This is a genomic window from Chryseobacterium sp. KCF3-3, assembly GCF_045865955.1.
Lineage (GTDB): Bacteria > Bacteroidota > Bacteroidia > Flavobacteriales > Weeksellaceae > Chryseobacterium.
Genome location: NZ_AP035792.1, coordinates 1,612,821 through 1,670,491, shown reverse-complemented (window position 1 = coordinate 1,670,491; position 57,671 = coordinate 1,612,821). Strand labels below are relative to the sequence as shown.

Sequence of the window (57,671 nt, the reverse complement as noted above, 5' to 3'; positions counted from 1 at the left end):
AGGTACCCTCAGCACGCTTGGTAACCGTGCGTAGAGTGTAATGGCATAAGGGTGCTTGACTGTGAGACCTACAAGTCGATCAGGTGCGAAAGCAGGACATAGTGATCCGGTGGTTCCGTATGGAAGGGCCATCGCTCATAGGATAAAAGGTACTCCGGGGATAACAGGCTAGTCTCCCCCAAGAGCTCACATCGACGGGGAGGTTCGGCACCTCGATGTCGGCTCGTCACATCCTGGGGCTGGAGAAGGTCCCAAGGGTTGGGCTGTTCGCCCATTAAAGTGGCACGCGAGCTGGGTTCAGAACGTCGTGAGACAGTTCGGTCTCTATCTATTGCGGGCGTTAGATGTTTGAGAGGGCTTGATTCTAGTACGAGAGGACCGAATTGAACAAACCTCTGGTGTATCAGTTGTACCGCCAGGTGCACCGCTGAGTAGCTACGTTTGGAAGAGATAAGCACTGAAAGCATATAAGTGCGAAACTCGCCTCAAGATGAGACATCTTTTAAGGGTCGTTGTAGATGACGACGTTGATAGGCTATAGGTGTAAAGACAGTAATGTCATAGCCAAGTAGTACTAATTACCCGTAGATTTATAGTCTATGGTTACTAATAAACCAAGTGCTTTATGCGCAGTGAAGGTTTTGTCTTTGTGAAAGTTTTTATCGCTTAAAACAGGTAGCAGATGGTAGCTATCAGGAAGCAGGTACAACCTGCAACCTATTACCTACATCCAGCAACCTTATATACAACCTTTAGGGTGGTTTTAGCGGTGGGGCTCACCTGTTCCCATTCCGAACACAGAAGTTAAGCCCACCAGCGCCGATGGTACTGCTAACGCGGGAGAGTAGGCCGCCGCCAGTTTTTATTTTATTTTTAAAAAACCTTTATCATTACGATAAAGGTTTTTTTGTTATATACATACACCAACAAAGCTACACCAACCCAACAAAGACATAAGTAATGAGTAATAAGCAATGAGTAATAGATGCGACGTAATAAACTAACCAGCTCATATCTCCTTTATCTTCCTTCCTCCTGCTTCAAGCTTCCTGCTTCCAGCCCTCTGTTTTTCCATTCTTTATCCAACAATGGGTCTTTACCTTCAATACTATTCTTTATTCCAACCGAATCCTGTCACTCCGTAGGAGTCTAAATAAAGCTCTTTCGTGGAATTAAAATAACAGAAATATAATTTCTTCTTATTAAAATGCTTCGACTCCGCTCAGCATGACACTGCTAATACTAATTGCTAAAAAACTTAGACATTCTCTTGTTATCTTACATTCTTTAAACCTCTCATACATGAACCTTGATTCTTACGGAATCATCTAATTGGAATAAAGGTGTATCCTCACACTTGCAACTCTGACGTCTAATCTCTGTAACTCGAACCCCGTACCCCGGAAATTATGCCCTCTATCATTTTAAGCTCATAATTAGCTTATCATATATAAAACTTATACTTTGTTTATTAAAAGTATTTAAGCTCCGGAATCCATGTTATTTTAAGTCAAAAGAAATAAAAAAACCGCTTCTCTATAGAAACGGTTCTTATTGGTTACATTTTGATTGTAATCTTACATATCACTGTTCGTGTCCGGGCATTTGAAATCATCGCTGCAGGTTGCACAAACAATGGTTCCATTGCAATAATACATGCAGAAATCTGTTTCTGGAAGGTTAGCACCTCCTGCAATGTTTTTTAATTGGTCTTTTTTTAGTTTTTTTAGATTTTTCATATTGTTTTAATTGAAAATTTGTAAGTAAAGTAAAAATAGTTAAAATATTTTTAATTAATAATGTTTATTTCATTAAAATAAAAAATTAATATAATAAACAGTTTTGAGAGCTATATAATCAATGGTTTTTATCTAAATGTTTGATTGCTAATAAAATAAATACTATTTTTAAGCTAGCGTTATCCGAAAAGCTTATAGAGTAGGAAAAATTAAAACTATAACTATGAAAAATCTAAAAAAACTTTCAAGAGACGACAAGAGAAGTATTGTTGCGGGGGTCAATTTTCCAGCCTATTGCTTAGAAGGCGGTGGACCGGGAGAAGGAGGCTGTTCTGCAGGACAAATCTGCTCAGGGGGAAAATGTGTTCCTTACGAAAATCCTGGTGGAGGAGAAAATCCTGGTGGTGGTGGAGATACATACACCTGCATCTGTCCGTGGGGTACTTTTACACAACCTACACCATGTCCTGAATTTTATTGTATAACAGGATAGTATAATGAAAACGGCTGTCTCAAATCAGAGGCAGCCGTTTCTTTTTTATTTTTTAATCAATCCCAGTTCGATCAATCTTTCATGCAGGAATTCTCCGGCAGTAGTATCTTCGTATAATTTTGGATTGTTTTCATCTATACAGTTTTCAAGTGCATTTAAAGACATTGCACTGACAGGATGCATAAAGAAAGGAATTGAATATCTTGAAGTACTCCACATTTCTCTTGGCGGGTTTACCACTCTGTGGATGGTAGATTTCAATTTGTTGTTGGTATGTCTTGAAAGCATATCTCCAACGTTGATCATTAGCTCATCTGGTTCTGCAATGGCATCAATCCATTCTCCGTTGTGGTTTTGAACCTGAAGACCTTTCCCTTGTGCTCCCATTAAAAGAGTGATAAGGTTGATGTCTCCGTGAGCTGCTGCTCTTACCGCATCATCTGGCTCTTCAGTGATTGGAGGGTAGTGAATAGGTCTTAAAATAGAATTTCCTTCTGCGATTTTGTCATCAAAATAAAATTCATCTAAACCAAGGTGTAATGCTAAGGCTCTTAACACATACTGCCCTGTTTTCTCAAGCATTTGGAATGCTTCTTTACCAACTTCGTTGAACTTTGGAAGTTCATCAACGATTACGTTGTCCGGATACTCAGTTCTGTATTTTGAATCATCAGACAGATACTGTCCAAAATGCCAAAATTCTTTTAAGTCTCCTTTTTTGAAACCTTTAGCAGTTTCTTTACCGAATCCTACATAACCTCTCTGGCCCCCAATTCCTGGAATCTCATACTTTTGTTTCGTTTCCACTGGTTGTTCAAAAAAGTTTTTTACCTCTCCATACAAATCATCCACTAGGTTGTCATCAAGAAAGTGGCCTTTTAAGGCTACAAAACCAATTTCTTCATAAGCTTTTCCGATTTCATTTACAAATTTCTGTTTGCGTTCCGGGTTGCCCGAAAGGAAATCACGCAGGTCTACACTAGGTATTTTATCCATTTTTAGAAATTTACGAACAGCAAAATTACATTTTTTTTAAATTAAATGATTTTAAAATCATTATTTATAAGTTAAATTTGCTGTATGAAAAAATATTCTTCTAAGAGAAGTATCCAAATACTTGCACATCTTCTTCAGCAGTACGGAATTGCAGATATCGTAATTTCTCCGGGGTCAAGAAATGCTCCTTTGGCCATCCATTTTTCAGAGGTAGATAGTTTCAACTGTTATAGCATTGTAGACGAAAGAAGTGCTGCTTTCGTGGCAATGGGAATGGCAAAAAGTGAGAAAAAGCCTGCAGCGATTACCTGTACGAGCGGATCAGCGGTAGTTAATTATTATCCGGCAGTTACTGAAGCTTTTTATCAGAATGTACCTCTTTTGATACTAACGGCAGACCGACCGACCGATTTTGTTGATATATTTGATGGGCAGACAATAAGACAGAAGGATGTTTTTCATCAGCATTCTTATGGCGACTTCCAGCTTTTGGAAGACAGCAAGGAAAATGCAGAAGATATTAATTTCGATACCATTAAAAAGGCCATTGAACTTTGTTTTGAGAAGCAAGGCCCGGTGCATATTAATATTCCTTTAGAAGAACCTTTATATGAGCTGGTGTCAGAGCTCCCTACTTTTCCTACTGTGGAAAAGACAATCAAGCATAAAGAATATGAAATTCCATCCAATCTGATTGCAGAATGGCATACTTCACAAAGAATTATGCTGTTGGTAGGAACAAGAGATTACAGTCCGGAACTGGAAAATCAGTTGACTCAATTGGTGAAAAACCATTCTGTGGTAGTATTGAGTGAAGCCAATTCAAATTTACACCATGAGAAGTTCTTCAAACATATAGACCGTTATATTTTCAATTTTACGGAAGAGGATTATAAAACATATGCTCCAGACCTGTTGATTACGATAGGGCAGAATGTGGTTTCCAAAAAGGTAAAGCAATTTCTGAGAAGTGCACGTCCGAAACAGCACTGGCATCTTGATGAAGTATGGCAGCCTGATACTTATTTCTCGCTGACAGAAAAGATAGAAGTGAAACCTGAGGTTTTCTTCTCAAAGCTACTGAAGTTTATTAATCTGGAACCAAGACCTTATTTTAATCTTTGGGATGTTTTAAGGGATAAAAAAGATGCTAAACACGAGCAGTTTCTGAATACAATTGATTTTTCGGATTTTTATTTTTTCAATAAAGCATCACAGACAATTCCTGAAAATTACAATATTCATTTCAGTAATTCATCGGGGATCAGATATGCTCAGTTGTTTGATTTCGGAAAGAGAAAAATGTATTGTAACAGAGGAACAAGTGGTATTGATGGATCTACTTCTACAGCAATGGGATTTGCCATAAAAAATGAAAATCCAACTTTACTGATCACAGGAGATCTGAGTTTCTTCTATGATATCAATGGTCTTTGGAACCAATATATTCCACCATTTGTAAGAATTATGATCTTCAATAATGGTGAAGGAAATATCTTTAAAATCATTCCGGGACCTGGAAATGCCAACCCGAATACATTAGACGAATTTATTGCTACCAAACACCGCAAGAACGCCGAATCTCTGGCGAAACATTTCGGATTTTCCTATATCAGAGTAGAGGATGAGCTTACTCTGGATAGAGTTCTTGAGAATTTCTTCAAACCTGATGCACAGCCAAAAATCCTTGAAGTAAATACTCACGGGAAGAATAGTGCAGATGTACTGAAGTCGTATTTTGAGTTTATGAAATAGATTTAAAGATCAAGATATTCTTCATTCCCCGGCAGATTGATAATTCTGTCGATAGGATAGATAAACATATCATCGAAATCATTCAACGCATTAATGATCTGGAAATGGGTGAATTGCTTTATATTCTGTAAAGTAATCTCCGTTTCTTTGATCTTTTTTTGCTTTAAAAGATGCTGTCTTTGTACTCCGTTCAATAGATAAGTAGAAGGTGTAAACCAATCTTTTCCTTTCAAAAACAAAAGGTTAGAGAAGGAAGTATCGGTGATATGATTGTTTTTAACAATGATAATTTCTTCAGCTTTCGCTTTAGCTTTCATTTTATCCAGTTCTTTACGATCCTCGAACTTGAATGAATAATCAAAGCTGTTATTTTCTACCAGCTTGAAATCCTGTATTTCTGGGATTGCATAAGGAATCATCTGTGTTCTGATTTTTTTGTCAAGGTCATAAGCAATTCTTAACTTGAAAAGACCATCCTCATCATGCTGTAGATTTTTATAGATTTTGGCCAGATCAATAGAGTCTTCCTTCCCGAAATGGGAAAATGTTTGATTGACACGTTTCTGATGTAGATCCAATAGAAAAATCTCCTGATCTTCTACTTTAATACTTTCAATGAATTGGGACATAGATTTTATTTTTCATTTCCTGATACTCGTCTTCTAATTTACTCATGTGCGTTATACCGCCTCCGCTTTTGAAATAAAGTTGGTCTTCTTCTTTTTCTATAAAGCGTATCATTACACAACTGTCTACATTTTGGCCGTCAAACCAGCCGCAAACTCCTGTGTAATATCCTCTGTCATATCCTTCCGCATCCAGAATTATTTCCAGTGTTTTAGGTTTGGGAGCTCCTAAAATAGAGCCCGCAGGAAGAAGTTTCTGCATAATACTTCCTACTTTTCCCTCATATTCAGGTTTTATCATTCCTGAAATTTCAGAACTCATTGCATACAGATCCTTTTGTTGGGTTTTGATAAAGTCAATATGCTGGAATTGGTCCACCTTTACTTCATCAGCTACCATACTCAGATCATTTCGGAGAAGATCTACTACGGTGTAATGTTCTGCCTTCTCCTTTCTGTCATTCTTCAGAATTTCTGCTGCATTTTCAATAGATGCGTCAATTGTTCCTTTCATAGGATAGGTGAAAATTTTTCCGTCGATGATCTTTACAAAAGTTTCAGGAGAAAAAAATACAAAAAAATCTTTATAAAAAACTTTGTACTTAGCATTTGAGTGGTAAAAAATTTCTTCTAAGGTTAAATTGGTCTCTATCTTCGTTTTTCTAGTATAATTTACTAAGTAAGAGTTTCCCAGACGAATATTTTTCTGAACCTTATCAAAACCAATCTGAAAGCTCTCCAATGTTTCAGGAAAGGATTTCCAGACTACTTTTTTGTCCAGTTTATTGGTCTCTTTGGTGTTTGAAAACTCTTGAAAATCAATAATTAAACCTTCTTTTTCAATTTCATGCTCCTGATAGATTTCAACATTCTCCGAAAGAAAGTCGATTACGAAAAAATAGGGAACCTTCTGAAGAGAAAGTTCGTCCATTTCCATAAATTTTTGATGATTCACTGAAAACATTCTGCAAAAGTACTTATTGATGTTTACTTTTGCATAAATTTTTTTATGATGCAGAATAAATATCCTCAGAAACCGGGAATAGATTTTATATTGAAGCAGGCATTTTTTTATTGGAATAAAACACTCGTTTTTCAGTTGATGTTTTCCATTGTCTTTTTTGGAATATTGCTTACCGGAGTGATGCTTTTCGGTGAGAAGTATGATATTTTTTCTTATAATAAAGAATTGCAGGAAGCCTTTATGCAAGGCACTCAGGTTTATCTGAAGAAAATGGAGCAAATAACAGCTACCGAAAATTATCAGATGTTTACATTGGCAATCTGGGGAACGACAGCATTTCTGTACCCCTTGAATCTTGGAATGTTCCAGATCTTCCGAAAGCTTGATCTTAAAGAGAATATTGTATTAGGAGATTTGTTTGCCGGGTACAACGGGCTTAACTTTTTTAAGTATGTGGGATATTTTCTTTTCTGGTTCTTTATTTACAGATTTACCATTCCTACCGTTGTATTAGCAGTAATTTGGGTTGCTGTAACTATCTTTGTTGCTCCATTGATGTTCTTTACCAATAAAAGAATTTTTGAAGCCATTTCCCTGAATTTTAAAGCTCTTAAAATGTATTTCGTTGAAATCATGGTGTGTGTGATCGTAGCTTTTCTATTTAAGTATTTAGGCTTCGCCTTGTTTCTGATAGGTGGACTTTTCACTTTTCCTTTTTGGAATGCCATGATTTACTCACTTTATAAAACTGTCTTTTCGGAGAAAAGTTAAAATTCATTCGTGTTTAATGCGATGTTTTTACTAAAAAAAAGTAAATTTGGTAAAATCATTAAATATTTAAACTATGTCTGAATTTAACGAATTTGATCAGCAAGGCTCTGTACCTAATAGAGATACGGGATCAATTATTTCTCATGCTTTTGAAATGTACAAAGGCGTTTTCGGTTACGGAATTGTAGCCATGATTATTTATCTAATTGGAGGGTCTGTTATTCAGATGCTTACGGGATTTGATTCTGCTTCTATGGTAGAAGAGATGAAATCTTCAGGAGGTGATTTTAATTATTGGAGTGCTCCGGGACTTCCTTTATATATGGGGGCTTCCAGTCTTTTTGGTCTTTTATTATCTCCTTTGTATGTAGGATTGATCTACATGGTAAATAAATACAATACCAAAAGCCCGATTGAATTTTCTGATCTTTTTATCGGATACCGCCAGAATTTTGTAAACATTTTGATTTATAGTCTTCTTGCCTGGATTATTTCGTCAATTGCTCTGGCATTGTGCGTTTTGCCTATCATTTTTGTATATCCTTTCCTTTTAATAGGATATCCGATTCTGTTATTTGAAAATGCTTCAGCTACAGAAGCTTTATCAAAGTCATTCAACATTGCTAAAGAAAACTATGGAACTTTCTTATTGACAGGATTTTTAGGATTTCTGATTTCTATTGCAGGGGTTATTCTTTGTGGTATAGGAGTTATCCTGACAGCTCCGTTTATTATGATTGTAATGTACTCTACTTATTGTGCTTTCTTAGGAAAACCAAGACAAATTATGTACAGCAAATAAAAATATAAAATACATGATGAATAAGGACAAACAAATAAGCAGTGTTGCGATAAAGCAGATGTCGTTGCTGGCCATCATTCTGGTATTGGCAGGATTGATCTGTTTTAATCTGGCATTGTTTATTCCCTCGGTGTTGGGAGCGATTACCATTTATGTAGTCTGCAGGAAGTATAATTTTTATTTGCAGGAAGAAAAAAAATGGAAACCGTCACTTGCGGCTTTTGCATTGATGTTTGCTAGTCTTATTGTTCTTATTCTTCCGATTTATTTTATTGCTGATCTGATTATTGATAAGCTGGGAAATGCACAGGCTTATATGGCCAAGTTCAATATCTTCCTGGATAAAATCCATTCTTATATTTTCTCGAAAACAGGATTTGATATTCTGAGCAAAGAAAATATGGCCAAGCTGAAAGATAATGTAGGAAAAGCTTCTACTTCTGCAGTCAGCGGCACATTCAATACTCTTACAGTAGTGATGTCCATGTATTTTATTCTCTATTTTATGCTGGAAAGACCAAGGCTTTTTGAAAAGATCCTTACTTCTTCAGCACCGTTGAAAAGATCCAACATTTCTTTGATAGGCGATAAAATGAGAAAACTGATCATGGCCAATGCTATCGGGATTCCGGTTGTAGCTATAGGACAGGGGATTGTTGCTCTCATCGGTTATCTGATTTTTGGGGCACCGGGAGCAGCATTGCTTTTTGCACTAACGGCTGCGGCTTCTGTGATTCCTGTAGTAGGAACAGCTATTATCTATGTTCCGGTGTGTATCTTTATGATTGCGGAAGGCAATACCGGACAAGGAATTGGTTTGGCAATCTACTGTCTTGTGGTGGTAGGGCTTACAGATAATCTGCTTCGCTTTACCCTTTTAAAGAAACTGGAAAATATTCACCCCTTGAATACTGTATTCGGAATCATCATGGGAATGAATCTGTTTGGGTTTATGGGACTTATTTTCGGGCCTATCCTTATCTCATTGACACTTCTGCTGGTTCAGGTATACAGAAATGAATTTTCGGATGAAGAAACACCTCCGGATCTTGAATTACCCGGTGAGGATGATATTAAAGAAAAATTAATTTAATTATATAAAAGTGGAAGGACTTAATCCCGAAATATTAAAAGAAATCTGTGTATTGAAAATGCCTTTTGGTAAGTATGAAGGAACGGTTCTTATTGATCTTCCGATCAGCTATCTTGAATGGTTTAATAAAAACGGAATGCCAAAGGGAAAACTGGGAATGCAGCTTTCAACAGTCTACGAAATCAAAATAAACGGGCTGATGGATCTTTTGACTCCTATCAGAGCTGCGGTAAGAAATGGATTATAAATATTAAATAGACCTATTGGTATAAAGTTTCGGCGGCATCGAAGATGCCGCCGAAATTATTTTATCATTAATCCTTTTAAGCTTTCAAAGCTGCAATTTCATCCCGCAGCTTAGCAGCTTTATATAGTTTATAATAATTTCTACCAGACAATTAAGTAGAAGATCTATATTTTAAGTATGATAAAAAGTCATTTTCATTTTTAATGCTCAATAGAACTTTTTTTCCAGAATATAGTTCAATATAAATAACTTTTTCAGAATCTAAAATATAGCCCCAACCATACTTCCTAGAATAACGTATTCCCCATCCAATGGTAGAATAGAAATCAATAAGATTGCCGATATAGGCATTTTTTATGTCTTTTTTATTTAAAATCTTATAAAAAGGAATAAATGGGAAAAAAGAATATCTTATAAAATCTAAGTCAACAATAATTTTAAGTTTTGAAAACAGCAATATTAAAATAACAATTAATGACAATATAGAAATAAAATATATTGTATTACGAGATTCATCACCTTTTAAACAAATTGTTAATACAACAATAAATTGAACAATAGACAAAAATCGAAGCAATATTGGAAATTTAAGAATTTGAGTTTTCATAATTATGTCTTTTCAGATAATAATAAAGTCTTTTTATAGCTTGAGAATACTTTTCTTATTTTTAGGATATTTTGTTTCATAGTAATTGTTGGATCAAAACAGTATAAAATCAGACATCCTGTCATTGAAATCCAAAAAGTACCTAGACCATGAATTAAAAATATAAGAAAATGAAATATGAATGCTAAAGTGAATAATACATATTTCAATTTTTGTTTTAGAAATAAACCAACAAACAGCATTATTTCTAAACCTATTACTCCCCAATTTATTAAAGTTACTGTTATGCTATTTGTAAATAATGGACCTATCAAAAATTTAATATAGTCTGGAGCACCAAAAATATTATTGTTAAACCAATAATAAACTGCTGTTCCATCAATCCATTCTGAAACTAAAAGTTTTGCAACTCCCGCATTTAGATATAACATTCCTAATTGAATTTGTATAACAACAAAGACTGAATAGGAGAAAAATATTAAGTATTTATTCTTTGGAACAATAGAATTGTTTACGGTTATCCATCCTAATTTTCTGGGATCTATGAGACATATAGGAATTAATAACAAAACAATTATTACACTAATTTGATCCCCTCCTTCAATTATAAACATTGTATAGAAAGTTGAGTATGTAGCCCACCAATGAAACAATGATAAAAATCTCGGATATATTCCAGTTATTACTAAGATCAAAATAAGTAATGTAAAATAATAGGGAATTTTCATATTTGAAAACCAAAGATAATAATTCAAAAAGGATAATTCCCTTAAATTCTCTTTAAGCTTTATAATATGAAAATCTGGAAATAGATCCTTAAATGGAGAACATATTAATGTAAGGATCAAACTCAATGCCAGAAAAGATCTCGCATACTGTAAAACATTTGATGTATATATTTTTGAAAAATCAGGCATTTATTTTAAATTAATTTTAACAAATGAATATGGTGTAAATTTTTCTTGATTTCTACTTGCCCAAGCCCAAGGAATTGGTTTTCTCACAATAAACAAATAAAATCCATTTTTAAAATAGTTATTACTTTTCTTTAATTTAACTTCAATAGCTTTATCATACAAATGTTTAGCGTAATTACTCCCAACATCTTCAGTCCATAATTTAGTTGGTATATCTGAAACAATAATTGATGCTTCAAACCCTTGAACTCTAGATTTTCTTGAAAAACCATATAAATTCTCTTTAGATGAATTAGATAAAGGAAGATAAACTAAACGATTATTTTCAATTTTATATGCTTCTAGAAGCGATTCTCTTGGATTACGTGTGAAAAAGCTCCATCCTTCTGGAAATAAAGTATTTAACTCCATTTTCAATTTCTCGCTCAAAACAACTTGTGTTTTGAGCGATGAAATGAAAATAATTGTTATAATGAATATCCAAAAAGTAATGATGATTTTTTTATAGATAGAAAAATTGTCTTTCATTATCCTCTAAAATAACTATCTAATTGCCCTACTAAGATATCCTTACTTAATTGTTTCGAAGGTTCCAAACTTGACATTTCCATCGTTTCTGATAGAGGATCCCAATATGCCATTTTTGTAACTACACTATATGTAGCCACGGCAATTGATACTGCAGCTGCGATTGCGTAAAATACACAAAAAGCACCAGCCAATGTACATAATTGAGTAATATTTTCTTTTACAGCGTAATCGTTTAATATATCTTTTAATGTTTGAGAATCTTTTGAATTACTAAGATCTAAATTTATAATTTGACTTTTCAATGTATCGTTATTCTTTATTGCACTGCTAAATGTAAATAGTCCTGAATATTTATCTGATGCTAATCCAGATTGCTCAACAAGTATCACAGATTCTTTAAGATATTTGTCTATTTCATATAAGTTCCCTGAATACATAGCTTTTTGTAAATTTCCAAGAAAATGGGGATACTTAACCTTAATGAAATTAACTGATTCTGAGCTCATTTCTTTTAAATTTTGTAAGGTTTGCTTTGAGTTGCTAGAATTTTCTATTTGTATTTTAATATTTTTTAAAGATTCGACTTTATCTGAAATGTCATTTTGAAGGAAAAATAATCCCTTAAAGATTTCTTCACCACTTTTTTGATTTACTTTAACTTGTTCCTCTATTATTTTATTCCTATTTGCATTAACATAAATAAAATTGAGGAGAAGTAAAAAGATAAACACTGGGTTTTGTACAAATTTTCTGATTTTTTTCATAATAGTGTTTTATAATTGTTAAACTTATATTGATGTTTATTTTAATTTCTTATCTGTGAATGATTTATGAGGAACGTAGTAAAACCCTGCTATTTTACTGGAGTTATTAAACGTAATCATCATATCAATTTTAGTTTTGTCAAATTCGCAATAATAGTAGTACGTATTATCCTCATTATTAATTTCTAGAATTGTTTTAAAATTACCAAATTGAGTTTCTACATTTGTAAGAGTTTTTTTTAACTGATTTAAGTCAAATTTGTTAGTTATGGAAGGGTCTAAATAGGAATAGGATTTTTCGATCTTGTCAGTATTGTATAGGCCTTCAACAAAATCTTTTCCCATTTCTTTTTTGTTTTGAGCAATAGAAAAAATGGGAAATAGTAATAGAATCAATATTGTTTTCATCATAATATATATTATTTATTTTATTTCAATAGGGTTATCATTTGATTTAAAAAAATCAAGGACTCTCTTTTCTTGTTGGCTCAATAATTCTCCAACTGTTATGTTGCTTCCTGGCATTTTGCTGGATCTCATTTCTGCTGTTATTTTTGATCTTGCTTCCGAAAATGGGTCATTTTTAAAAGAATTATAAGCTTTGAGAAACTTGTCTCGAGAGATTATATTAACATCATTAAAACCAGATATTCTTTCTGTAAAACTTAGTTCTGAAAAGTTTGTTATTTTTTTTATTCCAGAAAGTACCCATGAATAGTTACCTTTTGTATCTTCGATTTTTACAATTAATCCAGGTAATCCATGGAACTTATACGGTCCGTCTGAATATTGAATTTCATTTGTAAACCAAGCTACCCATTTTCTTCCCCCGAAATCAAGCGTAGCTTTCTGGGCAGAAAATCCTAGAATCTTATCTGTTTCTTTCTCAATTTTCCAATTCTGTGGTGTAGAATCGATATATCCAAAATATTTTTGAGAAATACCATCTACGAATATTGTTTTCATATCTGGATATTCTTTCTTAATCTTAAAAGTAAAAGACGGCCATTTTATAGATTTCCCAATATCATAAAAGATTCCTGATTTATGCATTTTTTCAGCAGCTTGTATTAATATAGAATCTTGTGCAACTAAGTTATAGTCTTTATAAATAGATTCTTTTTCTGAAATATCTAGGATTCCAATTGCCTTTTGGATTTTAGACGAATCTTTTTTAGGTTTAAACGACAGTTCGTAAAAGAAACGGGTTGCATTACTTTGGGCATGGCTATAGAAAATAGCAAATAACAAGAAGTATAATTGTACTGCTTTTTTCATCATTTTGTTGTTTTTATAATTTCAAATGTAATGATTTTTCTTATATTATTTTATTTTTTTGTGATATTCATAATTTTATATTTTTTAATATATTTTATGTTTAATAAAAATAATAACTCCTAATATGGTAGTTCATTTTTTGTTTATGATGAGTTTTTTATATGATTTTTTATATTTTTTAGAAATCAGTAAGAAACGGATTGTAAAATAAACATAACTTCAATATAAAGAGGCTGTCCAAAAAGGTCAGCCTCTTTTTTTTTGTTTTGAGACTGCGTATAGTTATGCAGCAATTTTATACTTTTGGATTTTCATATACTTATGGAAAAGATGCATATGTTGTTTGCATTTAAGTGTATTTAGCCAATTTTTACGGTTAAGTTTTCTGTTTTTCACTAATTTTCTAAGATTATGTGCCAATGCCATTAATCCAAATTCAATATTTACTTTTTCAAGTCCTTTTAGAGTAAATCTTGAAAATTTATTATTGCTTTTTAATTGCCCGAATACAGCTTCTACTTCTATAGGCCGTTTACTTCTGTGGTAATGCCCTTTTTCAGATATCAGCCTTTGTCTGGCTTTCATTCTGTGATGGTTCAGATTATAATTCACTTCGATTAATCGATTATCCTGGCTTTGATGGCAGCTTTCTCTAAGAGGACAACCCTGACATCTGAAAGCCTGATAATAATGTACCTGAGATTCATATCCGTTACTGCTGATTCTTTTGCCTTTACCGATAAAGTTCATTTGCTGTCCGCAGGGACATACATAGAAGTTATTTTCCTCATTATAATATAAGTTCTGTACAGCAAACGCATTGTTCTTCTCACTGCGCTTCTGTTCTTTATGAAAATTATTATATTTTACATAGCCCTCTATAGCTTTTTCTGCCATCATTTCGTAATTCTCTTCACTTCCATATCCGGCATCTGCTACTACCTCTTTACTTTGTTTGTGATACTGATTTTCAAAGCTGTTAAGATGATCCTTCAATGTAGTGGTATCTCCAGGAGTCTGATGAATGCTGTAATGGGTGATAAACTGGTTTTCAGTACTGATCTGTGCATTATAGGCTGGCTTAAGCTGCCCATTTTTCATATGGTCGTCTTTGAGCCGCATGAAGCAGGCGTCGGGATCTGTCTTACTATAACTGTTGCGGCCTGAGAGTATTTTTAATTGATCTTCATACTTCTGTAATCTGGGCAGGTCCTGATGCTGAAGCTTTTTAATGAGCTTCTTACCGGTTTTATTGTCCTGTGCCACAGAGTGATTAAGTTCTGCTATTTTATCCTGAAGCTCTCTGCTGTCAATAGATTTTGGAAGGGTCTTTTCATGGGATTCATAACGCTCTTCTTTGATTTGGGATTCAATATCTTCAAGTACGGAATGAATTTGAGCTTCCAGTTTTAATTTATTCTTTTCTACAGATTTTTTCCATACAAAGCTGTATCGGTTGGCAGATGATTCTATTTTTGTACCATCTATATATTGAACATTTAAACTTACGTAACCTAAATTCTGCAAAACAACGGTAACATCTGCAAAAAGACGGTGAATATGGTTTTTAAGCCGTTTGCTCCTAAAGTAATTGATGGTTCTGTAATCAGGCTTACTGTTGCCGGAAAGCCACATGAAATGAATATTTTCTCCAAGTGCCTTTTCTATTTTACGGCATGAATAAATATTGTTGAAATAGGCATAGAATAAAACTTTGATCATCATCCGGGGGTGAAAACTTGTCGTTCCACCGCCTTTATATTCACTTATAATATGATCGATATTCAAGTTATCCACTAATTCATTGATAAGACGTACCGGATCATTAGCACCTATCTTATCAAAAATATCTTCAGGAAATAAGCTGGGAGTATTGGTGGGTAAAGATTTAAACCGTACTTTCATATCAATGTTTGTTTGGGTGCACCTTAAAGATAAATCTTAAAGGACAAACAACAAAAAAATCCCCGAAACTTTTTAAGTAACGGGGATATTTTTTTGGACTTTTTAGACAGCCTCTATTTTATAATCAATTTTTTAAGCTTTCAAAGCTGCGATTTCATCCCGCAGCTTAGCAGCTTTAATAAAGTCAAGGTTTTTCGCAGCAGATTCCATTTCTTTCTGTTTCTGAGCAATCATTTTCTCAATATCTTCACTGGCATAAGTTGCTTTTGTTTCCGCAACTTTCTGGAGAATCTCTTTTTGGGTGTATTTTTCATCAGGGAAGTCTTTGCTTCTTCCCACAAGATTTTCAGAAATCTTTTTATTTAAAGCTGTTGGCTTCAGACCATGCTCATCATTGTACTGCATTTGTTTAGCACGACGGTATTCGGTTTCATCCAGAGTGGCCTGCATGGATTTTGTAATTTTATCAGCGTACATGATCGCTTTTCCGTTCACGTTTCTTGCGGCACGTCCCACAGTTTGTATCATTGATCTTCTGCTTCTCAACATTCCTTCTTTATCAGCATCCAGAATGGCAACTAATGAAACTTCAGGTAAATCCAAACCTTCTCTCAATAAATTAACCCCAATCAATACATCAAAAAGTCCTAAACGAAGATCCTGCATAATCTGAATACGTTCCAGTGTTTCAACATCCGAGTGAATATATCTTGTTCTGATTCCGAATTTGGTGAAGTATTTCGTAAGTTCTTCTGCCATTTTCTTTGTTAGAGTAGTTACCAGAACCCTTTCATCAGCATCAGATCTTTTCTGGATTTCTTCCATCAGATCATCAATCTGGTTTAATGAAGGCCTTACTTCAATAATCGGGTCAAGAAGTCCGGTAGGACGGATGATTTGTTCAATATAAGCACCTCCGGTTTTCTCCAGCTCATAATCTGCTGGCGTTGCAGAAACATAAATAACCTGATTCTGAATGGCTTCAAATTCCTCAAACTTTAAAGGTCTGTTGTCCATCGCTGCCGGAAGTCTGAAACCATATTCCACCAACGCTTCTTTTCTGCTTCGGTCTCCTCCGTACATAGCATGAACTTGCGGAACAGTAACGTGGCTTTCGTCAATGACCATTAAAAAATCTTTAGGGAAATAATCAATCAAACAGAATGGTCTTGTTCCCGGAAGGCGGCCATCCAGATACCGTGAGTAGTTCTCAATTCCTGAGCAATAGCCCAGTTCTTTAATCATTTCAAGATCCAGTTCCGTTCTTTCCTGAAGTCGTTTTGCTTCTAATGGCTTTCCGACTGAGCTAAAGAAATCAACCTGTTTTACCATATCATCCTGAATGTCTTTAATCGCTCCATTTAAAGTCTCCTTCGACGTTACGAATAGATTGGCGGGGTAAATCTGTATCTGATCAAAATTATCCTCTACATTTCCAGTAACAGGATCAAAACTTTGAATTTTTTCAATTTCATCTCCAAAAAACTGAATTCTGATTGCATTATCAGTGTAGGCAGGGAAAACATCAATCACATCTCCTTTTACACGAAACGTTCCTCTTTGAAACTCATTGAGGGTTCTGGCATACAATGCATTAACTAATGAATGGAGAAGAGCTGTTCTAGTCACCTTTTCACCAATCGCTATAGAAATTAATGATTTATGAAATTCCGTAGGGTTTCCGATACCATAAATACATGAAACAGAAGCCACGATCAAAACGTCTCTCCTTCCTGAAAGAAGACTGGCAGTTGCAGAAAGACGCAACTTTTCGACTTCTTCATTGATGCTCAGGTCTTTTTCAATATAAGTTCCTGTTGTGGCAATATAGGCCTCTGGCTGATAGTAGTCATAGTAGCTGACAAAGTATTCCACGGCATTCTCCGGGAAAAATTCTTTAAATTCCATAAAGAGCTGTGCAGCAAGAGTCTTATTGTGTGCTAATACTAAAGTGGGACGTTGTACCTTTTGTATCACATTTGCGACAGTAAAGGTTTTTCCGGAACCTGTTACCCCTAAAAGCGTTTGATATTTCTCCCCGATCTCTATTCCTTCGGTAAGTTTTTCAATAGCTTGAGGTTGGTCCCCGGTAGGTTTATATTCTGATTGAAGCTTAAAATCCATAGAAAAGAATGTATACAACAAAAATACGAAAGAAATTATTAGACCGTATAATGTTTTGAAGGTGAATATTTTGATAATAAAATTTTAACTTATCACCCTTGTAGTTGTTATTTTTTGAAGATGTCTGAATGAAAACAATTGAAAAATAAAAAGCGCTAATCATTAGCGCTTTTGTTCTTATGGTCGTGTAAACGTCATCGTTGCCGGAACTTTTAATATTGAAGCAATGGCTTTCCCTTCTTTCATTGCGGGTATCCATACTGTTTCATTGCTGATTTCAGTGACAGTTTTCAGAAGTTCCCGGTTAAGAATTTCGTTTTCTCCTGAAGTGGTTACCTGAGTTGTTTTTCCTGCCTCATTAATATGAATAAAAGCGGTAGACGTTATAGGACCTTTGTAGTCTCCTAAATTACTCACATCCACATTCCTGCTTATTTTGATTTTTAAGTCTTTAGGTCCTCCGGGATATTGAGCTGGAATTTCATTTGTATTTTGTTGGGTGTTGACGGCTGTATTTGTGTTTTTATCTTTATTGTTTTCACTTGTGCTATACACCCTCGGAATTATTGTATCTGAAACTTTTTTTAATCCTTGTCTTTTAAAACCCATTATAACAGATGATTTTCCTTCTTCTTTGGTCTTTTCAAAATAAGAATGAGTCATTAAGCTAACCTGATAAGGTTGTGGATTTTTTGCTGTTCTGGCATTTTGAGAAACTTTGCTGATATAAATATTTGAAAAATCATCTTTATTGTAATTTTTCAAATCGCTGTTTTCTATTTTTTTTGAATCAATCCAGACTGCATAGCTTTTTTTGTCTGAAAATGAATTCAGTTCGTTTTCTGTTGGAATTCTTTTTTTCAGCTCAGGGATAGAAAAGAACGTAATCTTCTGCTCATTTTTCTGATTTTTATTAAGCAGTGGATACAGTTCACCAAGCCTTTTTCTATCACTTTCAGTAACCTTCTTTGAAAACTCGGGATAATTTTCCTGTTTCAGAAGATCTGCATACTTTGCTAATATGTCTTTGAATTCCTGATAAGGATCCTGACCAGCCATTTGGGCAGGGATCTCTGCTATTCTTTCAGAAACAAGAATATGAGAAGAATTACCCGCATATGTTCTTTCAGAAAATAATGCTGCTGCGGAAATTAAAACGGAGATTCCTGCTGTTTTCTTTAGCAGACTGAATTTTGATTTTTTTGTTTTCATCATAATAAATCTTTTTTTGGTGTTATTAAAATTAAATGAATGGGTCAAAGGAGGATTTTGGTGGCTGAGAATTTCTTCAAGAATAAGACGCTGATATTCTTTCATGTCATAATTACTTTTTATAACCGCCTCGTCAGCCAAAAATTCGTGATTGGTTATAACTGCTTTCTTATACAGGAAAAGAACAGGATTGAACCAGGTGAAAATCTTTAAAATATCCAGAAACAATAGATCGACACTGTGTTTCTGTTCAATATGAGTCTTTTCGTGAAGAAAAACCCTCGGATCTATTGTATGATTATTCATATAGCTTTCTCCCATATAAATGGTATTCCAAAAACTAAAAGGAGAAAGGTTTTCTTTTGTTAATATAACATTGTGATGCTGATACTTATGCTTTTCTCCTGAGATTCTTTTTATAGCAATAAGGGAAAAAAGGCTTTTTAACAACAGAAAAAGTGAGATCACAATATAAATTCCCCAAAACATATTTTCCCAGTTAAAACTTTCCTGTTGTTGCGGGATAATAACCAGTTGCTGTGCCGTTTCTTCCATGATCAGTTGAGGAGTTGTTGCAGTGTTTCGGCTTGGTAAGGTAATCGTCACAAACGGAATTATATTGGATAACAATAATGAGCTTAGCAGATACAACCGGTTGAATCTATGCATTCTTTCTTTTTCCAGAAACAAATAATAAACAGCAATGAAAATAGAAGAACACAGAATTATTTTCAGAATAATAGCGATCATATTTATTCTTTTATCTGTTCGTCAATAATATCACGAAGTTCTTTCAGTTCCTTTTGGCTAAGTTTTGCGTTGGAAGTAAAAAATGATGCAAACTGGGTCACAGAGCTGTTGAAAAAACGGTCAATCATGGAAGTCATTTCTTCCTTGAAATATTCCCCCTTCTCTACCTTTGGATAGTATTCGCGGGAATTTCCATAGAGTTTATAGCCTATAAGTTCTTTGTTCTGCATTCTTTTAAGCAAGGTCGCAATAGTAGTTGCTGCAGGCTTTGGCTCCGGATAGGCTTCCAGAATATCCTTCATGAAAACAGTTTTCTTTTCCCAAAGAATTTCCATAAGGACTTTTTCAGAATCGGTTAGTTTGATCTCTTTCATTCTACAAGTTTGTAATTTGTTCTACAAATGTAGAATAAAAATTAATATATGCAAACTTTATTGGCATTATTTTTCCATTCGATGTATGAAACCTAATCATAATAATATGAAAATCAATCAATTTTACATTCCTGTAGTAAGCCTTTTTCTTTTTTTATCTTCATGCAAAGAGAATCATGCGAATGCTCAAAAGACAGGAAATGACGGAAGTGTGGAAACAGATAATCCTAATTCCGACTATAAGCCGGCATTTAAAGGGCAGACCAGAATTAAAGCTGTAAAGACAACAACAGCCTATAATGTTGAAATATTGAATAAAGATTTAGGAAGACCTTGGGGGATTATTAATTTGCCTGACGGAAAATTTCTCATCACAGATAAGAAAGGGTATATGAATGTTGTTTCAACAGATGGTAAACAGGTTTCAAAAATTGAAGGTTTTCCAAAAGTAGATTCAAAAGGACAGGGTGGAATGTTGGATGTTGCTCTTGATCCTGATTTTAAAACCAGCAATATTATTTACTTCAGCTTCTCGGAGCCATTTGGAAAAGGAAATTTAACATCGGTAGCAAAAGGGAAACTTTCTGCAGATCTTAAAAATATTTCAGAAGTAAAAGTGATTTTCCGTGCTGAACCTTCTTATGACGGAGATAAGCACTACGGAAGCCGTCTGGCTTTTGATAAAGATGGAAATTTATTTGTCAGTACAGGAGAAAGATCAGACAAAGTTACCCGTGTATATGCGCAGAAAACAGATAATTATCTCGGAAAAATTTTAAAGATTACCAAAGATGGTAAACCTGCACCAGGAAATCCTTTTATTGGAAAATCCGGTTATAAGCCTGAAATATATGCTTATGGAATCCGAAATCCGCAGGGAATGGCTATAGATCCCAACGGAAATTTGTGGGATGTGGAAATGGGACCACGAGGTGGTGATGAAATCAATCTGATCCAGCCGGGAAAAAATTACGGCTGGGGAGATGTAACCTATGGTATTGAATATTCAGGAGATAAAGTAGGGCAGGGAATCACCCAAAAAGAAGGGACCGAGCAACCTGTCTATTATTGGGATCCTGTGATTTCACCAAGTGGAATTACTTTCTATACAGGAAATATTGAAGAATGGAAAGGTAATCTTATTATTGGATGTCTAAGCGGCGAACACATTAACCGAATTGTCATGAAAGATAATAGAGTAGTAGGAGAAGAGCGTCTTCTCGCGGATCAGAAAGAACGCTTCCGTGATGTATTGAACGGAATGGATGGAAATCTGTATGCAGTAACAGATAGCGGTAAGCTTTATAAAATTTCAAAAAAATAGGAAAAAACTGTATCAAAGGTTAATAATTTTACCTTTGTCATTCTGACAAAGACTGCAGGTCTGCGAACGTCGTTCAAAGAATCTCATTTATAAACCAATAACATAAGATTCTTCACTACATTTCATTTCGTTCAGAATGACATTTTGATACAGTTTTTTTATTCTTTTAAAACTTAAAATTAAGTCTGGCAAAAACCTGTCTTCCGGCAAATCCCATCTGTACAGGGTCAAAAATACCTCCAGCTTCCGTATTTCCGTCGGATACATGAGTGGTCTGTAGAGTAGGATATCTGTTGAACAGGTTTTTACTTCCTAAAGTAAGATTCAGGTTCTTGCAGAATTCATAACCGAAAGAAAGATCGGTGGTTACTTTTGGATTATACACCTGTTCTGAGTCATCATAGCCAATCAGCGTTACTTTATCAAACCTTACCATCTGAAGGTTTACATTGAATTTGTTGAGCCTGTAATTAAGGTTTAAATTCACTTTTGTCTTCGGAGCAGAAGCAAGAATAAATGCTTTTTCTCTTGCACTCAGGTAAATATCTTCTTTCCCTGCCAACTGTTCTGAAGTATTCACTTTTGTGATTTTCATATCATTATAGTTTCCGGCTAGGGTAGCGGTCAGTTTTCCTGAACCGATATTTTCAGTATAGCTTAAGATCACATCAACTCCTTTTGTTTTCGTGTCGATGGCATTAGAGAAGAACTGTACCTGGTCAATAAATGGGTTTTCTGCCTGAACATCTGCCGGCAAGTCTGCTTGTGCAAAATATCCGGTAAGAACGATTCTGTCTTTAACACGGATGTAATAACCATCTACGGTTGCCGTAAATTTTCCTGTATTGAAGGTAAATCCGGCACTTCCATTCACGGAGGTTTCCTGCTTCAATTGAGGAATTCCCAGGCTGCTTGCGATTTTACTGTCATTAGATGCCAGCTGGATTGTAACCAATTGACCGCCCTGGAAGTTTGTAAACTGCTGGCTGTAGTATTTCTGAGCCAGAGAAGGCGCCCTGAATCCAGTAGAAACAGATCCTCGGAAAGCAAACTGTGGCGTGATAGCATATCTTGTGGCAAATTTACCATTCAGAGTGCTTCCAAAATCATTATAATTTTCAAATCTTCCGGCAATGCTTATCATCCAGTTTTTAGTAACATCCAATTCAGTATCTACATACGCTGCGAAGTTATTTCTGCTCTTGCCTGTGTCTGTAGAATAGCCTGGAAAACCTTGTGAGCCACCTGGCCTTACATTGCCACTTGAAGGATTCGTAACCAATAAGTTTTGAGGAGTGCTTGGAGTCACAAGATTTCCATTGACATCATACATAGCGTAAGAAGCTTCTTCTCCTTTGATGATATCAAATTTTTCATACCTGAATTCAGATCCGAAAGCAACGTTAAGTCCTTCCAGTACTTTGAATTGTTTCACAGCATTAAACCCAGTTGTATTCTGCAGCAGAGAATGCCCTCCTGCATTAAAGCTTGTAGGAGATCTGACTCCTAAAGTGGCATTAATTGTATTGTCTATCTGATAAGTGAATCTGTTGTTGCCAAAAGCATTATAAAAATCTACATCCCAGTCTGCAACTTTGAACTTTAATCCGTTGTCAAACGTAAAATCCGTAATGCTGGTATTTTCAATCGGGTTAAATCCTGTAGGGTAAACTTCAGGAATATTACCATCTGCATCAGGGGTTCTGGTCCACGCGTAAGCCTTAGTATTTCTATGTGAAAAACCTTGGCGGGAATAAAACTTCAGACCATCAGTTAATGGGACTTCAATATTTCCGAAAAAGTAAATGTTCTGAGCTTTTGCATCTCCAAAACGCTGTCTGGGAGAGGTATAAACATCCGGATTTGCATTTCGTATAGCGTAATCTTTATTCACAAACTCTACGGTGAAATTTCCGAAACCGCCTTTTGATCCTATTTTAGTCCCTAAATTTCCATTGAAATCAAAGGTATTTCCATCCACTTTATGGTCTGATACAACATCATTGTTTCCGGGACTTTTGAAAAGATTCATTCCATAAAAAGCATTTCCTTCAAAACCTTTGTCTCTGTCATTCAGAATAACATTGATAACTCCTGCAATAGCATCTGATCCATATTGTGCAGAAGCTCCGTCACGAAGAACTTCCACTCTTTTTATGGCGCCAATCGGGATTGTATTCATGTCATATCCCGTATTTCCTCTTCCTTTCGTTCCGAAAAGGTTGATCAGTGAAGACTGGTGATATCTTTTTCCATTTAACAAAAGTAGAGTTTGATCAGGACCTAAGCCTCTTAAAGTGGCAGGATCTACTGCATCGGCACCGTCAGACCCTGATTGTTTGTTAGAATTGAAAGAAGGTGCGGAAAACTGTAAAAGCTGGTTGATTTCCACCTGTCCAGTTGACTGGCTTACCTGTTTAATGTCTATGATATCGATGGGAACAGGCGTGTTTACGACTGTTCTTTTCTTGTTTCGGCTCCCGGTAATGGCCACTTCGTCAATCTTTGATTCTTTCAAAGTATCTTTTACCTGCTGGGCATAGGAGAAGGCAGAAACTCCAAGGAATATAATGCTGATGTATTTTATTTTCATATTAATAATTTTGAGTGATGATTCGATCAAAATTATCAATATTTATTTTTAAATCAATACTAAAATTAAATATTTAGTACGAAAATCTTAATTCCGTGTTGATTTGTGATAATTTCAGAAAAATAATAATCTATTATTTAAATTTAATTAAAATTTTTAATGTTAAAAGCTGGTAATGATTCTGTTAATCCCTTCTTCTAAAATTTCCTGTGAGGTGGAGAAGCAAATTCTGATATGTCCTTCCGCTCCTTTTCCGAACCATCTTTCCGATCCGGGAACAATGGCAACCTTTCCGTGTGTCAGGACATGTTGGGCAAATTGATCACTGGACATTCCGTTTTCAATCTTCGGAAACAGGACAAAAGTGGCTTCAGGGAGATTGGGAGTTACTATTTCTGAACGGCTTAATAATTTAAAAGCAAGATCTCTGTTGCTCTGTAAATGAGTTAAGAACTCTTTGTACCAGGGTTTTGCCTTCTCCAGTGCTACACTTCCTGCAATCTGAGACAGCGTAGAAACACCTTCTATGGTGGAGTTGAAATTAGATTTCTCTGTGAAATCTTCAAGAATATCCTGATCATTGCAGAGTACAGCTCCAATTCTTAATCCTGCTATTCCAAATGATTTTGAAAACCCATACACGGTAAAGCTCTTTCTCTTTGCCTTCTCCGAAACGGAAGAATACGTATGAAAGTCTTTATGATCATAAATAATATCACTCCAGATTTCATCACTCATTACCCAAAGATCATGAGCAGATGCAATTTCTGCTACTTTTATCAATACTTCCTTAGAATAAACTTTTCCAAGCGGATTGTGCGGGTTGCATATGCTGATAAGTTTAGTCCTGGGATTGATTAAAGAAACCAGTTTTTCAAAATCAATTTCTCCTGTTGTAGTATCCACAGGGCAGAGCATTACTTTACCACCTGCAGTTTCTACTGATTTCTTGAAAAGAAAATCTACAGGATCCAGAATAATGGCTTCATCTCCGGGATTGAGAACATAAGATGCAATAAGGAACATTCCCTGGGCAGCACTGTTGACAGCCAGAACATTCTCCGGTGAGAAACTTCCATGTTTTTCCAGGTTAAAATGATCTGCAACGCTTTTCTTAAACTCCGGAAGTCCGGAAAACGGGCCATAGCTGAGGTAACCGTCTTTCAGGTATTCAATAATTCCCTGTTCTATTTCAGGTGCTGTTCTGAAGTCAGGATCAGCTGCTGTAAGAGGAATGATTCCGTCTTCAAGCGTAGCCCATCTTCCGTTATACGCCTTTCTTTTCAGGGCTTCAAAATTGATATCGTTATTGGTGAACATCATTATTTATAAGATATGGGTAAAATATTTTCTGTTTGTTGGCTTAGCGGAAGCAGAAACTGATTGAGTAATATCCTTCCGTTGTTGATATGAACCTCGATTTCAGGTTTTCTCTCTGCTTCGTATTTACTGAAAGCGGTCTGTATATTTTCTTCTTCAACTAAATATTTCGTTAATAAGAGCGAGTCTTTCAGGGCAGAGGTAACTCCCTGACTGGTAAATGGAATCAGTGGGTGCGCTGCATCACCTATGAATACTGTGTTTTCCTGATAAAATGGATTGAGTTTTTCAAGTTCATAAACATTCCATAAATGTACATTTTTATAGTCTGATTTTTGGATGATTTCGGGGATTAGAGGATGCCAGTTTTCAAAAACTTCAATCATGTATTTTCTTAAGTTCTCCACAGAACATTTATTGATCATATATTTTTGGTTGTCAAACTGTGAATACCAAAGAACAGTATCATCAGAAAGTTTAAGAATCCCGAAAGTAAGGCCTCCGTCTTCATGGTGAAACTTCATAAAATCATTTTCAATAGAATCTGCAATTTCTTTGTTTTGAATGATATTCACGACTTCACTTTCTCTTACTGCCCTCATCATTTCATCTTTAAAAAGATGTTTTCTGATCCGGCTTCTGGAACCATCAGAGATGACAGCAATGTCAGCATCAATAATCGTTCCGCCTGAAAGCTTCAGTTTACCGTTCTGTAAATCATCAATAATGATGGTTTCTTCGTATGTAATCTTTTCCGGAGCAATGTTTTGGGATAATAAATTGATTAATGAGTGTCTTGAAATAGCGAAAACGTGCTCCAGTTTCTTTTCAGCCAAAACTTTTCCGGTATGAGAATACTTTGTGTATTTTGTTAGAAAGTTTCCATGCTTAAGAAGCAGTTCAGGGTCAATAATCTGGTAAAGATAATCCATTCCTTCCTGTGGAATGAGAAAACCGTGACCAGCCAGATCTTCTTTTTTTCTCCTTTCGTAAATGTGGTAGTCGATTTTGTGCTTTTCTAAGTAATTCGCCATGCTCAAGCCAGAAATACCGGCGCCCACGACAGCAATTTTCTTCATTTTCGGAATAAAGTGTTTTTCAGGTTGGTTTTTTAAGTATCTTTTTAATCTCCCTTAGGTAAGTGCAAAATTAAAATTAAAAACCTTCACTATTTCAAAAAATGAGTCAATTTGATTTTGATTTTATGAAAAATAAAACGAAGAGCATAAGATAGCCTGAGTTCGGGTTAAGTAAAGTAATATTGAATGCGGGAAGCTGGAAGCTGGAAGAAATAGGATGGAGGTAATTATTTTTAGTTATAAAATTACAGCCGCTTCACAAGTAAATACAGAAGTTGTTTCAACTTATCAAAAAATATTGGATATCTATTAAAACCCTTAAGAAGGATTTAAGAAATAAAGTATAGTTAAGATGAATCATTCTGATTTTAAGCTTAAAGCGAAGCTCATCTTAATACTCTCAACACTTTAATACATCTTAATGTTTCAATAAACAAAAGTTTAAACAAATTGAAATTGACTCTTAAAAAAGAGAAACAGCCATTGTTGATGCTCTTCATACCTTCCTTCTTCCAGCTCCCAGCTTCAAAACCATCTCAATCAGAAATTCTTATCCCGAAATCAGGTTAAGATACAATATGTAATAAAAAAATATGATTGATTTATCTGTGTTTGTCAGGTGATAGTTTGTTTTGATAATGTAAAGAATCAGATTGTTTTTTTGCAAACAAACTTTGAGTTTTTAGGCATAAAAAAACCGGAAAAAATTCCGGTTTTATAATTAAGCTTTTTCAAGCTGAACAGTAAAGTGTCTTAAGATTTCCGGTTCCCACGTAATCTTGTATCCTTTTGCTATTTCGTCACGTCTTTCGTATACGTTTTTGATGGCAGCAGCAATATAATCCATGTGGTTGTTGGTATACGTTCTTCTAGGAATTGCCAGACGTACCAGTTCTAACTTCGGATAACGGTTTTCTCTTGTAGCAGGATCTCTGTCTGCCAGTAAAGTCCCGATTTCTACAGTTCTGATCCCTGCTTCTTTATAAATTTCAAGACCTAATGTCTGAGCCGGATATTCTTCACGGGAAACATTGGGAAGGAAGTTTAAAGAATCGATGAATACAGCGTGTCCTCCGATAGGTTTCTGAACAGGAATTCCATATTCAATCAGTTTATTTCCAAGATATTCGACCTGAGAAATTCTGCTTTCAAGGTAAGCAAACTCAGTAGCTTCGTCAAGACCTACTGCCAGTGCTGCCATATCTCTTCCGGCCATTCCTCCGTAGGTAATGAAACCTTCGTAGATAATGGTGAAGTTAGAAGCTTTTCTGAAAACTTCTTCGTTGTTCAAAGCAATGAATCCTCCGATATTTACCAAACCATCTTTTTTGGAACTCATTGTCATTCCGTCTCCGTAAGAGAAAATCTCTTTACAGATGTCCTTAATGCTTCTGTTTTCCTGTCCTGCTTCTCTTTTTTTGATGAAGTAAGCATTCTCTGCAAATCTCGCTGAGTCAAAGAATACAGGGATTCCGTATTGGTCAGAAAGAGCTTTTACTGCTTTCATATTTTCCAAAGAAACAGGTTGCCCACCAGAAGAGTTACAAGTAATGGTAATTAAACAGAATGGAATGTTTTCTTTAGGGTGGCTTTTATAAACTTCTTCAAGTTTTTCAAGGTTGATATTTCCTTTGAATGGGTGAAGATCATTAATGTCAAAAGCTTCGTCAATTGTACAGTCAATTGCGTGTGCCTTTCTGATTTCGATATGCCCTTTTGTTGTATCAAAATGCGAGTTTCCCGGAACTACGTCGCCTTCTTTTACCAATACTGAGAAAAGAACGTTTTCTGCAGCTCTTCCCTGGTGTGTTGGTAATAAATATTTGAATCCTGTGATTTTTTCAACGGTTTTCTGTAACTGTTCAAAAGAACGTGATCCGGCATAGCTTTCGTCTCCGGTCATCAAAGCAGACCATTGTTTATCAGACATTGCTCCTGTCCCTGAATCGGTAAGCAGGTCAATATAAACATGTGAAGATCTTAAGTTGAAAAGGTTATAATTAGCTTCTTTAAGCCATTGCTCTCTTTCTTCTCTGGTGGATTGATAGATTTCTTCCACCATTTTAATGCGGAAAGGTTCCGCGTACGGTAAATTCATGAGTTAAATTATGTTTTAAATTGTTTGTAAAGAAAATGTGCTTGAAAATAATTTTTCAAAATTCATCAATGTTATAAATAAGGAAAGGAAAGAGATTATTCGGGAGCCTTAAATATATTTTCATCAGAATGGAATCCGGCTACACCGCCGCTCACTGCAAACTTCATGGCAGAAGCTGCTGTCATTCCCACTACAGGTTTGATGTTTTTTTCTTCAGTAACAATTACCCAGCCCGAGATGGCGTACGAGTGGGGAAGGTATACCGCAACGTAATTATGCTTGTCAACGTCCGACATTTCTTTTTGAGTTAAAAAGCCGATTCTCCAGATTTCCGGATTCTCGTTGGTTTTTACCCATACAGGATCGTTGAATTTTTTCTTGTCACCTACGAATGAAGACATGACGTCTTTCGTAGGAGTGTAAATGTGTTTTACTCCCGGAGTTTTCTCCAGTAAGCTGTCCATGGTATCGAAAAAGAATCTTCCGACCACGAATTTATTTCCTAAATATCCTAAAATAGCAGTAAAAAGTATAATAGATACGAATACAAGCCCAGGAATCTGCTTGGCCAGAGAAGGAACAAGATTGTCAATTGCGCTTACAATATACCAGATTACAAAAATGGTAAGCCCGATAGGTCCAATGATAACCAATCCCTGAAAAAAGTTTTTCAGGAACATATTGGCGATATTTTCAAAGCTTGGCTTCTTCAAGGTGTATTCTTTACTATTCTTATGTTAACCGTGTATGGTTTCTTTATTTCCGTAGGATTTAATAATATTGGCTTCATATTCCAGCCATTCTTCCCAACGCTGGTTTACTTTTTCCGGATCTCCGAGTTGTCTTGCAAATCCGATGAAAGTAGTATAATGATTGGCCTCAGAAATCATCAGTTCTTTGTAGAAAACCTTAAGTTCTTCGTCTTTGATATTTTCCGTCAGAACTTTGAATCTTTCGCAGCTTCTGGCTTCAATCATAGCGGCAAAAAGCATTTTGTCTACGATGAGGTCTTCTCTGCTTCCCTGTACAATAAATTTTGCCAGTTCATTCACGTAATCATCTTTTCTTGCTCTTCCAAAAGTAAAGCCTCTTTTTTTGATGATCTCATGTACCTGATTGAAGTGATCCAGTTCCTCTTGTGCAATGGCAAGAAGTTCAGTCACAATCTCAGGATATTCCGGAAGCATCGTTATCAGGCCTATGGCATTGGTAGCTGCTTTCTGCTCGCACCAGGCATGATCCGTTAAAATTTCTCCAATGTTTCCTTCTGCAATATTTGCCCACCTTGGATCGGTAGGTAGTTTCAACTTAAACATGTTGTAAAATTTTTGTAAATTTAAACAAATTGAGGTAAGAAATGTGACTTTATTTCAATTTGATCCTTAAAGTCTTAAGATGCGGTCTTTTTTCTTAAGAATTCCAGAATATTCCAACCTGTGGCATCTACTTTTTTCAATCCTGCAGAAATAATGAAAGCTAAAATGATATTAATCCCATAAATAATGAGCATCAAAAGCCACCATGGCATATTTTCTTTTAACGGAACGACCAGAAAATAGACAAGCGAAGAGCTGATTCCCTGTGCAAAATAGAAGAAAATAGCATTTTTTCCGATATGGGTAATAAAGTTTTCTTTTGTGATTTTCAATCGGTTGTAAAGAATAAATAAGGTCACCAGAGAGAATAATGCCCAGATGATGTAAGGAATTTTTGGAGGGAATTTATTTTTGTTGATTTTATAGAAGATGTCTCCTCCGTAGTACCAGAACATCCATATGAGAGCTGCTCCTACAAGTCCATATAATACAGGAATGGCTTTGGTAGGGATCTTTTTTCCACGCATTTTGTGGCCAATTAAGAATACAGCAAGATAAAAAGCTACGTATCCCACCTGTCCTGTAGGATAATATTCCGGGAAGATGTTGAATAATAAGGTTAAAGCAATACAAAGTCCAATGAACCAATTGATATGTTTTGGGAAAAACCTTAGGATAAGCACTCCGAAAACAGTGAGTACATAATACACTTTAAGATACCAGAAACTTCCCATTACTACCGGAAAAGTATCAGCATTGGTGTATTGATGAAGATACCAGTTTCCCAGGTTTTGCCACTGAGGGTATGTTGAAATGCTGGTTGTAGAATATTTTGAACCAAATGTAGAGTAAAAGCTCTGAAGCCATTCCATGGAAAAAAAGCTTAACCCAAACACTTTAAAAAAGTAATCTAAAAAGAACAGAAAGGTTACAAAAATCATATAGGTTATCTGAAGCTTCAGAAGACGGTATAATGTTTTTTCAATATTGGCTCCGGAAGTAATACCGCTGAGTGCATAAAAAAGGGCTACATCGAAAACCAGAGAGAAAACTCTTACTTCTGCGGGAATATAAAATTGTCCAGACCAGAATGCTGTATGGATAAATATGATGGAGAGTGTTGCCAATCCTTTGGCGAAATCAATGTAGAGATCTCTGTTCATTATAGTTACTTGGGTGTTTTTTTTTGTTGTTTCAAAAATACAAAGAAATTGATTTGATAAAATAGAATAGTAATTAAAAACAAAAAAAGGGGCGGTACATACTGCCCGCCTCCTTTCTTAAATATGCTAAAAATGAATGTTCTTGTTTATTGAAGATGTTTAAATTCTTCCGCAGAAATTTCTCCTGACTGAATTTTTCTAAGCTCATCAATATATTGACTCATGTATGCGTCAATTTCTGGATTTACAGTGTTCTTAGCCATCTTGTAAGTACCATTTAATACTCCCTGATAGTAATAGAAGAAGTTGTAATCGAAATTGGATGCATTAAGATCATACTGTCCTAAAAGGAATCCTAAACGAACTGCTGATCTTCTCTGTGCAGGTGTTCCGTGATGGTTTACATTGGTTGTCTGATAGTCGCCAATGCTTTGAGCAAATTCATAAGCCGCTGCAATTTCTGCGAAACTGGTTTTATTGTATCCGTTAGGTCTTCTCAAATAATATCCTGCAAAACCGTCCGCTTCAAGCTCGTTTGGTCTGTACGTTGATTCTGATACAGAAGGGAGATTGAAGATATACTGCAGCTGATGTCCGTACTCGTGGGCAAGGATCATTGCGTTTACAATATCACCGCCTTTAGCTTTTGCATCATAATAGATCGCATAACCGTAATAAATTCTTCCATTGCCATAAGATATAGCATTGTAGGTAGAATTAAAATTAGTAGGGTCATTTACAAATCTCAGAAGAGGATTGCTTCTTCCCCACATGCTTGCAATTTTAGTCATTTGTGCATTCATAAAATTGGTGTCTGTGGAGTTTTGAAGCCCTGTCAATAGAACTGAATTCGTACTCCAGTTGTTGTCTACATAAGAACAGATTTTTTCAAGATCCCCAGGCTGATCAATTTTTGCACTTAGTGCTTCTTGCTGAGGTTGAACATTGTTGTCCATTTGGTCATCGCTACATGCTGTTAATGAAGTAACAGCAATGGCACCTGCTAGTAAGCAGAGATTAAAGTTTCTTTTCATATATAAATTCAATTTGGTAAAACGAAGGTATGAAATTATCTCTTAAGTGTGAGTACATTATTGAAAAAAATTATTCAAAACATAGTGAATAGGATTTTAATTAAAAAAACATTGCTTTGATTGTAAGCTATTTAGAAATTTATATGTATATTTGCACCTCGAAATAACTAAAAATTTATAAACAATGTTTGCAATTGTAGAAATAGCAGGGCTTCAATACAAAGTTGAGCAAGACCAGAAGTTGTTTGTAAACCGTTTAAAAGGAGATAAAGGAGGAAAAGTTTCTTTCGATAAAGTTCTTCTTACTGTAAACGGTGCAATCACTGTAGGCGCCCCAGCTGTAAACGGAATCACTGTAGAAGCAGAGATCCTTGACCACGTTAAAGCTGATAAAGTAATCGTTTTCAAAAAGAAAAGAAGAAAAGGTTACAAAGTGAAAAACGGTCACAGACAATCTTTAACTCAAATCGTAATCACTGGTATTACAGGTTTTGAGGGTGGAGCTAAAAAAGCTGCTGCTAAAAAAGAAACTGTGAAAGGTGAAGTTCTTTCAGACAACGCAACTGTTAACTTTGGTGAAGATCACGAATTGAACTATCACTTAAAGAAAAACAACTTGTCTCAGTCTAAAGAGAACAGAGAAACTTTAATTACTTTAGGTAAAGCAGTTAAAGTTGAATTAGAAAAGAATATTCTTACTCATGAAGAAGTAGATGCTGCTATCATTAAGAATATCGATCAATTTAAAGCACTTAATAAATAATCCAGTAATAAAATGGCACACAAGAAAGGAGTCGGTAGTTCCAAGAACGGTAGAGAGTCTCACTCTAAAAGATTAGGTGTGAAGATTTTCGGAGGACAAGAAGCTATTGCCGGAAATATTATTGTTAGACAAAGAGGTACTCAGCACCACCCAGGTGATAACGTGGGAATCGGTAAAGATCACACTTTGTTTGCATTAGTAGATGGTAAAGTAGTTTTCAGAAAGAAAGCAAACAACAGATCTTTCGTATCTGTAGAGCCAAACGCATAATTTAAGCGTTTTATAAAAATTAAAACCTCAGTTTTTACTGAGGTTTTTTTATTGGCTGTTTTTGATATATTCATTTATTCGTGAAATATTTTATATTTGTTAACTGTTCAGTTTTGACTCAGTTGCGATAGCCGAAAAGCAAAAGAGTAGGCCTATATTAAAACAAAATATCTATGAAAAATGTAAGAAAATTAACCAGAAAGAATTTAAAAGCATTAACCGGAGGTGTAGCAGCAGAATGTCCTTCCATGTTTCAGTCTTGTGATGAGTGGTGCAGATGGACTCCATGGCAGAAATCACACTGTATTCTTTCTCAGCCATGCACAGAATGTTTTGAATAGTATCGGAAAGTATAATCCGAATCTTCTTTAAGATCACAAATAGAGCTGAACCTTTGATAGTGTTCAGTTTTTTTTAATATTAAAAAACGTTAAATAATATCTCGTGGTTGTGAAATATTGATATATTTGTCCGTAAACCAATAAAAAATCATTGCGGAAGCCGAAAAGCAAAGAGAGTAGGCAACAAATAAAACTAAACAATCATGAAAAATTTGAAAAAATTAACGAAAAAGAGCCTTAAAGAAATCAACGGAGGAGCGGGTACAGTATGGTGTCCACCAAAGCCAATTACTTCATGTAGTACGTGGTGTGGACTGACAAAGGAGCAGAAAATGCGTTGCCTTCTTGATGTAGAAGAGCCTTGCGAATGCTTTTAATTAAAGCTTTACAATAAAGTTCGGCGGCTTCAAAGAAGCCGCCGAACTTGTTTTATATTATGTTCCGTTTAGAATCCTACCTGGAATCCTGCTTTAACCCCGAATTTAGAGATATCCGGTCTGTCCAGATAATTTCCTCTCCAGTTGAAATCCACTCTGAAGATTCTAAGGTTTCCAATTCCTATATTTTCAATCCCGAATCCATATTCATAATAGATATGTTCGCTTGGTGCAGAATATTTAAAACCTTCTACATTAATTGCTTTGGAAGCATCGCTAAGTGTTCCATACGCTCCTCTGATAAAGGCAACTTCTCTCAATTTTAGCTTTTTAATCAAAGGAATGTAAGAAAGGATCTTACCGTTAAAATGGTGTTCTAATTGAAGAGTCGTATACGCATCCGTAACAAACTCATAATAGTTAAGCTGAGAGAATGTATTCGGTACCAGACCATAGGAAAGGTTGGCAGGAATAATATTCTGTAGTGCCAAAGGAACTGTATTGAAATTCTTTCCAGCTTCGAAATTAACCACTAATTTGCCCATACTTCCAATTAAAAACGGCTTATAAAGCATGAATTGAAGTTTGTCATAATTGAAATCGGCATTAAATAATCCTTCAATCCCTCGTGTATATCTTAAAACGATAGTTGGAGCCAAGTTTCTGGCTTGGTAGCGGTCAATACCAGTTTGTGAGAATTTTGCACCAGGTTTGGCAATTAAACTGATGGTAACGTGCGAGTCATTAACTGTTTGTCTCAACTGCCCGTCTTTATAATACATCAGATTGAATTTCTCAGGAATAGCAGACTTAATACTCTGCATTACTCCATCTACTCTGATCTGGAAATTTTTCCATGGTTCAATAGCAGCAAAAACGCTTGTTTTGTTTACCGAACTTAAAGAAATGTTTTCTCCTCTTGCAAAAAAGGTACTGGTAGATGAAGATTGCGGCGTAACACCATCACCTGATGTAAGCTGTCCCCCAAGCTGAACAATATCTCTGCTGGTGCCTGCTCCAATCATAAAGCGGTTAAGCTTATTGAACATATATCTTGCTTCCACTCCATATTTAAACTGTTGATCTTTGAACCCATACGCTGTATAAAACTGAGCTCTCCAGGTATCATTCAATCCGAAATAGGTTCTTGCTCCTAATCTTATTCTGTCACCTTCTACTTCATTTCTTCCGTAAATTGAGAAAATAGGACCAATATCTATTCCTTTAAAGGCATTATAATACCTTGAACCAAGCGTTTCAAACAGTTTTACCATTCGGTTGAATTTCGGAGTCTGCTGAAGCTGGTCAAGCATGTTATAAACGCCCTGTTCTGCTTTAGATAAAGTGTCAGGTCTGGCTTTAGTCCAATATGCATCGTCTTTATTGGTGAACTTGTCTTCGTATTCTTCTTCGGTACGTTTGAATACTTTAGGGTCAAGAGGTTTGTTGAATTGATATTCGGAATAATCTACCGATCTTTTGGCGATGATACTTTTTGCGCCTTTCTTTTTTGAGAAAGGACTCATTTCAAATTCGGTGATCAGTTTTTTAGGAAGAAATGTAGCGTCATCAGGATTGTCGTATTCTACCTGAGTATACACACTGTTGACAAAGTTGACGTTGATCTTCTGTGTTGACTTTAATGTTGCTCCTAAAACAGCATAAGTATCGGTATCAATATAAAGGTTTCCCTGGAATGCGAGAATGTCTTTTCTCTTGGGCTGATACCTTATCTGAAAGGCTTTCTCACCACGAATCGTAATGGTGTCCATAAGGCTATAATCGTAAGTGCCAAAACCATCACTTCCAACAGGGCTCTGGAATCCGATATCGAAATAATTCAGAGTATTGTCGTAGATATTGATATCACGGTATAAGTTTTTAGCCGAAACCGTAATCACCTGATTGTCCTGAAAACCTGAAGTCTTCTGGGCTACTAATGTTCTTTTGCTGTCCTTTTCGGGTTTATTTTTACCGTAATTTTCATAAACGGCTTCGTTCAGGAAAATAGGAAGTCCAAGTCTTCCGCTTGCTGTGGAATCTGCATAATCGAAAATGAAATCCAATTTATTGAAAATCTTTTTCTTCATGAATGCGCTGTCAAGATTGTTCAGGTCAAACTGTGTTTTTTCATACTCTTTATAAGAATAGGTATCGAATTTTTCCAGTCCGTTATTTCTTTTTTGTGCCCAGACTTTCTGCATAATGGCATAAGCCGGATTTTCTTTCTTGCTTTTGTATTTTGTTTTTCCGCTTTGAAGAACAATTTCCTGAATATCACTTACTTTAGCCTGCGAAAGCTGTACGAAAATATTGTCAGCATTTTCGGGAGTGATATCAAGGGTTTCTGTAGTATAATTTTTTCTGGAAAATTTTAACTGATGAATGATGCTATCAGACTGAATGATGAAACTGCCTGAAGTTGTCGTCAGGGCAGGTGTTTTACTGTCGTTGATAAAGATATCAACTTTATTGAGTTCTTTACTGTTCTTTTCGTCAACCACCTTACCGCTCGCTTTGTTTTGAGCGCATACGGAACCGGCGAGAATCAGAAAGAAAAATAAAAGATAGTGTTTTTGGGAGTTATTGTTTAACATCATTCGTTTCTTCAGGCAATTATCATAAACAAAAAGCATGCAGTTTATTAAAAAAACAGGTAAAAAAATAAAATATTTTTATTCTATCCTATAAAACGACAAAAGTAACGAAAATAATATATGTAAGGGTTAAAAATTAATCGGAAAGTTTTAATGCTTAAAATATAATAATCAGGGAATTAAAAGAGAGTATAAGTCACAATCTCTATAGCATATTCAGATGCTGTTTTAAGGATTTATAAAATGAAAAAAGACTTACAGAAATGTAAGTCTTTTTTGCTCCTCCTGCTGGGCTCGAACCAGCGACCCTCTGATTAACAGATGAAAACCATAGGGTTTCATTTATTTGTATTTAGCTTCAAATATGCTGATTTGCATTGAGTTAAGGTGTTGGGTGTCTATTTTTGGTTTCATCCATTTTGAGTATCAAGTACAACATGTTGTACTGATGTTATACTTAAAAATTAAACATATGAAACCAAGTATTAAAACCATTTGCAAAAAGAATCCATTACAAGACGGGCTATTTCCTATTTATTTGAGAGTTACAATAAACAGGAAGTCAAAATTTTATTCTACTCCGTACAAATGTAAGCTAATTGAATGGAATTCTAAAACAGGGGAGTTCAATTCTAAATTTAGAAATCATCTTTCCTTTAATTCATCTTTGAGAACCCTAAAAGATGAGGCAACCGATATTATCGAGAAAATCCAAAAAGAGCAGGGAATGGTTACTTTAATACAATTTGACAACCATTATCGTCTTCGTGGAAATTCCGGAATCCTACTCAAAGAGTTTTTTGAAAAAGAGATTAAAATGATGGAGGAAAACGGACAAATCAGCTATAAAATTTCCTTGGAAACAACAATAAGAGCCCTCGGAAAATTTAAAAGGAATATTGATAGATACAGGTTTGAAGATATTGACGAACCTTTTTTAAACGGCTTCGAGAGACATCTCCGTAAAAATGCAGATGATGGCGGGATTGCCGTCTACATGAGGAATATCAGAATGGTTTATAACAAAGCAATTAAAGCAAAAGTTGTCTCCAAAATCCATTATCCTTTTTCAAAAGAAGGATATAAAATATCGAAATTAAAAAGTCAAAAAAAGAAAAAGGCTTTGTCTGAACAAGAATTCGAAAAGATTATTGATTTTGATGCGGAGAAAGCTCCATCTGTCAGACATGCAAGGTATCTGTATATCTTCAGTTATTACGCGAGAGGGATGAACTTTACAGATCTGGCAGAATTAGAATGGTCACATTTGGAAGATTTAAAATTTAGTTATAGCAGGATAAAAACGAAAGCACATATCAATGTGAAATTACCAAAAAATGAAATCATTGGAGAGGTGCTAAATTTCTATAGGAAATACAGGATTTACGATACCCCTTATATATTTCCTATTTTGAAAATGAATAAGGAAGAATATTCCGCGGAAGAATTATATAATAGAAAATATTCAGTAAGAAAATACTACAATAAGCAATTGAAATATCTCCTTAAATTATGTGAAATAGATAAGCACATTACATTCTATACAGCCCGGCATACTTTTGCGACAACAGCTTTGAGAAAAGATGTAAACATCAATATTATCAAACAGTCTTTGGGACATAAGAAACTTAGTACAACTGAAAGTTACCTTGAAGATTTTTCGACTAATGAAGTGGATCTGGTTATCGACAGTATTTTTTAATATGGAATCATAAATTTGAAATCTTTTCTATTTGTTTAAGGTACATACTTTCTTTAATTTTAATATTTTTGTAACAACACCATATTTATGACAATACAAGAACTACAATATCTAAAAGAATCGGAAGATAAAGTAGAATTCAAAGAAGCTAAAAATAATTTCCCCTTTAATGGAGGTTCACATAAAGAACAGGAAAACCGAAGAAAATGTTATTTAGGTTATATTGTTGCACTAGCTAACGAGGGAGGTGGTAAATTAATTTTCGGGATGAGTGATGCTTTTCCGCACACTGTGGTTGGGAGTAATTTTGCAAAAGGAACGCTCGGTGGATTAGAAGACGCTGTATATGAAAAGTTGGAAATAAGAATTCGTCTTGAAGAATTATTTGATGAAAATGGATTAAGAGTATTGGTTTCTCATATTCCTACAAGACCTATTGGTAAAATGCTGAAATTTGAAGGGGTACCACTTATGCGGGTAGGTGATAGTTTACGTAATATGAGTGATGAAGAAATGTTTGCTATACTATCCGAACAAGAACCTGATTTTTCGGCAAAAATTGTTGAAGGCTTTACATTAGATGATATTGATGATGAAGCATTTACAATTTTGAAAGATAACTATGCAATTAAGCAGCGTAATCCTTTATTCGGACAATTAAGCCAAGAGCAAATTCTGACAGATTTAAAGCTTAAAACACCTTCCGGACTTAATTATGCATGTCTCATTTTGCTAGCTAAAAAGGAGGTTCTACATACTAAATTACCTCAATGCAAAATTATTTGGGAATATCGAACCTCTGAAGTTCAAATTCATTTTGATAATAGAATCGTTATTGAGGGGCCATTATATAAAGCAGTAGAAGAAGTTTGGAAATTGATTAACCAACCACTTCTCAATAAAAAGCATCCTATACAAAATGGAACCTATATTTATGATATTTATGATTTCAACGAAGCTGTTCTTAGAGAGGCAATTCTTAATGCAGTAGCACATCGGGATTATAGTATATCCAGTGAAGTAGTTATAAAACAATACCCTAATAAAATTATTATAACTAATCCTGGAGGATTTCCTAAAGGGGTTAATATTGAAAATATTCTAACAGTAAGCAGTACCCCAAGGAGCAGACTATTGACGGATATTTTAGAAAAAACAGGTTTGGTTGAGAGAAGCGGTCAGGGAGTAGATAAAATTTTTTCATTAACCCTTTCTGAAGGCAAGCCTGAACCAGATTACTCACCTTCTGATATGTTTCAAGTTACATTGGGATTATACTCACAAATTACTGATAAAGCATTTCATGTTTTTATCAATGAATATCAAAATAGTGATAAAGAGCCTAAATTAGGGGTGGAACAAATTATCACACTATATAAAGTAAGAAAAGGAATTTTTGCTCATTTAAAAGAAAATATAGTAAGCCAATTACTAACACTGGGGCTTATTCGTCCTGTGTCCACACATACTAACAGATATATTCTTACAGAGGATTTTCATAAATTAGAGGGAGAAATGCAAATGATCGGCAAAAAATATATTGCCACAGAAGTAGAATCCATCGTTTTACTTTTGCAAGGGAAAAAAATGAAAATTGGGGAAATAGAACAGCATTTAAAAAATTCTTTAAATAGAAATCAGATTAAGTATTTGTTGAGTAAGTTAAAGGATGATGAAATTTTGATTACAGAAGGAGTTGCTGGTGGAACAAAATATTTTCTTTCAGATTTATATAAGGATCTTCGTGGAGAATTATTAACAAATAAAGTTGTTGAAGATTTAAAAGCTAAATTTTAATTTAATTCTGGGAAATTCATTTGATATTTTCCAGAATTGTTTTTTGTCAGACAAAATCTGATTTTTTCTAAAACTCTTTTTGAAAAAAGATTCAATTCTCTCCAAAAAAATATTTAAGTTTTTCTCAGAATTATTTTTCAAATAAGATAGGAATTTCTTTCTAAAATTTTTTTCTGAGGATACTGCATGTAAGATTCAATTCTCCAAGAAATTAAAAATTCTCCAAAAAAATATTTAAGTTTTCTCAGAATTATTTTTCAAATAGGATACGGATTTCTTTCCTAAAATTTTTTTCTGAGGATTCTGTATGTAAGATTCAATTCTCCAAGAAATTGAAAAATTCTCCAAAAAAATATTTGAATTTTTCTCAGAATTATTTTTCAAATAGGATAGGGATTTCTTTCCTAAAAATTCTCTTTGAGAATTCTGCTTGTAAGATTCAATTCTCCAAGAAATTAAAAAATTCTCCAAAAAAAATATTTGAATTTTTCTCAGAATTATTTTTCAAATAGGATAGGGATTTCTTTCCTAAAAATTCTCTTTGAGAATTCTGCTTGTAAGATTCAATTCTCCAAGAAATTAAAAAATTCTCCAAAAAAAATATTTGAATTTATTCTCAGAATTATTTTTCAAGTAGAATGGGGATTTCTTTCCTTAAAATTTTTTCTGAGGATTCTGTATGTAAGATTCAATTCTCCAAGAAATTGAAAAATTCTCCAAAAAATATTTGAATTTTTCTCAGAATTATTTTTCAAATAGAATGAGGATTTCTTTCCTAAAATTCTCATTGAGAATTCTGCTTGTAAGATTCAATTCTCCAAGAAATTGAAAAATTCTCCAAAAAAAATATTTGAATTTTTTCTCAGAATTTTTTTCAATAAGGATAAGGGTTTCTTTCCTGAAAATTTTCATTGGGAATTCTGTTATGATATTCAATTCTCCAAGAAATTGAAAAATTCTCCAAAAAATATTTGAATTTTTCTCAGAATTATTTTTCAAATAGAATGAGGATTTCTTTCCTAAAATTCTCATTGAGAATTCTGCTTGTAAGATTCAATTCTCCAAGAAATTGAAAAATTCTCCAAAAAAAATATTTGAATTTTTTCTCAGAATTTTTTTCAATAAGGATAAGGGTTTCTTTCCTGAAAATTTTCATTGGGAATTCTGTTATGATATTCAATTCTCCAAGAAATTGAAAAATTCTCCAAAAAAAAATATTTGAATTTTTTCTCGGATTTTTTTTTCAAGTAGGATAAGGATTTCTTTCCTAAAATTCTCAATGAGAATTCTGTTAAGAAGATTCAATTCTCCAAGAAATTAAAAAAATTCCAAAGAATTCATTTGAACTTTTGTTGCTTTCCATTCTTATCAGTATTACAATAATCATAGCCGAGAATAATTTGTATTTTTGAATTTTAAATAAAAGCTTAAGAACATTAATGAACTTTAAAATCGTTCCCCACTTCGAAGAAATTTTTCCTGAAGAGAATAAGGAAAATCCTTTATTCTATCTTCTTAAAATACCAAAGGAATTATTACTTAAAAGCATTGGTTTTTGCAATACCTATCCATTACCAACCTATAATAATTTTTTTTCTGATAAAGAAATAGCGAAAGATATTGCTAAAAGGATAGAAATTTTTAAACGTGGTTCAGATAAGGATATCGAAATAATTTCACCACATTCTTATCTTAAACTTTCAGAACTTATCTTGTCAAACATAGAGAAATTCAGCGTGGATGGAGATAAAGGCTCAAACTCTGAACTAAATCTGTTCAAAGCTTTCCTGGTATTAAATTCAAGATTTACCGAGTATAATCATGATTTCCAAACAAACCAAAACAAAGAATCTTTCATAAACTTTATTGTTCTGCAAGGATTTCAATTAAGTGAAATTTCAATGTTTGAAGATGATAAAAATGAATTTGTAAAATTAATTTATGCAACAATTTACAAGGTTGAAAGCTTATTAAAATTTCTTTCAATCAAAAATTTTGAATTAATAAAAGCCGAATTTATAAAATCATATGGATTGACTAATGAAAAGGATTTTATATACAATATGAAATATTTATTCGCAACCCTTTTTATTGCTAAGCTTAATAATCAATACCTATTTACAAGTCAAAATCTTTCTTGTTTTGATTTAGTGAAAAATATAGCAGCCACAAAAATTATCGAGGATGAAGATTTTACAGAATTAAAAAAGAAACCACTTTATTTCATTGATGAAAATAGATTTTCCATTGTAAATTTCTATTTTGCTGTAGACTTATTTTATCGAAGTGCCAAATTTCGATTACAAGAAATTTTTAGAGAAAATAAAATTAAAATTGATGACTTCTTTAGTTACTATAATAAAGAATTTTCAGAGAATTTTCTAATGAAAAACTTGTTAGATGATATTTTTAGCAAAAAATTTTACACTAAAAAAATTGAATACGAAAATGAAGAAAAAAATGATCCTGATTACTACTTAAATTATAATAATACCCTATTAATATTTGAAAATAAAGATGTTTTAATTAGTAAATCAATTAAGTCGGCAAACGATATAGAAACAATCGAAAATTTTTTAAAAGAAAAATTTTTGCAAAGTAAAAAAAAGAGAAAAATAAAAAGAGTTGGTATTAAACAATTAGTAAATTCAATTGAGTTTATTTACAACCAAAATTTCAAATTTGATAATACAATTAAATACAATCATAAAATTGAAATTTTCCCTATACTGCTTGTACATGACAGAGTTTTTGAATCAATGGGAATTAACTATAAATTGAATAATTGGTTCATTGAAGAACTGAATCTAAGAAATATAAAATGTAATGAAAAGTTTAAAATTCACCCATTAACTTTAATGGATATTGATACTTTAATTTTGTGGAATCATAATATTAAAGACAATTTTAAAATTTTAAAAGATTTACTAATAGCCCACACAAAACAACTTAATGAACTGCCAAAAAAAAGTTACAATAATCCTAAACATTTTACTGATTATTTGCAAAGACTATTGAGACCTATTTCTGCCAGAGAAACCCCATTTTTTATTAAACCGGGTGAGTTTTCAAAGCAATTTTTAGATTTACTTTCTAATAAAAACGTATGATTAGTTTAATTTTATTTTTGGTATATCATCTAAAAAAAATTTAATATCCAAAGGTTTCATTCAATTTTATTAATTGGAACCATACTCATTTCCTCTGGCTTTGTCGACCATTGGACTTGCCAAACTCTACCATCAGTTTGGTCAAGCAAAAGAAAACTGTTAAAATTTTGAGTAGGATAAAGATTAAATCTACCATCCATTTCACCTTCAGCGGTAGTTAAAGAATTTGAGTTGAGCTTTATTTCGAAACGATTTGTATCCTTCATACTATATTGAACCTGCCAAATTTGGCCATTACGGGTGTTTAACTTTAGAAAGGTCCACATATTTTGGGTTGGAAAAAGTTGAAAGACTTTCTCTGACTTATTTGTTTGACCAGACAAATATGTGGTTGCAACAGTTAATATTAATATAAAATATGTTTTCTTCATATGTTATAAGTTTTAATGAATTGCTGATCAGGCTCACCCGGCTGTTTTGCAATCTTTTGCAAATAGCGACATATTTTATTGAGCTAAAGCAAAATACTGATTTTTTTTTAATTTAAACCCCTTTTTAAATTAGGGGAAGAACTTTCTCGTTTGCCAATCTTACTGAAATGATTTACCTGATTAGTTTTATAACAGGTCATTAACCTAAAGAAGAGACAAATGAAAAAAGAACAATCTCCCACTCGCAGTAAAAATGCCAGGATTACCCTGCGCTTGGACCAGCCAATTAAAGAAAAATGGCTGGCTTATTGTCAGAAATGTAATATTTACCTTTCAGATTTTATTGTCAATATGGTCGAAGGCAAAATGCTTGAAAACGACCGTAAAGAAATCATGTTTTTTATTGAAAAGCAGGGAAATGTTTTTGCCAAGATAGAGAACAATATCAATCAGATTGCGCGGTATGTCAATACCGAAAAATCGATACCGAAAGAGCTATTGAAAGAATACAATTCTAAGCTTCAGGAGCTCAATAGCATTAAAACCGAGCAAAATCGAATCATCAAAAAAATTTATACAGAACTTTCCAAATGATCGTCAAAATTTTAAATAAGAGTTCCAAAGATTTTAATGGGGTTGCTTATAATGATAAGAAGATTGATAAGGGAAAAGGGGAGCTTCTTTTGATGAAAAATTTTCCTGCTTACCTTAATTCCGCTTCAAGCAGGCAGGAAGTTAAAAATTATTTCAAAGCAATCTCCAATAACAACAAACGTGTTCAAAATCCCCAATTTCATGGTACGATCTCTGCAAAAGGGAGATTATATTCAAAAGAGCAGCTGGCACTAACCGCTGAAAAATTTATGGAAAAGATGGGGTATGGAGAACAGCCATACATTGTAGTTTTTCATAATGACACTTCCAATAATCACGTCCACATCGTTAGTTCCAGGGTTGATAAGCATTCCGGAAAACGAATAGAAAGGGATTTTGAAAAGTATAAAAGCCAGACTGCCCTTCAGGAAGTATTAAAAGAGCTGTATGGAACAGATGTCCATAAGAAGCTGGATCAACTTTTAGGGTATTCATATAGTAATTCCAGCCAGTTACAAAAACTGCTGGAAAATTCCGGTTACTCAGTGTATGAAAAAGAAAATACTATTCATATCCTTTGCAACGGTTTGCATTTAATGTCAATTAATACCGGAGATTTAAAATTTTCAGAAAAGAATATTGAAGATAGCAGAAAAAAACAGATATTTGCGATATTCAAAAAATACAAAGAGGTATTTTCAAATTCTGTCTTTAAAGTTGCAGATGAAAAAGGAAAATACATCTCCTACCAATCGGAACTTCAATACCAGCTGAAGAAGAAATTCGGTATTGACGTTGTTCTTTCATTCAAGGATGATAAACAGCCGTTCGGCTATACCATCATCGACCACAAAGCAAAAGCAATTTATAAAGGAAGTGAAATCATGAAAATGGGAGACCTTTTCAAGATGACCTCCGGAGTATTGGATAAAAAGCTCTTTGAAATTCTGACCAATTCAAATATAACAATCGAAACGAAGGAAGCTTACAAGAAGCATTTGGAAGACGAGTACAAATGCGAGATCCGGGATTATATGGTGTTTTTGAAAAATTCAAAAAAGACAGCTTATAATATCTGGAAAGAAACACGAAATTCAACAATGGATCATATCCGGAATTTTGGAAAAGTGAGCAGCCCGGAAGATAAGATTAAGATCCTTAATTTTTCAAATGAATTGTATGTTATTAACGGTAACGACAATGCCATTTTTATGTTAAAAGAATTGGTCTCGGAAAATTATCAAAATCTTTATTTATCAAGGCTGCTTTCCCCTCAGAATTTTGAATCACATCCTATTGTAAGCGGCGTACAGGTTCCGGTTTCATCAGATTTCAGGGAAATGCTTCGGCGTTCTTCCCTATTTGATATTGCGGGACCCTCACAGCCGGCAAACGAAGAACATGAAAATAATCGCAGAAAAAAGAAAAAAAAGAGATGATTATCACTTTTGCAAATCAAAAAGGCGGTGTGGGCAAAACCACTCTTGCCATTGCATTTGCCAATTATCTTTCCATGTTTACCGACAAAAAGGTCAATGTAATCGATTTTGATTTTCAGCGTTCATTTTACAGAAGGTGGTCAGAAGACAAAGAAATAAAGGGGGGCTATTTATATGAAGTGGAAAAAATTTCTGAAGATAATATTCACCTTACCCAAAACGAAAAAGTTTTACATCAGCTCAAAACGAGTGAAGAAGTCTTTCTGTTTGATACGGCAGGTAATATCCAAAATAATTATACCCAGGTATTGCAATACAGTGACGTTATCATTATTCCTTTTGGGTATTCCAATGTAACCATGATGTCTACCGTTCTTTTCCTCAACCTGCTCAGACTGATTAAAGTTAATGCAAAATTATATTTTATCAGAAGCAATATGCGGAAAGATGACAGCTATGAACTCAAACCTGTAATGGACGCTGAATTTGAAACGATTGGGAAAGTAATCGGCAGCTGGGTATTTACCCGGAAATGCCTGCTCAGTATTAATACCAAGGAGCTCACCTATGAGCAAAAGCTGGCAGTAAAAGAAACATTCGATGAATTAATCTATCATATATGGGAATTTTAGACCGCTATGCCACAGAGGAAGATAAAGAAGAGCTGGCTAAGAATCTAAAACTGCCTATAGATGGGAAAACCGAAAAAGTACATACCGCCAGCAGAAGATCCAAAGCTTCAGGAAAAAAAGCTACAGCAAAAATTACGGAATCAAAATTCCCTGCTCCTGACGATGAATTATTATCAGTAATTACTGAATTTGTCCAAACCTATAAGGAAAGAGATAAAACCAGCAGAATGATCAGGATTCAGGATACCCAATACCGGGAACTCGTCAGCCTGCGAGCTGATGGAATTTCGGTAAGCAGGTTCATCAGCTTTGCAGTGCATTTTACCTTGAAGTCAAAGGATTATGATACCATCATCAACATTTTAAAACAATAAGAATTTTAATGGGAAAAGTCTTTATAGTTATCGGCATACTGTACCTGTTGTACTATGCCGGAAATATAGTGTATGACTTATTTATAAAAACACCTGTGGTCCTCAGAAATGAAAATGAAGGCGAGGTTATAAGCCTTGGGAGCATTAGGGATGAAATTCCTGCTGATATTACTCATGTCAGTGAACAGGAAACAGAAGATCTCAATATGCCAGGCTCTTATACCTTTTCAGATGAAGAAGAATTATTTTCTGACGATGACAACGAATCGGGTTTGATACAGGCCCGCTATGAAGAAGAAAAGGCGATTGACAATTATAATACGGAGGCTGAACCTGCCATTGAAGAAAAGAATGAGCAAAAATTGTCTTTTCTTTCGAGAATAAGTTCGAGCCTTAACATTAAAGAGCAGGATGTACAATCCAAAGAAACCGAAATCCTTCCGTCCACTATATCGGATGAGGTGTTCCGGAATTTCTTTGAAAAAGCTTCCCGCCATATTGTTGTTAGCAATGAAAATGGGCAGAATTTTTATAAATCAAGTTTAGTTTTTTAACAGTTAAATAGAAGTGGTACGGCTGAGCCGTCACCTGTTTCGATTCCAAAGTATGCAGTAATACCGTATGCTTTGGAATTTTTTTTATCAAAAATCCAACAGCTTTTGAAAGCACAATTCAATACTGTTCAACAAAAATTTAAATATCAAAATGAAAAAATATATTAAACAACCATTCAATAAACTTAACATCATTAAGGAATTTTTTGCAGTTGCCATACTACTGGTTTCTAACCTCGTATTGGCACAGTCAGGAGGTGCAGGTGCTATTTCTTCTGCCACGTCGGATATTGAAGAATATGTAGAGCCAGTATCGAACCTGGTTCAGATGATTGGTGCCGTAGTCGGAATTGTCGGCGGTGTGCGAATTTATAATAAATGGAATAATGGTGATAACGATGTCAACAAAGAACTCATTGGCTGGGGTGGCGCCTGTATTTTCCTTTTGCTCGTTCCAACCGTTATCCAGGCATTCTTTGGCATTTAAAAAATGGAAAGGAGCTTTTTTCTATACAAGGGGCTTAAGAAGCCTCTTGTATTTAAGGGACTGAAAGGAAAATACATCTATTATGCAGGGGGATCGTTTGCAGGAACAATGATACTGGGGATTATCTTAAGCAAAGTCATCGGCTTCTTTATAGGAATCGCGCTCGCTTTTGCTATCGGCGGCGGGTTGATATGGAATGTCTTTAGGCTTCAGAAATCCAAGGGGTTGTATAATAAAACAGCGAACCACCATGAGATTCATATCATTCCTGCCAGAATTAAGCTGAAACAGAAGTACGAACCCAATATAAAAATTGACGAAAATGAAAAAGAAAACCTTTAGCCTTCCTTTTATCGGTTATGACTATGGTGCAGAGCAGGATGTCCGTTATGATGTCCTGATTGGCGAATACGGTAATCCCATTGTTGCTATTCAGGTTAAAAATATTGTTACTCAATATTCTGCTGACCGGGAACTTTATCTTAAATATCATTCTGTCTTACTGAATATTATCAGTATCATCGGCGAAGGGCATATTGTACAGAAACTCGACATTTTCGATAAGAAGGTTTACAAAGCTGAACCTCATGAAGAATATTTACAGCAGAAATATTCAGATCATTTTGAGGGCAGGATTTTTAAAACCATCGACAGTATTTTGGTGTTTACCCACCGGATCGACCAAAGTAAAAAGAAAAGCCTGTATAAATATTCTGAAAAAAAATACAAGCAGCTGCGTGATAAAGCAGAAAAAGTTTTTATGCTGCTGAAGGATAATGGCTTTGAGCCCCGGTTTTTCTTTGAAAAGGACTTTGAATATTATATTTCTTCCATTCTTTCCATGAATTTTGGAAAAACAACCAAAGCCCTTGATAATATCCGTTCGCTGGACGACAACCTCCAAATAGGAAGATCTTTTGTAAAAGCCATTTCCTTGGTTGATGTTGAAAATATTGAGCTTCCCAATGAAATGTATCCCTATACCACCCTGGGAGGAAACGGAGCGACAAAAAATACGGCGGTTGACAATTTTTCTTTTCTGAATGATCTGGAACAGTATAACACGATCATCTATAATCAGATTATTGTTATTCCCGACCAAGTAGAAAGAGTCAAATTTTTATCCAATAAGAAAAACCGTCATGAAGGATTTCAGAATGAGCCTTTGAACCGTATTTGTGCAGAAGAAATCGGAGTACTGCTAGATAGTATTGCCAAAGACGGACAGTTGATTGTAGATGCGCATTATAGTATGGTCGTCGGCTGCGAATCGCGGGAGGATATGGAGAAAACGCAGTCTATGATTGAAAACCAGCTCTTTCAGAAAGGGGTCATTACCAGTAAAAGCAGCTATAATCAGTTGGAGCTGTTCCGGGCTTCAATGCCCGGCAATGCCAACGAGCTGAAAGATTATGATCTGTTTACCACTACGAGCGAAGCCTCGTTGTGTTTTTTTTTTAAAGAAAGCTACCCCATAGATGAGCATTCCGGCTTTTATCTTCGGTTTACCGACAGGCAGGGTGTCCCGCTTAAAATAGACACTTCCGATCTGCCAATGCAGACCGGAAGGATTAACAATCGGAACAAATTTGTTCTAGGTCCTTCAGGCAGCGGAAAGTCTTTCCTGATGAACAGCATTATCGAGCAATACCTCACCTATAATTATGATGTGGTGATTGTAGATGTTGGAGACAGTTACAGCGGAACCGCCAAATACAAAAACGGGAAATACATCCAGTATACAGAAGAAAAGCCTATCACAATGAACCCATTTGTGATGGATAAGGCGGAATTCAATATTGAAAAGATAGAATTTTTAGGAAATTTAATCTTCCTGATCTGGCAAGGCCCTGAGGGGTCGATGACTACCACCCAGAAATCCATCCTGGATAATCTTCTGCTGTCTTATTACCATCAGTATTTCAATGGAGGAACCAATTGGTATGCCCACAAAACATCCCGTGAGCTCATCCTGTACCTAAACAAATACAACATTTACGAAGAAGAATTATATGCGGATTTCGAAAATCAGTTCAGCGAAAACGAGAGCTATTATGATATTCTCGGTATTCCCATGACAGCGGAAAAAGATGAGATCAAGAAAGCTTTCAGAAAACTGGCCATCCAGTATCATCCGGATAAAAACCGGGGTCATGAAAATTATGACGATGCCCTGTTTAACAGAATCTACGAAGCCTACGAAACGCTGTCCCATGAAGAAAAGCGAAGGGCATATGATGAAACCCGGCTTATTCTCTCAAAAAGAGAAGTTATACGAAGACCACAAATCAATACCTCGGAATGGGAACAGGCTTTCAGAAGGGCACTCATTAAAAAAGTGGCTGAGCTGGAAGAAAAACTTCATATTCCGGAGCTTTCGTTCAACAGCTTTTATGAGTATGCCGAAAAATTCCTGCCGATCTACCTGTCCAACAAAAAGTACAGGATTGCGGAAGGCGAGTTTAACCTACGAACTTTCCTTTATGTCCTGGCAGACTTTTACAAAGGCGGAAGATACGGCACGGCCCTCAATGAAAGTACGGATAATTCCTTATTTGAAGAACCTTTCATTGTCTATGAGATTGACAATGTAAAGGATAACCCCAAACTTTTCCCTATTGTGACGCTGATTATCATGGATACCTTTATCCAGAAAATGCGTCTTAGAAAAGACCGCCGTAAAGCCATTATACTGGAAGAAGCATGGAAAGCCATTGCCAGTAAGCTGATGGGGGGCTATATCCTCTATTTGTATAAAACCGTAAGAAAATTCTGGGGTGAAGCCATTGTGGTTACCCAGGAACTGGATGACATCATTGGAAATGCGGTAGTCAAAGACAGTATTATCAACAATTCCGATACGTTTATACTGCTGGATCAGACCAAATTTATTGACAATTTTGATCGCATCGCAGCCTTACTTTCTCTTAATGATGTGGAACAAAGCAAGATTTTTACGATCAACAATCTGAATAACAAAAGCGGCAGAAGCCGTTTCAAGGAGTTCTATCTTAAACGGGGCAGCAAAGGTGAAGTCTATGGTAACGAGGTCTCCCTGCACCAATATTTGACCTATACAACGGAAAAACCGGAAAAATCTGCTCTTGAATACTATGTTGGTGCTTTTGGAAATTATCAGCAGGCATTGGAGCATTTTGTTCTGGATATAGAAAGCTTGGGAGACAGTCTCCCTAACCTCGTGGAGCTGGTTAACCTGTACCAAAGACCTATTGATAAGTCTCTTATCAGTTATTATCAATCTTTTAAGCATCGGCATAAAGGAAAAGATTTTTTTAAAACAATGAAAAGGGAACTCCTTGACCGTGATATGACTTTACGGGAGTTTATTAAAAACCAACCAACAACTTATGAAAAAATATAATGTACTTCTATTTGTCTTTATCGTGAGTTTCCTTAAAGCGCAGACTCCGTATATCGACGTGCTGACCGCTCCTGCAATGGCATTATATGCCAGCCAGATCAAAAATGAGCAGGAGAAGACAGTGGACGAAATGAACAAGCTTCAGCAGGCCCAGGCTTTTGTCTCCACGCAGATGGTACTTGCCAATGATCTTCAGAATAAGGTCTATAAAGGGCTTAAAGAAGTTAACGGAACCTTAAAGAACGGAATCCAGGTTCAGAATATTTACAACAACCTAAGCAAACTCATTACCAATGTCAACGGAATCTATGACGAAGTTCAGGATGCACCGGAATACAGTGTTTTTGCCTACAAGTCTGTTCAGCTGGTCACGAATAAAGCTACCGACATTTATACCGATGTCGCTGACCTTCTGACCAGCGGTGAGCTGAACCTGGCTACTTCCGGAGACCGGAGACGGCTGCTGTTTAATATTGAGAACAACACCCGCCTGATGAATGTATATCTGGTCAATGTGCGGTGGGCGATCAAAAGAGCCAAGAAAAAAGGCTTCTGGAAATCCATTAATCCGTTTCAGACGTATGTGAACACTGACAGGCAGATCTTTAAGCAGATTTTAAATAACGCAGGAACTTTAGGATTATGAAATCGTTTTTAAGACATTTTTTGTTTCTCCTGGTAATTATATATTCTTCATCATTACGGGGACAGTTTACCGGAGGCAATTACATCTGCTATTACCTGATCAATTCTGAGATTCAGAAAACGATGCAGGAAAATGAAAAGCAAAAAGAGATGAGAAATAAGCAGCTGACCAACTTAGCGCTGGAATCAGCCAATAAGGAAGAGTGGAACAAATACCGGGAGGTCACAGAAAATATAAGAGGCAGGCTTAACAACCTATCCTTTGCCGTTCAGACTATTCCTGCTTCTGTCAGCATTGTAAAGGAAATTGATAAGATTTACGAGATACAATCCAAAATTTATGATGAGCTGGCAGATGCCCCTCTTTGGATTCCACTGGCATTAAGCGGGCAATATGAGTTCATCAATAGCCTTCAAATGGATATCAGGCTGATGGCTGGCATTGTCCTGTCCTACGGAACCATCAACGAAATGGAAAAAGCGGAACGCAAAATACTGCTGGACTACGCCCAATCGGAAATTAAAGGGCTTCGCCAGCAATCCTATTCCACTTTGCAAAAAATTGTTAATGCCAAACGGAAAATGAAACTGCGGAACAATCTCCTGCAAAACTGGATCAATCGGGATAAGAAAATCATTCAGGACATTATCAACAACGCAAATCTTTATTAAAATGAGAAAATTATTAATTATAATCCTCCCTTTATTTTTCATCAAAGGGAGTGCCCAGTATTATTATCAGCTCTATTATAACCTGGAATTGCAGGCACAGGTGACGGCTAACCAGGCAGCACGTGTCGTCTCCGAAAAGCTGTATCAGAATTCTTATGAAAAGCAGCGGAAAGCCTATGACGACATAAAAGAAAAAGCCACACAGGTTGTGGTAATTAAAAACCATATCTACAACCAGCTTCGAAATGTGAACTCTGCCCTAAAGCAGGGAAAGCAGCTTGAAGCCATCTACTATGATTTTTCAAAACTGGTGGGAAACATGCAAAAAATGCTGGAATTGTCCGGTCAAAAGCCTCAGTATACAGTTTTGATTACCAATTATTATTCTAAGCTGTATCTCCATGCTATGAATTCATATGAGAATATCAGCAGCTGTGTGATGAATGAGGAAAACGATTACCTCATGGACAGCTATGACCGGCAGAAGATTCTTTCCAAGATACAACACGAGATCAAAATCATGAACGGGTGGACGGTGCATATTATCAATTACCTACGGAATGCTGAAAAGAAACCCTATTTCCGGCACATCGGTGTACTGAACAGCTGGTATATCCAGGACAGAGCTATGATTCAAAATATCATTAACAATTATCAATTTAACCTTAACGGGTGGTAAATATTTTAGGCTATGAAAAATATTCTAATTCTGACCCTTATCATCCTATTGCTTCCCTTTACTGAATGGAAAGGGCAAAGCATTAAGAGGATAAAAGACAAGCATATCGTAGGGCAGGAAAAGCGGCAGGTATTCTACGAGTGGGGCGACTGGCAGCCCAAACCGAAATATTTTTTGGGAATTCAGACCAATTATGCCTATGCTATGGTTTGGGGGTGGCTAGCACCAAGCCGCAACCGCGATTACAAAGGTGGCAGCGATATCCGTCCATTAGGTCCGTGGGGGCTTCAAAACCAGCGGTATGCCACAACCCTTGTGCAGCAGGATAAAACAGAAGACATTCAGGAGGAAGCAAAAAACACCTATGAAGAGAACCTTAAAGAGTTTTATCACTATACAAGTGCTACTTCATCAGCAGATCCCCTGTACTTGCTGTATTATAAAGATATGCTCAAAAGTCTGGACAATTTTGATACCAATTCTCCGGTTCCGTATCAATGGGGGTTTACCTCTTATAAAGCATGGGAGCGCTTCAACAATTTTGGGATTATCGGGGAATGCAGACGAAAGATTGATGTGATGCAGGACAAATATAAAATTGCTAAAACGGTTGATATGCCCAGAGGCAAACGTATCCTTGCGTATCATGACTGCCTGATCGAGTGGAGAAAGATGAGGAAATACCTTGCTTATTTGAACGCTCAGGCTGAAAACAGACTGAAAGCTGAAGCCAGGCTGGAAAGCTACAAAACCAAGAATCCCGCAAAGATTACCAAAGAACGGCGTGATGCTGAAATATTCATGGATGTGCTCACCGGGCACTTATACTAAATAACAAATAATTTTATGAAACAAAAAATGATACTAAAAAGCATTACCCTGTTAATGCTTCTCTTTATCCCCTGCCTTGTCTTTTCACAGGACACCCATAGTGATGAGTACTATCAGAAGGCCATGGACTTTTTACAGGGTGAAGGCGTTCTGGAAGGATGGTTTACCGAAAAGTTCCTGCCTTTGTACGATAGCTTTATGACAGCGGAGTATGGACAGTTTATCCTGTTCGGACAGGCTGTAGCCGGTGTCGGGGCTTTACTTTATCTCGGAAATATCGGCTGGCAGATGATCAGCGGAGACCGGGAATGGGAAATCGTACCGATGCTTAAACCTTTTGCCATCGGTCTTGTGATTATGAACTGGGTGTCTTTTGTGGGACTGCTCAGAGCACCCTTACTGAAATTGCAGGATGTATCAGAGGAAAGTTTTGTGGAAAGCCAGCAGGAACTCAACTCTTTACGATGGGTGCGGTTTAAGAAACAGCAGCAGGTGGTAGACCGCATTGTTGAAGAGCAGGCAAAAGCGCAGGCAGAAATACAACAGCAGGAGGCCGGAGATCAGTCTTTAATTGAACAAGGATTGGATATGATGGGAGACGGTCTTACCAGCCTGATGAGCCCTGTTTATGAACTTTATCTCCGTTTACAGATTAGTTTTCAGCTAGCTATTTCCAGTGCTTTAGAGCTCATTGGCCTATGGATACTGCGAATATGTGTATATGGCATATTCTTCATTCAATTGATATTTTCCACCATTCTGATCATTGTCGGCCCAATTCCAGTCGGCTTATCAGTATTTCCGGCGTTTTCCAACTTCCTCTCGCAGTGGGTCGCAAGGTTTATCAATGTCAACCTATACGGATTTGTAGCATTCATCATTTTGAAGATTGGGACATTGCTCCAGCTTTTTGCTTTTGAAGCAGAGATTGAACGCTACGACCAGATCATCAATAATGACGGAAGTATTAAAAATATGGATCTGCTGCTCACCTATTCAAGCAGTGGCATTATGTCCTTCGGACTCGTAATCGTGTGTTTTTTGATTACGGCCGTAGGCATTTTATGTGTCCCGACACTCGCCAACTATATCATACCATCAGGGGGCAGCAATACAGGAGCAATGTCTAAGATGAAACGCGCCGGAATGGCAGTTGCCACCAAAGGCGCATCGTTAATGAAAATATAATTATGGGACTCGTAAAAAATATTGAACAAAAAATAAAAATAAACCGGGTGGCCACTATAGGCTGCCTCGTGTTATCAGTGATTGTGGTTATTGCAGGGTTTGTGTTTTCCTATCTACAGATCCGGGATGCCAGAAAATCTATCTATGTACTGGATAACGGTGTTCCGGTTTTAGTAAAGCAGACTGATCTGCTCATGAACCGCCCTGTGGAGTATAAAGCACAGATCGATCTTTTTCATTCACTGTTTTTCACCCTGTCTGCCGATGATGATTACATCAGGGAACAGACCAAAAGGGCACTGTATCTCATTGATGACAGTGGAATGAAAGAGTATATGAACCTAAAAGAGAAAGGATTCTATAATCAGATCATTTCCTCTAACAGCGTAATGACCGTAAAAGCTGACAGTATAAAGCTTGATGAACAAAATTTAAAGTTTGTCTATTACGGTACACAGACGATTAACCGGAAAACACAGCTTATTGTAAGGAAGCTGATTACGGAAGGATTTGTAAAGGATATTCCACGTTCCCCGAACAATCCCCACGGTGTGCTGATTGAAAAATGGAAAACCTTAGATAACTCGGATCTATCCGTTAAAGAAAAATTCAGATAATGGAACAGCAGCAAAAAATAATCAGTAACGAGAAAATCACGCTCTGGAAAAGAGCGGAGCATTTTGCAGAAAAGCAGCCCAAAAAAACATTTTATATCATGTTCGGGCTTATTTTCTTTTCCGTCCTTTTTACCATTGGGAACCTTATTTATGTATATAAGGTGTCAGTCCCGGAATATGAAAAGATGAAAAGGCAAAATATCCTGACGGATGCAACGAATTCTTTCGGTAAAACCGTCAAGGAAGCAGAGAACATACTAGATATGAGTGAAGCTCTCAAAGAACTCGAATATTACCGCAGAAAAAAAGTCCTAAGTGCTTCGGACAGCATAAGGATAAGATACCTGCTTGATAAATACCAAATAAAGAATAAGCAATGAAGAAACTTAACGTAAAACAACCCAAGTACATCCTTCCGCTCATTGCTCTGCCATTTGTTTTGATGATAGGGTATTTTTATACCCAGTTCGCAGCCAGTTCAGGGCAGGATAAGAATAAGCTTGCCGAAAGCAAGGATATATCAACGGACTTCGGAAATGTAGGAGAACGCTCGGAGATCAAAGGTAAAGCCGATGCTTATGCCGATTTTTTCGACAAGCGGACGGATGGCAGAACAATGATTGACGGTTTTGGAAACGAACAGGAAAATCTTGAAACTTTTGATGATAACCTTTCTGACCATCAGAAGAGACATATCGACAGCTTAAACTATGCCAGGGAGAAAGAAAGGTTGAACAGTCTTTCCCGGCAGGCAAGACAGCAATCCTATTACAACGCAAAGGACGGCAGGCAAAGCAGGCAGCGTGAAGACGAGCAGTATGATAGAAGTATGAAAATGCTCAAAATGCTTAACGGTGACAGCCAGGAATACAATACTACAAATTCCGGAGAACAGAAAAATGAAGCTGCGGATTGGAAAAAAGAACAAATGGCGCTTATGCGTGAGCAAATGATGCTCATGGACAGCATTGAAAAAGCCAACAATCCCGAACTGAAAGATCAGGCCAAGGCATTGGAAAAAATGAAGAAAAATGAAAAGGAAAAAGATTTCTTTTTGAATTCTACCCTGAAGGTAACCAAAGCGTCCAAAAGTGCCGATTTCAATTCCATTTACAAACAAAAGGAAAGTTCTTTTATAAAAGCTGTGATTGATGAAAACATCAAGGGTTTTCTCGGAAGCAGGATAAGGATTCGTCTTCTGGAAGATGTCTATGTCGGTAATGCCAAAATATCGAAAGGGACTCCTTTGTATGCCCTGATCAGCGGGTTTTCACTTCAACGGGTGAACCTGCATATCGTGTCGGTTATGCACCAGAACGAAATCCTTCCCATTAACCTTAATATCTATGATATTGACGGAATGGAAGGCTTATATGTACCCGGTTCAGCATTCCGGGAAATGACACGTTCTATGGGTGAAAATATCGTACAGGGGCAAAACCTATCCACAGGAGGTGCAGATTTTTTCACAACCACACTAACCTCGGTATACCAATCCACTTCCAAGACCATTGCTGATGTGATCCGGAAGAACAAAGCAAAGATTAAGTACAATTCTTTTGTCTACCTGATTGATAGCAAAGAACTGGAAAATAAGAAAAAGAGCATTTATAAAACCAACACCACCCTTAACCCATGAAAAAATTATTATTAATACTTACCATAACACTTATATCCATATCCGCCTTTGGACAAAGCCAGGTGCTTTCCAAGGTGTATAAAAATAACCTTCCCGAGATTAATATTACCCGGAATGTTAACCTGCATTTCCGAAGCCCCGAACCCATACAGTTTGTAGATTTAAGTACCAACCGTCTCATTGGCGACCTTCCTGCCGAAAATGTGGTCAGGATTAAAATTCAGCAAAATGAAGAAGAAAAACATTTTGTGAATGACAGCCTGAAAAAGACAGTTGATATCCCAATTACTTACTACGATCATCAGGAATTAGGTATTGTTACCATTGTAGGACAATCCTTCATGGCGCAGTACAAATTGGTTTTTATGGAAGATAATTCCTCACATATTATAACCAATAGAGAGATTCTGCCAGAGGATATGCAGCCTTTGGAATATCCGGAATTTCAGATGTCTAATGCCGAGCTGAGAAAATATTCAATGCAGCTGATTGAAAAAAAGGAAAATAAATTACTCAGGAAGAATAAGGATTTAGGGCTGATATCACAATTAAATAGCGTCTATACTTTCGGTGATTATGTCTTTCTGGATGTTAGCTTTAAGAACAGTACCAATCTCGTTTATGACATTGAAAAGCTGAAATTTTCCATAGATGACAAGAAAATTTATAAAGCAA

General features: G+C 35.5%; 55 protein-coding genes and 2 rRNA genes (2 of these 57 cut by a window edge). 33 read left to right on the top strand and 24 right to left on the bottom strand.

All coding sequences use genetic code 11. The features are described from left to right. Both ACKTTZ_RS07465 and rrf read left to right on the top strand, forming a co-directional pair. Positions 1-598 (top strand): 23S ribosomal RNA (locus ACKTTZ_RS07465); it begins 2,159 nt to the left of the window's first position. Between the two features lie 155 nt (positions 599-753). Next, positions 754-861 (top strand): 5S ribosomal RNA (rrf, locus tag ACKTTZ_RS07460). A gap of 716 nt (positions 862-1,577) precedes the next feature. Here rrf and ACKTTZ_RS07455 read toward each other — a convergent pair. Further along, on the bottom strand, positions 1,578-1,739 hold the full coding sequence (locus ACKTTZ_RS07455) for a bacteriocin-like protein (protein WP_185103632.1): 162 nt from the start codon (positions 1,737-1,739) through the stop codon (positions 1,578-1,580). A 223-nt stretch (positions 1,740-1,962) separates the two neighbouring features. Here ACKTTZ_RS07455 and ACKTTZ_RS07450 point away from each other — a divergent pair, with 223 nt between their 5' ends. After that, entirely contained in the window at positions 1,963-2,232 is a 270-nt protein-coding gene (locus ACKTTZ_RS07450; RefSeq protein ID WP_034692794.1) for a bacteriocin-like protein, read from the top strand. A 45-nt stretch (positions 2,233-2,277) separates the two neighbouring features. Here the strand turns inward: ACKTTZ_RS07450 and ACKTTZ_RS07445 are convergent, their stop codons facing one another. Further along, positions 2,278-3,228, bottom strand: a complete 951-nt coding sequence (locus tag ACKTTZ_RS07445) for an isopenicillin N synthase family oxygenase (protein ID WP_253317777.1) — start codon at positions 3,226-3,228, stop codon at positions 2,278-2,280. An 84-nt stretch (positions 3,229-3,312) separates the two neighbouring features. On the opposite strand from ACKTTZ_RS07445, the gene menD reads away from it, so the two are divergent. Further along, positions 3,313-4,983: a 2-succinyl-5-enolpyruvyl-6-hydroxy-3-cyclohexene-1-carboxylic-acid synthase gene (menD, locus tag ACKTTZ_RS07440; protein ID WP_034692790.1), complete on the top strand. Its 1,671-nt coding sequence runs from the start codon at positions 3,313-3,315 to the stop codon at positions 4,981-4,983. Between the two features lie 2 nt (positions 4,984-4,985). Here the strand turns inward: menD and ACKTTZ_RS07435 are convergent, their stop codons facing one another. Continuing rightward, a complete protein-coding gene (locus ACKTTZ_RS07435; protein WP_034692787.1) occupies positions 4,986-5,612 on the bottom strand; it encodes an aminotransferase class IV in 627 nt (208 codons plus the stop codon). Then, positions 5,596-6,573 (bottom strand): aminodeoxychorismate synthase component I, encoded by a 978-nt coding sequence (locus tag ACKTTZ_RS07430; protein ID WP_253317779.1) that lies wholly within the window; start codon positions 6,571-6,573, stop codon positions 5,596-5,598. The genes ACKTTZ_RS07435 and ACKTTZ_RS07430 overlap by 17 nt, the downstream gene beginning before the upstream one ends. Positions 6,574-6,618: 45 nt before the next feature. On the opposite strand from ACKTTZ_RS07430, the gene ACKTTZ_RS07425 reads away from it, so the two are divergent. From ACKTTZ_RS07425 to ACKTTZ_RS07410, 4 genes are all read left to right on the top strand, one after another. Continuing rightward, a complete protein-coding gene (locus tag ACKTTZ_RS07425) occupies positions 6,619-7,344 on the top strand; it encodes a hypothetical protein (RefSeq protein ID WP_253317780.1) in 726 nt (241 codons plus the stop codon). A gap of 73 nt (positions 7,345-7,417) precedes the next feature. Continuing rightward, a complete protein-coding gene (locus ACKTTZ_RS07420; RefSeq protein ID WP_034692782.1) occupies positions 7,418-8,146 on the top strand; it encodes a beta-carotene 15,15'-monooxygenase in 729 nt (242 codons plus the stop codon). Between the two features lie 13 nt (positions 8,147-8,159). Then, positions 8,160-9,239: an AI-2E family transporter gene (locus ACKTTZ_RS07415; protein WP_034692780.1), complete on the top strand. Its 1,080-nt coding sequence runs from the start codon at positions 8,160-8,162 to the stop codon at positions 9,237-9,239. 58 nt (positions 9,240-9,297) lie between these two features. Further along, positions 9,298-9,486 carry a DUF3820 family protein gene (locus ACKTTZ_RS07410; RefSeq protein WP_407849143.1) on the top strand — a complete coding sequence of 63 codons (189 nt, stop codon included), beginning with the start codon at positions 9,298-9,300 and terminating at the stop codon, positions 9,484-9,486. Positions 9,487-9,637: 151 nt separating this feature from the next. On the opposite strand, the gene ACKTTZ_RS07405 is transcribed toward ACKTTZ_RS07410, so the two are convergent. The 10 genes from ACKTTZ_RS07405 to ACKTTZ_RS07360 all read right to left on the bottom strand — a co-directional run bounded on the left by ACKTTZ_RS07405 (position 9,638) and on the right by ACKTTZ_RS07360 (position 19,948). Beyond that, positions 9,638-10,093 (bottom strand): hypothetical protein, encoded by a 456-nt coding sequence (locus ACKTTZ_RS07405; RefSeq protein WP_253317781.1) that lies wholly within the window; start codon positions 10,091-10,093, stop codon positions 9,638-9,640. Between the two features lie 2 nt (positions 10,094-10,095). Continuing rightward, entirely contained in the window at positions 10,096-11,010 is a 915-nt protein-coding gene (locus ACKTTZ_RS07400; protein WP_407848138.1) for a hypothetical protein, read from the bottom strand. Further along, positions 11,011-11,538 carry an SdpA family antimicrobial peptide system protein gene (locus ACKTTZ_RS07395; protein ID WP_253317783.1) on the bottom strand — a complete coding sequence of 176 codons (528 nt, stop codon included), beginning with the start codon at positions 11,536-11,538 and terminating at the stop codon, positions 11,011-11,013. It lies immediately after the preceding gene. Beyond that, complete coding sequence (locus ACKTTZ_RS07390; RefSeq protein WP_407848135.1) at positions 11,538-12,305, bottom strand: hypothetical protein; 768 nt, start codon at positions 12,303-12,305, stop codon at positions 11,538-11,540. Before ACKTTZ_RS07390 ends, ACKTTZ_RS07395 begins: the two co-directional genes overlap by 1 nt. Positions 12,306-12,341: 36 nt before the next feature. Next, entirely contained in the window at positions 12,342-12,716 is a 375-nt protein-coding gene (locus ACKTTZ_RS07385) for a DUF3887 domain-containing protein (protein ID WP_253317785.1), read from the bottom strand. Between the two features lie 12 nt (positions 12,717-12,728). Further along, positions 12,729-13,586 carry a GLPGLI family protein gene (locus ACKTTZ_RS07380; protein WP_407848133.1) on the bottom strand — a complete coding sequence of 286 codons (858 nt, stop codon included), beginning with the start codon at positions 13,584-13,586 and terminating at the stop codon, positions 12,729-12,731. 279 nt (positions 13,587-13,865) lie between these two features. Further along, positions 13,866-15,488, bottom strand: coding sequence for an IS1182 family transposase (locus tag ACKTTZ_RS07375; RefSeq protein WP_407845762.1), 1,623 nt, complete (start codon positions 15,486-15,488; stop codon positions 13,866-13,868). A gap of 132 nt (positions 15,489-15,620) precedes the next feature. Next, complete coding sequence (uvrB, locus tag ACKTTZ_RS07370) at positions 15,621-17,612, bottom strand: excinuclease ABC subunit UvrB (protein ID WP_079243566.1); 1,992 nt, start codon at positions 17,610-17,612, stop codon at positions 15,621-15,623. A gap of 177 nt (positions 17,613-17,789) precedes the next feature. Then, positions 17,790-19,574: a M56 family metallopeptidase gene (locus ACKTTZ_RS07365; RefSeq protein ID WP_407848131.1), complete on the bottom strand. Its 1,785-nt coding sequence runs from the start codon at positions 19,572-19,574 to the stop codon at positions 17,790-17,792. Between the two features lie 2 nt (positions 19,575-19,576). Beyond that, complete coding sequence (locus tag ACKTTZ_RS07360) at positions 19,577-19,948, bottom strand: BlaI/MecI/CopY family transcriptional regulator (protein ID WP_047428710.1); 372 nt, start codon at positions 19,946-19,948, stop codon at positions 19,577-19,579. A gap of 106 nt (positions 19,949-20,054) precedes the next feature. On the opposite strand from ACKTTZ_RS07360, the gene ACKTTZ_RS07355 reads away from it, so the two are divergent. After that, positions 20,055-21,272 carry a PQQ-dependent sugar dehydrogenase gene (locus ACKTTZ_RS07355; protein WP_407848129.1) on the top strand — a complete coding sequence of 406 codons (1,218 nt, stop codon included), beginning with the start codon at positions 20,055-20,057 and terminating at the stop codon, positions 21,270-21,272. 166 nt (positions 21,273-21,438) lie between these two features. On the opposite strand, the gene ACKTTZ_RS07350 is transcribed toward ACKTTZ_RS07355, so the two are convergent. The 8 genes from ACKTTZ_RS07350 to ACKTTZ_RS07315 all read right to left on the bottom strand — a co-directional run bounded on the left by ACKTTZ_RS07350 (position 21,439) and on the right by ACKTTZ_RS07315 (position 31,875). Further along, entirely contained in the window at positions 21,439-23,865 is a 2,427-nt protein-coding gene (locus tag ACKTTZ_RS07350; RefSeq protein WP_253317791.1) for a TonB-dependent siderophore receptor, read from the bottom strand. A 162-nt stretch (positions 23,866-24,027) separates the two neighbouring features. After that, complete coding sequence (locus ACKTTZ_RS07345) at positions 24,028-25,188, bottom strand: pyridoxal phosphate-dependent aminotransferase (RefSeq protein WP_407848127.1); 1,161 nt, start codon at positions 25,186-25,188, stop codon at positions 24,028-24,030. Continuing rightward, positions 25,188-26,264, bottom strand: a complete 1,077-nt coding sequence (locus ACKTTZ_RS07340) for an FAD-dependent monooxygenase (protein ID WP_407848125.1) — start codon at positions 26,262-26,264, stop codon at positions 25,188-25,190. The genes ACKTTZ_RS07345 and ACKTTZ_RS07340 overlap by 1 nt, the downstream gene beginning before the upstream one ends. Positions 26,265-26,985: 721 nt before the next feature. Beyond that, complete coding sequence (locus ACKTTZ_RS07335; protein WP_034692767.1) at positions 26,986-28,362, bottom strand: tryptophanase; 1,377 nt, start codon at positions 28,360-28,362, stop codon at positions 26,986-26,988. 95 nt (positions 28,363-28,457) lie between these two features. After that, positions 28,458-29,075, bottom strand: a complete 618-nt coding sequence (locus tag ACKTTZ_RS07330) for a DUF502 domain-containing protein (protein WP_034692765.1) — start codon at positions 29,073-29,075, stop codon at positions 28,458-28,460. A gap of 24 nt (positions 29,076-29,099) precedes the next feature. Then, entirely contained in the window at positions 29,100-29,678 is a 579-nt protein-coding gene (locus ACKTTZ_RS07325; protein ID WP_034692763.1) for a tRNA-(ms[2]io[6]A)-hydroxylase, read from the bottom strand. 74 nt (positions 29,679-29,752) lie between these two features. Then, on the bottom strand, positions 29,753-30,841 hold the full coding sequence (locus ACKTTZ_RS07320) for an acyltransferase family protein (protein WP_407848122.1): 1,089 nt from the start codon (positions 30,839-30,841) through the stop codon (positions 29,753-29,755). 146 nt (positions 30,842-30,987) lie between these two features. After that, complete coding sequence (locus tag ACKTTZ_RS07315) at positions 30,988-31,875, bottom strand: metalloprotease (protein ID WP_034692758.1); 888 nt, start codon at positions 31,873-31,875, stop codon at positions 30,988-30,990. A 184-nt stretch (positions 31,876-32,059) separates the two neighbouring features. On the opposite strand from ACKTTZ_RS07315, the gene rplU reads away from it, so the two are divergent. The 4 genes from rplU (at position 32,060) to ACKTTZ_RS07295 (ending at position 33,626) form a co-directional block, all read left to right on the top strand. After that, the gene (gene rplU, locus ACKTTZ_RS07310; RefSeq protein WP_076597840.1) at positions 32,060-32,638 is read left to right on the top strand and encodes a 50S ribosomal protein L21; all 579 of its coding nucleotides are present in this window, start codon (positions 32,060-32,062) and stop codon (positions 32,636-32,638) included. Positions 32,639-32,650: 12 nt separating this feature from the next. Next, positions 32,651-32,908 carry a 50S ribosomal protein L27 gene (gene rpmA, locus ACKTTZ_RS07305; RefSeq protein WP_002984034.1) on the top strand — a complete coding sequence of 86 codons (258 nt, stop codon included), beginning with the start codon at positions 32,651-32,653 and terminating at the stop codon, positions 32,906-32,908. A 173-nt stretch (positions 32,909-33,081) separates the two neighbouring features. Beyond that, complete coding sequence (locus ACKTTZ_RS07300; protein WP_156106380.1) at positions 33,082-33,249, top strand: bacteriocin-like protein; 168 nt, start codon at positions 33,082-33,084, stop codon at positions 33,247-33,249. Between the two features lie 203 nt (positions 33,250-33,452). Continuing rightward, on the top strand, positions 33,453-33,626 hold the full coding sequence (locus tag ACKTTZ_RS07295; RefSeq protein ID WP_156106379.1) for a bacteriocin-like protein: 174 nt from the start codon (positions 33,453-33,455) through the stop codon (positions 33,624-33,626). Between the two features lie 68 nt (positions 33,627-33,694). On the opposite strand, the gene ACKTTZ_RS07290 is transcribed toward ACKTTZ_RS07295, so the two are convergent. Then, positions 33,695-36,226, bottom strand: coding sequence for a DUF5686 family protein (locus tag ACKTTZ_RS07290; RefSeq protein WP_253317795.1), 2,532 nt, complete (start codon positions 36,224-36,226; stop codon positions 33,695-33,697). A gap of 469 nt (positions 36,227-36,695) precedes the next feature. Between ACKTTZ_RS07290 and ACKTTZ_RS07285 the strand changes: the two genes are divergently transcribed. The 3 genes from ACKTTZ_RS07285 to ACKTTZ_RS07275 all read left to right on the top strand — a co-directional run bounded on the left by ACKTTZ_RS07285 (position 36,696) and on the right by ACKTTZ_RS07275 (position 42,832). Then, positions 36,696-37,925 (top strand): site-specific integrase, encoded by a 1,230-nt coding sequence (locus tag ACKTTZ_RS07285; protein ID WP_407848118.1) that lies wholly within the window; start codon positions 36,696-36,698, stop codon positions 37,923-37,925. 87 nt (positions 37,926-38,012) lie between these two features. Further along, complete coding sequence (locus tag ACKTTZ_RS07280) at positions 38,013-39,722, top strand: ATP-binding protein (protein ID WP_184190034.1); 1,710 nt, start codon at positions 38,013-38,015, stop codon at positions 39,720-39,722. Between the two features lie 1,439 nt (positions 39,723-41,161). Then, positions 41,162-42,832 (top strand): hypothetical protein, encoded by a 1,671-nt coding sequence (locus ACKTTZ_RS07275; RefSeq protein ID WP_407848116.1) that lies wholly within the window; start codon positions 41,162-41,164, stop codon positions 42,830-42,832. Positions 42,833-42,888: 56 nt separating this feature from the next. Here the strand turns inward: ACKTTZ_RS07275 and ACKTTZ_RS07270 are convergent, their stop codons facing one another. Then, positions 42,889-43,263: a hypothetical protein gene (locus ACKTTZ_RS07270; RefSeq protein ID WP_407848114.1), complete on the bottom strand. Its 375-nt coding sequence runs from the start codon at positions 43,261-43,263 to the stop codon at positions 42,889-42,891. 219 nt (positions 43,264-43,482) lie between these two features. Between ACKTTZ_RS07270 and mobC the strand changes: the two genes are divergently transcribed. From mobC to ACKTTZ_RS07185, 17 genes are all read left to right on the top strand, one after another. Further along, positions 43,483-43,857 (top strand): plasmid mobilization relaxosome protein MobC, encoded by a 375-nt coding sequence (mobC, locus tag ACKTTZ_RS07265; RefSeq protein WP_407848112.1) that lies wholly within the window; start codon positions 43,483-43,485, stop codon positions 43,855-43,857. Further along, positions 43,854-45,296: a relaxase/mobilization nuclease domain-containing protein gene (locus ACKTTZ_RS07260; RefSeq protein ID WP_407848110.1), complete on the top strand. Its 1,443-nt coding sequence runs from the start codon at positions 43,854-43,856 to the stop codon at positions 45,294-45,296. The genes mobC and ACKTTZ_RS07260 overlap by 4 nt, the downstream gene beginning before the upstream one ends. Continuing rightward, positions 45,293-45,928 (top strand): ParA family protein, encoded by a 636-nt coding sequence (locus ACKTTZ_RS07255; RefSeq protein WP_407848108.1) that lies wholly within the window; start codon positions 45,293-45,295, stop codon positions 45,926-45,928. Before ACKTTZ_RS07260 ends, ACKTTZ_RS07255 begins: the two co-directional genes overlap by 4 nt. Beyond that, the gene (locus tag ACKTTZ_RS07250) at positions 45,916-46,302 is read left to right on the top strand and encodes a hypothetical protein (RefSeq protein WP_407848106.1); all 387 of its coding nucleotides are present in this window, start codon (positions 45,916-45,918) and stop codon (positions 46,300-46,302) included. Before ACKTTZ_RS07255 ends, ACKTTZ_RS07250 begins: the two co-directional genes overlap by 13 nt. An 8-nt stretch (positions 46,303-46,310) precedes the next feature. Further along, positions 46,311-46,856, top strand: coding sequence for a hypothetical protein (locus ACKTTZ_RS07245; RefSeq protein WP_407848104.1), 546 nt, complete (start codon positions 46,311-46,313; stop codon positions 46,854-46,856). 151 nt (positions 46,857-47,007) lie between these two features. Further along, positions 47,008-47,343: a DUF4134 domain-containing protein gene (locus ACKTTZ_RS07240; RefSeq protein WP_184190017.1), complete on the top strand. Its 336-nt coding sequence runs from the start codon at positions 47,008-47,010 to the stop codon at positions 47,341-47,343. Between the two features lie 3 nt (positions 47,344-47,346). After that, a complete protein-coding gene (locus tag ACKTTZ_RS07235) occupies positions 47,347-47,685 on the top strand; it encodes a DUF4133 domain-containing protein (RefSeq protein ID WP_184190015.1) in 339 nt (112 codons plus the stop codon). Then, positions 47,666-50,725 (top strand): TraG family conjugative transposon ATPase, encoded by a 3,060-nt coding sequence (locus ACKTTZ_RS07230; protein WP_407848101.1) that lies wholly within the window; start codon positions 47,666-47,668, stop codon positions 50,723-50,725. Before ACKTTZ_RS07235 ends, ACKTTZ_RS07230 begins: the two co-directional genes overlap by 20 nt. Beyond that, positions 50,712-51,371, top strand: coding sequence for a hypothetical protein (locus ACKTTZ_RS07225; RefSeq protein WP_407848099.1), 660 nt, complete (start codon positions 50,712-50,714; stop codon positions 51,369-51,371). Before ACKTTZ_RS07230 ends, ACKTTZ_RS07225 begins: the two co-directional genes overlap by 14 nt. Continuing rightward, on the top strand, positions 51,368-52,042 hold the full coding sequence (locus ACKTTZ_RS07220; protein WP_407848097.1) for a hypothetical protein: 675 nt from the start codon (positions 51,368-51,370) through the stop codon (positions 52,040-52,042). Before ACKTTZ_RS07225 ends, ACKTTZ_RS07220 begins: the two co-directional genes overlap by 4 nt. Position 52,043: 1 nt before the next feature. Further along, positions 52,044-52,721 carry a hypothetical protein gene (locus tag ACKTTZ_RS07215; protein WP_407848095.1) on the top strand — a complete coding sequence of 226 codons (678 nt, stop codon included), beginning with the start codon at positions 52,044-52,046 and terminating at the stop codon, positions 52,719-52,721. A gap of 12 nt (positions 52,722-52,733) precedes the next feature. After that, the gene (locus tag ACKTTZ_RS07210) at positions 52,734-53,552 is read left to right on the top strand and encodes a hypothetical protein (protein WP_407848093.1); all 819 of its coding nucleotides are present in this window, start codon (positions 52,734-52,736) and stop codon (positions 53,550-53,552) included. Between the two features lie 15 nt (positions 53,553-53,567). Then, entirely contained in the window at positions 53,568-54,740 is a 1,173-nt protein-coding gene (locus tag ACKTTZ_RS07205) for a hypothetical protein (RefSeq protein WP_407848091.1), read from the top strand. A gap of 2 nt (positions 54,741-54,742) precedes the next feature. Next, the gene (gene traK / locus ACKTTZ_RS07200; RefSeq protein WP_407848089.1) at positions 54,743-55,357 is read left to right on the top strand and encodes a conjugative transposon protein TraK; all 615 of its coding nucleotides are present in this window, start codon (positions 54,743-54,745) and stop codon (positions 55,355-55,357) included. Further along, positions 55,357-55,737 (top strand): hypothetical protein, encoded by a 381-nt coding sequence (locus tag ACKTTZ_RS07195; protein ID WP_407848087.1) that lies wholly within the window; start codon positions 55,357-55,359, stop codon positions 55,735-55,737. Before traK ends, ACKTTZ_RS07195 begins: the two co-directional genes overlap by 1 nt. After that, positions 55,734-56,996: a conjugative transposon protein TraM gene (gene traM / locus ACKTTZ_RS07190; protein WP_407848085.1), complete on the top strand. Its 1,263-nt coding sequence runs from the start codon at positions 55,734-55,736 to the stop codon at positions 56,994-56,996. The genes ACKTTZ_RS07195 and traM overlap by 4 nt, the downstream gene beginning before the upstream one ends. Next, on the top strand, positions 56,993-57,671 hold the 5' portion of the coding sequence (locus ACKTTZ_RS07185; protein ID WP_407848083.1) for a DUF4138 domain-containing protein. Its footprint extends 212 nt past the window's final position; the window shows 679 of its 891 coding nt (coding positions 1-679); the start codon lies at positions 56,993-56,995; the stop codon falls past the right edge of the window. The genes traM and ACKTTZ_RS07185 overlap by 4 nt, the downstream gene beginning before the upstream one ends.

Coding starts and splice junctions, on each gene's coding strand:
- ACKTTZ_RS07355 (WP_407848129.1), top strand. CDS start 20,055: ATGAAAATCAATCAATTTTACATTCCTGTAGTAAGCCTTTTTCTTTTT.
- ACKTTZ_RS07275 (WP_407848116.1), top strand. CDS start 41,162: ATGAACTTTAAAATCGTTCCCCACTTCGAAGAAATTTTTCCTGAAGAG.
- ACKTTZ_RS07405 (WP_253317781.1), bottom strand. CDS start 10,093: ATGAAAACTCAAATTCTTAAATTTCCAATATTGCTTCGATTTTTGTCT.
- ACKTTZ_RS07250 (WP_407848106.1), top strand. CDS start 45,916: ATGGGAATTTTAGACCGCTATGCCACAGAGGAAGATAAAGAAGAGCTG.
- ACKTTZ_RS07295 (WP_156106379.1), top strand. CDS start 33,453: ATGAAAAATTTGAAAAAATTAACGAAAAAGAGCCTTAAAGAAATCAAC.
- ACKTTZ_RS07350 (WP_253317791.1), bottom strand. CDS start 23,865: ATGAAAATAAAATACATCAGCATTATATTCCTTGGAGTTTCTGCCTTC.
- ACKTTZ_RS07260 (WP_407848110.1), top strand. CDS start 43,854: ATGATCGTCAAAATTTTAAATAAGAGTTCCAAAGATTTTAATGGGGTT.
- ACKTTZ_RS07290 (WP_253317795.1), bottom strand. CDS start 36,226: ATGATGTTAAACAATAACTCCCAAAAACACTATCTTTTATTTTTCTTT.
- mobC (WP_407848112.1), top strand. CDS start 43,483: ATGAAAAAAGAACAATCTCCCACTCGCAGTAAAAATGCCAGGATTACC.
- ACKTTZ_RS07435 (WP_034692787.1), bottom strand. CDS start 5,612: ATGTCCCAATTCATTGAAAGTATTAAAGTAGAAGATCAGGAGATTTTT.
- ACKTTZ_RS07390 (WP_407848135.1), bottom strand. CDS start 12,305: ATGAAAAAAATCAGAAAATTTGTACAAAACCCAGTGTTTATCTTTTTA.
- ACKTTZ_RS07195 (WP_407848087.1), top strand. CDS start 55,357: ATGGAACAGCAGCAAAAAATAATCAGTAACGAGAAAATCACGCTCTGG.
- ACKTTZ_RS07345 (WP_407848127.1), bottom strand. CDS start 25,188: ATGATGTTCACCAATAACGATATCAATTTTGAAGCCCTGAAAAGAAAG.
- ACKTTZ_RS07420 (WP_034692782.1), top strand. CDS start 7,418: ATGTCTGAATTTAACGAATTTGATCAGCAAGGCTCTGTACCTAATAGA.
- ACKTTZ_RS07415 (WP_034692780.1), top strand. CDS start 8,160: ATGATGAATAAGGACAAACAAATAAGCAGTGTTGCGATAAAGCAGATG.
- ACKTTZ_RS07365 (WP_407848131.1), bottom strand. CDS start 19,574: ATGATCGCTATTATTCTGAAAATAATTCTGTGTTCTTCTATTTTCATT.
- ACKTTZ_RS07430 (WP_253317779.1), bottom strand. CDS start 6,573: ATGTTTTCAGTGAATCATCAAAAATTTATGGAAATGGACGAACTTTCT.
- ACKTTZ_RS07225 (WP_407848099.1), top strand. CDS start 50,712: ATGAAAAAATATAATGTACTTCTATTTGTCTTTATCGTGAGTTTCCTT.
- ACKTTZ_RS07385 (WP_253317785.1), bottom strand. CDS start 12,716: ATGATGAAAACAATATTGATTCTATTACTATTTCCCATTTTTTCTATT.
- ACKTTZ_RS07335 (WP_034692767.1), bottom strand. CDS start 28,362: ATGAATTTACCGTACGCGGAACCTTTCCGCATTAAAATGGTGGAAGAA.
- ACKTTZ_RS07280 (WP_184190034.1), top strand. CDS start 38,013: ATGACAATACAAGAACTACAATATCTAAAAGAATCGGAAGATAAAGTA.
- ACKTTZ_RS07400 (WP_407848138.1), bottom strand. CDS start 11,010: ATGCCTGATTTTTCAAAAATATATACATCAAATGTTTTACAGTATGCG.
- ACKTTZ_RS07360 (WP_047428710.1), bottom strand. CDS start 19,948: ATGAAAGAGATCAAACTAACCGATTCTGAAAAAGTCCTTATGGAAATT.
- ACKTTZ_RS07300 (WP_156106380.1), top strand. CDS start 33,082: ATGAAAAATGTAAGAAAATTAACCAGAAAGAATTTAAAAGCATTAACC.
- ACKTTZ_RS07425 (WP_253317780.1), top strand. CDS start 6,619: ATGATGCAGAATAAATATCCTCAGAAACCGGGAATAGATTTTATATTG.
- ACKTTZ_RS07375 (WP_407845762.1), bottom strand. CDS start 15,488: ATGAAAGTACGGTTTAAATCTTTACCCACCAATACTCCCAGCTTATTT.
- ACKTTZ_RS07270 (WP_407848114.1), bottom strand. CDS start 43,263: ATGAAGAAAACATATTTTATATTAATATTAACTGTTGCAACCACATAT.
- ACKTTZ_RS07245 (WP_407848104.1), top strand. CDS start 46,311: ATGGGAAAAGTCTTTATAGTTATCGGCATACTGTACCTGTTGTACTAT.
- ACKTTZ_RS07380 (WP_407848133.1), bottom strand. CDS start 13,586: ATGATGAAAAAAGCAGTACAATTATACTTCTTGTTATTTGCTATTTTC.
- traK (WP_407848089.1), top strand. CDS start 54,743: ATGGGACTCGTAAAAAATATTGAACAAAAAATAAAAATAAACCGGGTG.
- ACKTTZ_RS07235 (WP_184190015.1), top strand. CDS start 47,347: ATGGAAAGGAGCTTTTTTCTATACAAGGGGCTTAAGAAGCCTCTTGTA.
- ACKTTZ_RS07215 (WP_407848095.1), top strand. CDS start 52,044: ATGAGAAAATTATTAATTATAATCCTCCCTTTATTTTTCATCAAAGGG.
- ACKTTZ_RS07315 (WP_034692758.1), bottom strand. CDS start 31,875: ATGAAAAGAAACTTTAATCTCTGCTTACTAGCAGGTGCCATTGCTGTT.
- ACKTTZ_RS07450 (WP_034692794.1), top strand. CDS start 1,963: ATGAAAAATCTAAAAAAACTTTCAAGAGACGACAAGAGAAGTATTGTT.
- uvrB (WP_079243566.1), bottom strand. CDS start 17,612: ATGGATTTTAAGCTTCAATCAGAATATAAACCTACCGGGGACCAACCT.
- ACKTTZ_RS07285 (WP_407848118.1), top strand. CDS start 36,696: ATGAAACCAAGTATTAAAACCATTTGCAAAAAGAATCCATTACAAGAC.
- ACKTTZ_RS07455 (WP_185103632.1), bottom strand. CDS start 1,739: ATGAAAAATCTAAAAAAACTAAAAAAAGACCAATTAAAAAACATTGCA.
- ACKTTZ_RS07445 (WP_253317777.1), bottom strand. CDS start 3,228: ATGGATAAAATACCTAGTGTAGACCTGCGTGATTTCCTTTCGGGCAAC.
- ACKTTZ_RS07325 (WP_034692763.1), bottom strand. CDS start 29,678: ATGTTTAAGTTGAAACTACCTACCGATCCAAGGTGGGCAAATATTGCA.
- ACKTTZ_RS07395 (WP_253317783.1), bottom strand. CDS start 11,538: ATGAAAGACAATTTTTCTATCTATAAAAAAATCATCATTACTTTTTGG.
- ACKTTZ_RS07210 (WP_407848093.1), top strand. CDS start 52,734: ATGAAAAATATTCTAATTCTGACCCTTATCATCCTATTGCTTCCCTTT.
- rplU (WP_076597840.1), top strand. CDS start 32,060: ATGTTTGCAATTGTAGAAATAGCAGGGCTTCAATACAAAGTTGAGCAA.
- ACKTTZ_RS07230 (WP_407848101.1), top strand. CDS start 47,666: ATGAAAAAGAAAACCTTTAGCCTTCCTTTTATCGGTTATGACTATGGT.
- menD (WP_034692790.1), top strand. CDS start 3,313: ATGAAAAAATATTCTTCTAAGAGAAGTATCCAAATACTTGCACATCTT.
- ACKTTZ_RS07240 (WP_184190017.1), top strand. CDS start 47,008: ATGAAAAAATATATTAAACAACCATTCAATAAACTTAACATCATTAAG.
- ACKTTZ_RS07410 (WP_407849143.1), top strand. CDS start 9,298: ATGCCTTTTGGTAAGTATGAAGGAACGGTTCTTATTGATCTTCCGATC.
- ACKTTZ_RS07340 (WP_407848125.1), bottom strand. CDS start 26,264: ATGAAGAAAATTGCTGTCGTGGGCGCCGGTATTTCTGGCTTGAGCATG.
- ACKTTZ_RS07220 (WP_407848097.1), top strand. CDS start 51,368: ATGAAATCGTTTTTAAGACATTTTTTGTTTCTCCTGGTAATTATATAT.
- ACKTTZ_RS07255 (WP_407848108.1), top strand. CDS start 45,293: ATGATTATCACTTTTGCAAATCAAAAAGGCGGTGTGGGCAAAACCACT.
- ACKTTZ_RS07320 (WP_407848122.1), bottom strand. CDS start 30,841: ATGAACAGAGATCTCTACATTGATTTCGCCAAAGGATTGGCAACACTC.
- rpmA (WP_002984034.1), top strand. CDS start 32,651: ATGGCACACAAGAAAGGAGTCGGTAGTTCCAAGAACGGTAGAGAGTCT.
- ACKTTZ_RS07205 (WP_407848091.1), top strand. CDS start 53,568: ATGAAACAAAAAATGATACTAAAAAGCATTACCCTGTTAATGCTTCTC.
- traM (WP_407848085.1), top strand. CDS start 55,734: ATGAAGAAACTTAACGTAAAACAACCCAAGTACATCCTTCCGCTCATT.